We start from the raw sequence: 57671 nt of genomic DNA on the forward strand, positions 1-57671 counted from the left end.
CCATTGCTGCCACCGTCCTGGTTCACCGCCGAACCACGCACCACCGCCAGCACCCGATGCCCATGCCGCTCGGCGTCCGACAGCCGCTCGACGACGAGCAGACCGACACCCTCGGCCCAACCCGTGCCATCGGCGGCGTCGGAGAACGCCTTGCAGCGGCCGTCGGGCGCGAGGCCGCGCTGCCGGGAGAACTCCACGAACATGCCGGGCGTCGACAGCACGGTCACACCACCGGCCAACGCCAGCGAGCACTCACCATTACGCAGTGCCTGCACCGCCAGGTGCAGGGCCACCAGCGACGACGAGCACGCCGTATCCACCGTCATCGCAGGCCCTTCCAGACCCAGCAGATAGGAGATGCGGCCCGAGGCCACGCTGGTGGTGTTGCCGGTGAGGCGGAAGCCCTCGGTGCCGTCGAGCGGGGCGTGCAGGCGGGGGCCGTATTCCATGTTCATGGCGCCGACGAAGACGCCGGTCCGGCTGCCGCGCAGTGACGTCGGGTCGATCGCGGCCCGCTCCAACGCCTCCCAGGCGGTCTCCAGCAGCAGCCGCTGCTGCGGGTCCATCGCCGCCGCCTCACGCGGACTGATCCCGAAGAAATCGGCATCGAAATCACCCGCCCCGGCCAGGAACCCACCATGGCGGGCGTAGCTGGTCCCGGGGTGGTTCGGGTCCGGGTCGTACAGACCGGCGAGATCCCAGCCGCGGTCGGTGGGGAATCCGGAGATGGCGTCCTGTTCGCCCATCACGGCCTGCCACAGTTGCTGGGGCGAGTCGATGCCGCCCGGCAGACGGCAGGCCATGCCGACGATGACGATCGGGTCGTCGTCGGACCCGGCCCCGGTCGGTGCGCCGGTGGCACGGGCGTCGTCCTCGGTGTCCCGGGGGTCAGGGCCGCCGACGATCTGGTCCCGCAGGTACGTGGCGAGGGCCTGGGGGGTGGGGTAGTCGAAGAGCACGCTCGTGGGCAGGCGCAGCCCGGTGGCCGAGACGAGCCGGTTGCGCAGCTGCACGGAGCGGACGGAGTCGAAGCCCAGCTCGCGGAAGGTGGCGTCGGGATCCGCGGGGACGGTGCCGACGGCCTCGGCCAGCTGGTCGGCCAGCCAGCGGGTGAGGAACCCGTCCGGCTCGGTGCGGATCCTGTCGCGCAGGGCGAGCGTGGCGGAGCTGAGGTGCTGTTCGGCGACCGGCGTGGCCGGGCGTTCGTCGAGCCAGTAGCGCTCGCGCTGGAAGGCGTAGGTGGGCAGGTCGACGATGCGGGCTTCACCGACCGTCTCGGCCCAGTCGACGTGCACGCCGGCGGCCCAGACTTCGGCGAGTCCGCCCAGCAGGGCCTCCGGTTCGGGCGTGTCGCGGTGCTGGAGGGCTACCGCGACCTCGGTGTCGGTGGGGTGGACGAGCGCGGTGAGGACGGAGTCGGGGGCGAGTTCCACGAACCGGGTCACGCCCTGCTCGCGGCAGGCGAGGATCGCGTCGTGGAAGCGGACCGTGGCGCCGACGTGTCCGATCCAGTACTCCTCGGTCATGGCGGTGCCGGTGCGCCCGGTGACGGCGGAGACGATCGGGATGCGCGGCTCGGCGACGGACAGGCCGTCCAGCCTGCGGGCGAACTCGTCGAGCATGGGAGCCGTGAGCGGCGAGTGGGCCGCGTTCTGCACTCGCAGCCGGGTGGTGCGCCGGCCGCGGGCCCGGAACTCCTCGGCGATCCGGGTCACGGTCTCTTCCGCCCCGGAGAGCACGACGGCCCGCGGCCCGTTGATCACGCCGATCGAGACGTCGTCGACGTCCTGGAGCGCCGCGTCGGCCTCCTCTTCGGTCGCCTCCACGGCGATCATGGCGCCGCCGGGCGGGAGGGCCTCCATCAGTTCGCCGCGCGCGGCGGCGAGGGCGGCGGCGTCGGCCAAGGAGAGGGATCCGGAGACGTGTGCGGCGACGATCTCACCGAAGGAGTGGCCGACGAGCAGGTCCGGCTCCACGCCCCAGGAGGTGACCAGGCGGTACATGGCGACCTGGAAGGCGAACAGGGCGGGCTGCATGTAGCGCATGCCGTCGAGGGCCGCCGCCGCGTCCTCGCGCTGGCCGAACAACACCTCGCGCAGTCCCAGGGCCGGGTCGAAGTGGCTGAGCACCTCGTCGAGGGCCTGGGCGAAGACGGGATGGGCCGCATACAGCTCGCGTCCCATGCCGACGTGGTGGGCGCCTCCGCCGGCGAACAGGAAGGCGGTCCTGCCCTGTGTCGTTGCGACGCCGGTGATGGCCTCCTCGTGCAGGCGGCCCAGGCGTGCGGTGAGTTCGGCCCGGTCGTTGCCGATGATGGCGGCGCGGTGCCCGAAGGTGGACCGGGTGACGGCCAGCGATCGCGCGATGTCGGCGGCGTCGGCTTCCGGGTGCTGCTGAAGATGGTCGAGCAGCCTGCCGGCCTGGGCCTCCAGGGCGCGGCCGGTGCGGGCCGACAGTGTCCAGGCCAGGGGGCGGGCGGTGGCGGGGCGGGCGGTGGGGCCGTTTGGCCGTCCCGTGTACGGTCCCTCGGCGAGGACGACGTGGCAGTTGGTGCCACCGACCCCGAAGGAGCTGACGCCGGCGACGAGGGGGGCGTCGGAGTCGGGCCAGGCACCGAGTTCGGTCTGCACCCTCAGGTTCAGATCGTCCAGTGGGATCGCCGGATTGGGGGTGGTGAAGTGCAGGCTGGGCGGCAGTTGCCGGTGGTGTACGGCGAGCGCGGCCTTGAGCAGGCCCACGATGCCGGCGGCGGCCTCCAGGTGGCCGATGTTGGTCTTGACGGACCCGACCCGCAGTGGACGGCGGTCCGTGCCCCGGCCGATGACGGCGGAGACCGCGGCGGCCTCGACGGGGTCGCCGACGCGTGTGCCGGTGCCGTGGAGTTCGACGTACTGGACGGCGTCCGGGCTGATCCGGGCGTCCGCGTAGGCGCGACGCAGGACGTCCTGCTGGCCGTCGACGTCGGGGTCGGTGAGCCGGTCGCCGCCGCCGTCGTTGTTGACGGCGCTGCCCTGGATGACGCAGTAGACGGGGTCGCCGTCGGCGATCGCCCGGTCGAGGGGCTTGAGCAGCACCACACCGCCGCCCTCACCGCGCACGAACCCGTCGGCGCTCTCGTCGAAGACCGCGCAGCGGCCGCGCACGGACAGGGCGCCCAGTCCTGCCGTGGCCACCATGCTGTCCGGCGCAAGGATCAGGTTGACGCCGCCGGCGAAGGCGAGGTCGGACTCGCCACGGCGGATGCTCTCGCAGGCCAGGTGGACGGCGACCAGCGACGAGGCCTGCGCCGCGTCGACGGCGAGGCTGGGCCCTTGCAGGCCGAAGGTCCAGGAGACCCGGTTGGCGATGAGGGCGCGGTGCCGCCCGGTGAAGTCGTGAAGTTCGCCGCGGGCCTGCCCGCTGCGGGATGCGAGGGTGGCGTAGTCGTCGGAGGAGACGCCCACGAACACACCGGCGCGGGAACCCCGAAGCCGGTCGTCGCGCAACCCGGCGTCCTCCATCGCCTCCCAGACGAGTTCGAGCGCGAGCCGCTGCTGCGGGTCCATGGCCGCGGCCTCGTCGGGTTGCACGCCGAAGAAGGCGGCGTCGAACGTGCTGACGTCGTCGAGGAAGCCACCACGCCAGGGCTCCCGCCCGGGACCCCGGTTCGCCGGCCAGGAGGAGACGGCGTCGGTTCCCTCCGACAGCAGGCGCCAGAACTCGTCCGGGTTCGATGCCGAGGGGACGCGGCAGGAGATGCCGATCACAGCGATGGCCGTGTCACGGGAGCCGTCGATCACCTGGTCACCAGACATGGATGGCTTCATAACGGGGAGTATCCGCGCTGAACGGAAACCCGGCTTCTGCCAGAGGAAGGGCCCGGGGCCGGGCTTCGGTACAGGAAGTCGACGGCCGACCAGGACTTTCGGTCAGGTCGGCTTTCGGCCACTCGGCGTGGTGCGGCCGGGAGTTGACGGCCGGTTCGGGGCGCGGGCCGTGGGCCGTGGCCGGGAACACCGACGGGGGCCTGCACGCGGATCATCCGCGTGCAGGCCCCCGTCTTGCCGGGCCGCGCCGCCATGACGTGTCAGGACGTATGGGGACAGGTCTCTCACATGGCTGTGGTGGATGCGATGAGCTGCGCCCGGGACGCCATGTGCGCCTTGGCGAGCACGTTGGACACATGGAACTTGATGGTCTTCTCGCTGAGCCCCAGCTGGCGGGCGATCTCCTTGTTGGCCAGACCGCGCCGCACCAGGGCCAGTACCTCGGACTCGCGTGAGGTCAAGGGCGTGTGGGTGGGCACGAGTGAAAGACGCCGCGGAAGGGTTGCGCGTACGCACCGGAGCAGCGAGCCGCTGAGGCCGGAAGACACGTAGCCGCTGCCGTCTCCGGCTCTGCGGACCGCCGTCACCAGTTCCTTCTCGGGGTCGTCGGAGTGGACGAGTGCCAGTACTTCGGCCTGAGCGCATCGGATCCAGTCGGTGGCGGTGTCCACGTCCGCGACGACGATCACCATGGCGGCGTCGACGTGTGCCAGATCGCGCATGTCGCCGTCCGACTGCGCGGGGGTGTCGACGAACACCACGACGTCGGGGGCGCACAGCTCGGCGACCGAGACCAGCTCGCCGATGTCTCCCGCCTCACCGACCACGGTCAGCGCGGGATCCTGCTCGAGTGCTCCCCGCACACCCAGACGCGCGTACGGGTGTCGATCACATACAACAATTCGTGTCTGAGGCCGGCTTTCCAAGTTTTCCGCTCTCCTGCTTGACGTGAAGTTCACGCAGGGGTGAGAACGCATGCCGGAACACCGTTTCCGAGAGCTTTTGGGCACGGTTTTACTGGGCGGCGCAAAGAGACGGACACGCCGGTGGTACGTCGCAAAAAAGGTGCGACGATCTGCTCCGTGTGCGGCAAATACCGTGTCCGTTCCGTCGTCCGTCGACGGGAGATCGACGGACGACGGAATTCATCCGGCCGAAAAGACGGACGGCCGCGGCACTCGGCGTACTCGACCCCCGTTTACGGCATCCTCTGCGTTGCGGCCTGACGGGTGATGCTGATCGCGCCAACCGGGCACAGTTGGGCGGCCAACTCGACCGACGCCTGAAGGGACTGCGGCGGCTGCGTGATCCGCAGCATCACCAGTCCGTCCGCGTCATCCTGGTCGAACACCTCAGGGGCGTTCACGACGCAGTTGCCGGAACCGCAGCAGCGCTCCCTGTCCACTGTGATCCGCATGCTCACCACGTCACCGGAAGCTCGGCCAGGCCGAAAGTGACGGCCATGTGGCGTTTGGGGACGTCCGCAAGCGTCGTCCTGGACCGCAGCCCGGGGAAGCGGCGGGCGAGTTCCACCAGGGCGATACGCAGTTCGGCGCGGGCCAGCGGCTGGCCGATGCACTGGTGCAGGCCGAAGCCGAACGCCATATGGCGGTGCGCCTCGTTGCGCGCGGGGTCGAACAGCTCGGGATCGTGGAAGACGGAGGGGTCCCGGTTGGCCATGGACAACATGGCCACGGCTCCCTCGCCGGCCCGGATCAGCCGGCCGCCGATCTCGACGTCCTCCAGCGCCAGCCGGGGCAGGCCCGTCCGTACGACGGTGATGTAGCGCAGCAGTTCCTCGACCATGCCCGGCGCCAGGCCGGGGTCGTCGCGCACGGCCTCCAGGCTCTCGGGGTGCTCCAGCAGGGCGAGGGCGGACAGCCCGATCATGTTCGCGGTGGTCTCGTGGCCGGCGACGAGCAGCAGCATCGCCATGCTCAGCAGCTCGTCCTCGCGCAGCTCGCCGGGGACGACACGTTCGGCCACCAGCCTGCTGAGCAGATCCTCGCCGGGCGAGGTGCGCTTGAACTTGATCAGCTCACCCAGGAAGCCGCTCAGCGCGCCGAGGGCGGCCTCGACCTCCTCGGGTCCGGAGTTCCGGTCCATGATCGCGCGGCTGTGGAACTGGAAGAAGTCGTGGTCGGAATAGGGCACTCCGAGCAGGTGACAGATCGTCATCGACGGAACGGGCAGCGCGAACTCGTTCATCAGGTCCGCGGGCGGGCCGGAGGCGCGCATGCGCTCCAGCGCCTCGACCACCGTCTCCTCGATCAGCGGCTCGATCCGCCGGATGTTCTTGATCATGAATTCGGCGGTGAGCATGCGCCGGAAGCGGCTGTGCGCCTCGCCGTCCATGAAGATGAACAGGCCGGAGGCGTCCTCCTGCTTCGGCGGGATCGGGTTCAGCACCGGAAAGCCGGGGCGGTACTGGTCCGAGCTGAAGCCCGGGTGCCGCAACAGCTGCCGAACGTCCTCGTGACGGGTGACCAGCCAGGCCCAGCCCCCGAACGGGAGCCGGACCCTGCCTATCGGTCCGCCCAGTCGTGCCTCGTCGGCTTCCGTGACCGGAATGAAGGGGTTACTGTCCGGACCAATGAACGGGAAAGCCGGAAGCTCCGCAACATCAACGCTTGACAATTCCGTCAATTCGACCCCCGTAGACTGCGTTGAAATGACGGCTTCACCCTAACAAGAATGAATCAAAAACAAGTCAAGTTGTGATCCAGCTCACAGGGAATCGAGCCTGTCCTCAACGCACGTTGTCCTCTATGAATACACCCCCTTCCGAGAGAATGGCCGAAATCGTTCGGGATACTTCGGCGGCAACATGCTCCATCTGATCCGCCAAATAGAAATGCCCTCCGGGAAATGTGCGCAGCTCAAAGCCGCCGTCCGTGTGATCGGCCCAGGCACGTACGGCATCGAGGGGCGCCCTCGGGTCGTCGGCGCCAACGAGCGCGCGCACCGGGGTCGCGAGGCGGGATCCTGCTACGCGGCGATACGTTTCGGCCGCCCGGTAGTCGCTGCGCACAGCCGGCAGCACCGTGCGCAGCAGCTCCGCGTCCTGCAGGACCCGTACGTCGGTGCCACCGAGTGACACCAGCTCGGCGACCAGGCCCGCGTCGTCGCGCAGGTGCACGGTGCCCTCGCGCGGGCGGGACGGGGCGCACCGCCCGGAGGCGAACAGCACGGCCGGCCGGTGCCCCAACCGCTCGAGGCGCAGGGCGAGTTCGAAGGCGACCGAGGCGCCCATGCTGTGCCCGAACAGCGCGAGCGGCCGGTCCGTCCAGGACACGACCTCATCCACCAGCGCATCGGCCATCTCGGGGACGGACTCGATGCACGGTTCCTCGCGGCGGTCCTGCCGCCCCGGGTACTGGACGGCGAGCACGTCGACGCGCGGCGTGAGCGCCCGGGCGAAGGGCAGGTAGAACGGTGCGGCCCCGCCCGCATAGGGCAGACACAGCAATCTGACGGGAGCCTCCGGAGCCGGCCGGAAGCGCCGGATCCAGAGGCCGGTGGCGGGTACGGTCACCTGTGCTCCCGGGTTCAGGCCGCGGCCGGGAGCGCGAAGCGCACGGCGGTCAGCTCTTCCGACAGCTGCCACAGCCTGCTGCCTGTCTCCGGGTCGGACGCCCGCGGGGCGAGCTCGACCTGCTTGGGCGCACCCCGCAGCTCAGCCATGCCGTCCGGACCGAACAGCTCGCCGCCGCGCACGTCCTGGGCGGTGGCCGCGTACAGCTGGGGCAGCGCGCCCTGCTCCGGGGACTGGGCGAGCGGCAGCAGCAGGCGGCCGAAGAGCAGCTTCACCATGCCGACGGGGGCGCTCGTCTGCAGGTTGGTGGAGGTGTAGCCAGGGTGGGCCAGCACGCTGCGGACCGGGCTGCCGGCCGCGCTCAGCCGTCGGTGCAGCTCCCATCCGAACACGGCATTGGCGAGCTTGGACTGGTTGTAGTAGCCCATGGGCGAGTACTTCCGCTCACCGGTCAGGTCGTCGAAGAAGATCTTCGCCTGGCGGTGGTTGGTCGAGGTGACCGTGACCACGCGGGGATCGTCGCCATCCGCCAGCAGGTCGAGCAGCAGGCCGGTGAGGGCGAAGTGGCCGAGGTGGTTGGCGGCGAACTGCAGCTCGTGTCCCTGCGCGGTGAGTGTGCGGGGCGGTGCCATCACGCCGGCGTTGTTGACGAGGACGTCGGGGCGCACACCGTCGGAGCGCAGCCGGTCGGCGAACGCACGGACCGATTCGGGGTCGGACAGATCCAGCCGGCGCACCTCCAGCCGGGCACCCGACTCTCCGGCCGTCACCTCCGCGACCGCCCGTCGGCCCTTCGCCTCGTCGCGTACGGCGAGGATCACGCGGGCACCCTTGCGGGCGAGTGCCCGGGTGGTCGCCAGACCGAGGCCGCTGTTCGCTCCGGTGATGACGAACACCCGGCCGTTCTGGTCCGGAATCTGATCGGCGGTCCAGCGCTTCTGACTCGTCATATGGCTCACGGTGCCCTATGTGTCATCGAGTGTCAAGTGCGCCACTCTGGGCCACGAACGTCACGACGGATACGATGGGTGAATGACTTCCCGCCCGGTAGGAACCCTGGCCCAGCGCAAGCGTCAGCTCGTCGCCGACGAGCTGACGCAGGCGGCGCTGGACCTGCTGGCACGCGAAGGTTTCGACGCGGTCACGGTGGACGAGATCGCCGCAGCCGCGGGAGTGTCCAAGCGGACTTTCTTCCGGTACTTCGCTTCCAAGGAGGACGTGGTCGTCCAGTTCCTGACCGAGCTGGGTGCCACCATGCGCGACGAACTGGCGAGCCGCCCGGCGCCGGAACCGCCGTCCACCGCCCTGCGGCACACGGTGTGGCGCTCGATCGATGCCTGCGCGGGCCACGCGGACCGGGCCCTGCGGGTCGTCCAGTTGATCCTGGGGACGCCCGCCCTGCTCGCCCGCTTCCTGGAGCGCCAGGCTCAGTGGCGTGAGGAGCTGGCGGCCGAGGTGGCCGAGCGACTCGGTCTCGAGCTCGCGACGGAGCTGTACCCGCACCTGGCCGCCGGGATGGCTCTGACCGCGTTCCACACCGTGCTGAAGCGGTGGAGCGACAGCGACGGCACCGAGGACCCCTCCGCGCTCACCGACCGGTGCTTCGACGTGATCGCACCGGCCCTGGACGCCGTCGTACGCGCGTAAGGCATCAGGCCCGGATCCGCCGCACTCCTCGACTGCGGGTCCGGGCCTGGCCCTCTCGTCGCTCACCGGTGTCCCGCGGCACTCAGGACGACACGTCGGCACCCGCCGCCTCAGGGGCGGGCACGGCGGCCGCGCCGGCACGGACCTGGACTCCGCGCCGTCCGGCCAGCCGGCATCCGAGGCATCCCGCGTGGCCGTGGCGCGCGGAGAGGTCCCGCACCCCCATGCTCCGCTGATCGACCGGCCGCGGCCCGGGCGGCTTGCCCCAGCCGACGAGATGCAGGACCCACGTGACGAGCAGCGCCGCCGCCATGAGGGCCAACCCCACCCAAATCCCCGGGTGCCAGCCGCAGATGCCGAGGCCGGTCACCGCGGCCCCCGTCGTCGCGACGGCGAAACCGGCCCATCCGGCCACTGTATGGCCGTCGTCGTGATGTCCGCTCACGTGCCCGCCTCCTCGCGCTCGCCTGACCGGGCCCGCACACGCCATGGCCTGGCCGACGGCACTCGACCTATGATGTCTTACCAGGCAAGGAATTTATCTTAGATACTAAGGAAATGACAATGGAGGGCAAGCAGCGGACCGCCGCCTCCCCATCGGACGCCATCAGCGCACTCGACGACCTCATCGCCACGAGCATCGTCGGTCAGCAGGAGTTCGCCCGGAACCTGGGGCTGAGCATGACGGACCTCATCTGCTTCGCCCACGTCCTCGCGGCCGGCGACTCCTCGGTCACCGCCGGCGACCTGGCGTCCCGTGCCCACGTGACCACAGGTGCGGTGACCGGGATCCTCAACCGCCTGGAGCGCGGCGGGTTCGTCACCCGTGAGCCCGACCCCGCCGACCGACGGCGGGTGCGCGTCGTCGCCGCCCCGGCCGCCGCCAGCCAGGTCCAGGCCGTCTACGGCCCTTATCACGCGCGGCTCGCGGAGCTGTTCGCCCAGTACACGTCGGACGAGATCGCCATCGTCACCGACTGGTTCACGCGCGCCGCGGCAGTGGCGCGCGCGTATCTGGACGAGGCGTGCGAGACCTAGGGTCTTTCGTTCGGCTCATGCCGGGCTGGCGGGGTCCGGCATGAGCCGAACCCAAGACTCCAGCCGGGACCGGGGGGAATGCTGTGTCCCAGGGGGCACGGGTGTTTCCGAGGGGCACGTGGCGCGTTCCGCCGGGACACTGCTCACGCGATCTCGACGAGAAGGTCCCCGCCTTCCACCTGCTGGATCCTGTGGATGGCCAGCCGGGTCACCCGTCCGGCCTTCGGAGCGGTGATCGCGGCTTCCATCTTCATCGCCTCGATGGTGGCCACCGTGGCACCGGACGCCACCTCGTCGCCTTCGGCGACCGCGAGCGTCACCACTCCGGCGAAAGGCGCTGCCACATGGCCGGGGTTGGCCCGGTCGGCCTTCTCGGTCGCCGGTACGTCCGAGGCCGCCGCCCGGTCGCGCACCTGGATGGGCCGCAGCTGGCCGTTGAGGGTGGCCATCACGGTGCGCATGCCGCGTTCGTCGGCCTCACCGATCGCCTGCAGCTCGATCAGGAGCCGCACACCGGGCTCCAGGTCGACGGCGTACTCCTGGCCGGGACGCAGACCGTGGAAGAAGTCCTTGCTGTCCAGCACGCCGGTGTCGCCGTAGGCCTGGCGCTGCGCCTCGAAGTCGCGCGTCGGCCCGGGGAAGAGCAGGCGGTTGAGCGTCGCCCGACGGTCCTTCTCCAGTCCGGCGCGGTCCTGTGCCGTCAGTTCCTGCGCGGGCCTGGCCTCGGCGCGGCCCTGAAGTGCCTTGGTGCGGAACGGCTCCGGCCAGCCGCCGGGCGGTGTTCCCAGCTCGCCGTGCAGGAAGCCGATGACCGAGTCGGGAATGTCGTATGTGTTCGGCGCCGCTTCGAAGTCCTGCGGCGTCACTCCGGCGCCCACCAGGTGCAGGGCGAGGTCGCCGACCACCTTCGACGACGGAGTGACCTTGACGGGACGGCCCAGGATCCGGTCGGCGGCGGCGTACATCGCCTCGATCTCCTCAAAGCGGTCGCCGAGTCCCAGCGCGATCGCCTGCGTGCGCAGATTGGACAGCTGCCCGCCCGGGATCTCGTGGTGGTAGACGCGTCCGGTGGGTGAGGCCAGTCCTGCCTCGAACGGCGCGTAGATCCGGCGGACGCTCTCCCAGTACGGCTCCAGGTCTCCGACGGCCTGCAGGTCCCGGCCCGTGGGCCACTCGGAGTGGTCGGTCGCGGCCACGATCGCCGACAGCGAGGGCTGCGAGGTGGTGCCCGCCATCGACGCGACCGCGCCGTCGACCGCGTCCGCGCCGGCCTGGATCGCGGCCAGGTAGGTGGCGAGCTGGCCGCCCGCGGTGTCGTGGGTGTGCAGGTGCACCGGGAGGTCGAACTCGCGGCGCAGCGCCGACACGAGCTTCGCCGCCGCTGGGGCGCGCAGCAGCCCTGCCATGTCCTTGACTGCCAGGACGTGGGCACCGGCGGCCACGATCCGCTCGGCCAGGCGGAGGTGGTAGTCCAGCGTGTACAGGCGCTCCGAGGGGTCGGAGAGGTCGGCCCATGGTGTCGGCTGCCCAGCTGCCGAGCCACGCGGCAACGTTGGAGGTGGGCAGACGTCCTGCTGAAGCCGGAAAACATCACATTGACATCACCGCGAGCCTCCTCCGCCCTTCCGGTCAGTCGGGGGGAGCCCGGATCACACAGACGTTGCGCTTCACGCAACTCGATGCGTCAAAAGAACTCCACCCCTTGACCAGTCAGCCACCCTGCCTGGACCATGTTGCGTATCATCCACATAGTTGCGCAATGCGCATTGGGAGGATGTCATGTCTCCTCGACCGCAGCCCGGCCGCGAGTTCGTCCTCACCCTTTCGTGCCCTGACCGGGCCGGTCTCGTCCACGCCGTGACCGGCTTTCTCATCAGCCACTCCGGCAACATCCTGGAGAGCCAGCAGTTCGACGACCGGCTGCAGGACCGCTTCTTCATGCGGGTGCACTTCGATGTGTCGGATCCCGCCGTCTCGCTGGGGGATCTGCGTACCGGTTTCGGCCCGGTCGCCGAGGCGCACCGGATCACCTGGCAGCTGCACGACGCGTCGACCCCGACCCGCACGCTGATCATGGTGTCGAAGTTCGGCCACTGCCTGAACGACCTGCTTTTCCGCAAGTCCACGGGCGCGCTCAACATCGAGATCCCGGCGATCGTCTCCAACCACCGCACCTTCGAGTCACTGGCGGAGAACTACGGCATCCCCTTCCACCACATCCCGGTGACACCCGACACCAAGGCGGAGGCGGAGGCCCGGCTGCTCCGCCTCGTCGACGAGCTCGACATCGACCTGGTGGTACTCGCCCGGTACATGCAGGTCCTCTCCGACGACCTGTGCAAGCAGCTCGACGGCCGGGCCATCAACATCCACCACTCCTTCCTGCCGAGCTTCAAGGGCGCCCGGCCCTACGTCCAGGCGCACCAGCGCGGCGTCAAGCTCGTCGGCGCCACGGCGCACTACGTCACGCCCGACCTCGACGAGGGCCCGATCATCGAACAGGACGTCGTCCGCGTGAACCACTCGCACGCACCGGACGAGCTGGTCGCCCTCGGCCGTGACGTCGAGGCCCAGGTACTCGCCCGCGCCGTGCGGTGGCACAGCGAAAGCCGTGTACTGGTCAACGGCAACTGCACGGTCGTCTTCCGCTGACGCGCCGAGCCATCGCACCGCCGAGGGGCTTCGCGGACACCGCCGCGCCGTCGTGTGACGGCTTGTCCGCGCTCCCATCGTCGATGGCGGACGTCTTCACCGTTGCCTCCGCGACGTCCACGAGACACCGCTGGAGGCGCGCTGCCTGATCGAGCAGGCGGCCGTGCCGGGCGGTGCCACGCCCGGCACGGGTCGGGCACCGGCGTCCGGCGTACGTCGCCGAAGCGGGCGCGCGCCGGACGCCCTCCACAAGCCGGCGACCACCACCCGGAAACCGGAGGAGTCCAGGGCGGCGGGTTGCCGGTGACATCGTGCGGACCGGACGCGCCCAGGCGCCGGAGCGGGCCGGAACGTCGGGGACTTCCGCCCCGACGTTCCGGCCCGCTGTGCGCTGTTCCTTACGCGTATTCCATGGCCGCGTCCAGCAGCCAGTCCACCAGGTAGCCGGCGAAGGAGGAGCGCACCAGTATCCAGAAACCGGCCCTGGGCTCCTCGCGTGCGACCAGGACGACCTGCGCGCGGGCCAGCGTGGTCTGCGCGCAGCGACCGGGGCCGAAGGCCCGCGGGTGGAGGTCGAGCGGGCAGCCGTGGGACAACAGGTCGCGGGCGCGGGGGCCCGCGACGAGGAGGGTGGTGCGCTGGGCGGAGACATCGGTGACGCCGACCGGTTCGTCTCCCCCTGCCGAGCGGATCCGGCTCTCCAGGTCCCGCTCGGTGCCGGGCCGGCCCACCACCAGCCACTCGTCGGGGCCCAGCCACACCGCGGTCAGGTCACCCGCGTGTACCACGTTGTTGGGTTCCAGGGGGAGTTGGAGTCCCAGGGCCAGTCCGACGGCGTCCGCTGCCGGGCCCTTGGCGTCGAGGCGGACGTTCACCTGGGCCAGGAAGGGGAGTTCGGCCAGGCGGATCGCGCCCCGGGAGGAGCGCGTCGCGGCGGCGAGGCGGTGTGCGGCGTCTGCCAGGGGGCTGCGCGGCCGTGCGGTCAGGGCGGTGTCAGCCATCGCGGCGGGCTCCCTCGGGGTCGTAGAGGACGGGACTTGCGACGGTCACCGGCAGCAGCCGGTCGGCGACGGGCGCGTAGAGGCGTTCGCCGATGCGGTCCCGGCCGCCCTTGACCAGGGCGAGCGCGAAGGTCCGGCCGAGCGCCGCGCTGCGGTAGCTGGAGGTGACATGGCCGAGCATCGGGACGGGTGGGGTGGGCAGTTCACCGTCGGCGACCAGGTGCGTGCCCTCGGGAAGGAGCGCGCCGGGATCGTCCGGCAGCAGGGCGACCAGGTGCTTGCGGTCGGGGCGGACGGTGTCGGCACGGGCGTAGGAACGCTTGCCGATGAAGTCCGGCTTCTTCTTGGACACCACCCAGCTCATTCCGAGGTCCTGCGGGGTGACCGTGCCGTCGGTGTCCTGACCGACGATCGGGTAGCCCTTCTCCGCGCGCAGGACGTGCATGGTCTCGGTCCCGTACGGGGTGATGCCGTACGGGGCGCCTGCCTCGTACAGCGCCTCCCAGAGCGCCAGGGCGTCCCAGGGCGACACGTTGATCTCGTAGGCGAGTTCGCCGGAGAAGCTGATCCGGCACACACGTGCCTCGACGCCGGCGACGGTCGTCTCCCGCCACGCCATGAACGGGAAGTCGTCGTTGGACACGGCCAGTCGGGGCGCGAGCGCGCCGAGGACCGCGCGGGACTTCGGGCCGACCAGGGCGACGGTGGCCCACTGCTCGGTGACCGACGTGCAGTGCACCCGCAGTTCGGGCCACTCGGTCTGCAGCCACTCCTCCATCCAGTCCAGGACGGCCGCCGCGTTACCGGTCGTGGTGGTGACCAGGAACCGGTCGTGGGCGAGCCGGATGACCGTGCCGTCGTCGAACACCATCCCGTCCAGGCGGCACATCACGCCGTAGCGGATCATGCCGACCTTCAGGGTGCTCATCATGTTCGTGTACAGCCGGTCGAGGAAGAGGGCGGCGTCCGGCCCCTGCACATCGATCTTGCCGAGCGTGGAGGCGTCCATGAAGGCCACGCCCTCGCGGGCGGCGCGGCACTCGCGCAGCACGGCGGTCTCCATGTCCTCGCCGACCTGCGGGTAGTACCAGGGCCGCTTCCACTGGCCGACGTTCTCGAACAGGGCGCCGTGCTCGACATGCCAGCCGTGCAGGGCGGTCGTGCGGACCGGGTCGTGCAGCGCGCCCCGGTCGCGCCCCGCGAGGGTGGCGAAGGAGACGGGGGTGTACGGCGGCCGGAAGGTGGGCAGGCCGAGCGCCGAGATGTCCACGCCGAGGAGTTCGGCGACGACCCCGCTCGCCAGCACCCCGCCCGTCTTGCCCTGGTCGTTGGCCGTGCCGGCGGTGGTGTAGCGCTTGGTGTGCTCCACCGAACGCAGACCGGCGCCGGTCGCCCGCGCGAGGTCGTCGACCGTGACGTCGCGCTGGAGGTCGACGAACCGGGGGGCGCCGGTGGCGTTGGGGATGGTGAAGACGTGCATGGGCGGGGTGTACGGCTGGGCGGCCACGGCCGGAAGGGCGGGTGCCTCGGCGGTGTACCCCTCCGCCTCGACCGCCCGGGCACCGGCCGCCGCGCCCTGCGCGAGGGCCGTGGCGAGGTCGAAGGCGCCGTTCGCGCCGCCCGCGGCCGCCACGGCCTGGCGGCAGCCGTCGGGAACGAACGTGCCGAGTACGTCGTCGTGGCGGAGCTTGCCGCCCGCCTGGCTGAACAGGTGCGCGACCGGGTTCCAACCGCCGGAGACGAGGAGCAGGTCGACGGCGAATCCGCGCCGTCCCGCGGTGTCTCCATACGGGGCGACCGTGACGCCGGTGAGGCGGTCTCCGCCCTCCGTGCCGGTCACCGCGTGCCCGGCCAGCACCTCGATCCCGGCGGATCGGGCACGCTCGGCCCATTCCCCCGGCTCGGCCCGGGTGTCGACGATCGCCGCGATGTCCACTCCCGCCGCCGCCAGGTCGAGTGCGGCTGCGTAGGCACTGTCGTTGGTGGTGAACACGACCGCGTGCCGGCCGGGCAGAACCGCGTACCGGTGGAGGTACGTCCGGGCCGAGGCCGCGAGCATCACGCCGGGGCGGTCGTTGTCGCCGAAGGCCAGCGAACGCTCGTGGGCGCCGGTGGCGAGGACGACGCGCCGGGCGCGGATCCGCCAGACGCGCTCGCGGGAGATGTTCGCCGGGGCGTCGGCGCCCAGGTGGTTGGTGCGGCGCTCGACAGCGAGCAGGTGGTTGTCGTCGTAGTGGCCGAAGACGGTGGTGCGGCGCAGGACGCGCACCTCGGGGGCGGCTTCGAGTTGGGCGCGCGTCGCCTCCACCCAGTCGAGGTGTTCGCCGGTGCCGAGCAGGCTGCCGCCGGGTTCCGGCTGGTCGTCGGCGAGGATGACGCGCGCGCCGCTGCTCGCCGCCGCCGCTGCCGCCGCCAGGCCGGCCGGTCCGGCGCCGACGACCAGCAGGTCGCAGTGGGCGTGTACGGCGTCGTAGCGGGCGGGGTCGGGTTCGCCGGCGAGGCGGCCCTGGCCTGGGAGGCTGCTCGCCACCAGGCCCTCGTAGAGCTCTACGGTGGTGGCGGGGAGCATGGGCTCGGGGAAGGGTTCCTCGATCTGGACGACCGCGTTGGGTTCCTCGACGCCGGCGGAGAAGATGCCGCGGGGGCGGCCTCGTTTGATGCTTGTCGCTGCCGCGATGACGCCGTTGGCGAGCAGGGCGGAGGCGAGGGTGTCGCCTCGGTAGCCCTGGTATGCGGTGCCGTCGAAGGTGAAGGTGAGAGGGGTGTCTCGGTCTATGCGGCCGCCGGTGGGGAGGCGGAACGGCTGGTTGTCCTCCCCCACCCCGCCCCTTCCCGAAACCAGGGGGCCCGCCCCCTGGACCCCGGCCGGGGGCTCCGCCCCCGGACCCCCGTCGCCCTGAACGGGCTCGTCCTCAATCGCCGGTCGGGCTGATGTTGCCGAAGGTGGCTCGGTGGTGGCCGGACGCGGCGGTGCAGCAGCCGGGCACGACCCCGTCGTGGCCGGACGCAGCCCACTCGCTTCCGGGCGGTCCTCCCCCACCCGGTACACCGCCAGGATCTCGTTCGTCGCCGTGTCCCGCACCGCGTTGAACCACCTGCGGCAGCCCGCCGCGTGGCTCCAGCGCTCGGCGAACGGGCCCTTGGGGTTGTCGCGGAAGAACAGGTAGCGCGCCCACTCCTCGTCGGTGAGGGCCGCGGGGTCCTCGGGGTAGGGCACATGGGCCTGGCCACCGTAGTGGAACTCGGCCTCGTCACGGGGCCCGCACCACGGGCAGGGGATGAGCAGCATGGTTCGGCTCCCTAGTGGGCCACCGCGGCCGCGCCGTGCTCGTCGACGAGCGCGCCGGTGGTGAAACGGTCGAGCGAGAAGGGGGCGTTGAGGGCGTGGGGGGTGTCGTGGGCGATGGTGTGGGCGTAGACCCAGCCCACGCCCGGGGTGGCCTTGAAACCGCCCGTACCCCAGCCGCAGTTGAGGTAGAGGTTCTCGACCGGTGTGAGGCCGACGATGGGCGAGGCGTCCGGGCTGACGTCGACGATGCCGCCCCAGGTGCGCAGCACATGGGCGCGGGCGAAGACCGGGAAGAGTTCCAGGGCGGCGGACATCTGCTCCTCGATGATGTGGAACGCGCCGCGCTGGGTGTAGGAGTTGTACGCGTCGATACCGGCGCCCATCACCAGCTCGCCCTTGTGGGCCTGGCTGACGTACACGTGGACGGCGTTGGACATGACCACCGTGGGGTGGACCGGTTCCAGGAGTTCGGAGACCAGGGCCTGCAACGGGTGGCTCTGCAGCGGAAGTTCGATGCCCGCCATGGCGGCGAGCACCGAGGTGTGTCCGGCCGAGCACAGGGCCACCTTGCCGGCCGCGATCGGGCCACGCGTGGTCTGCACGCCGACGACCCGGCCGCCGACCACGTCCAGGCCGGTGACCTCGCAGTTCTGGATGATGTCGATACCGGCGGCGTCCGCGGAGCGGGCGAAGCCCCAGGCCACGTAGTCGTGCTTGGCGATGCCGGCGCGCGGCTGGTAGGTGCCGCCGAGGACCGGGTAGCGCACGTCGGGTGAGGTGTTGACGATCGGGCAGACCTCTTTGACCTGCTCGGCGTCGAGCCACTCGGCGTCGACGCCGTTGAGGCGGTTGGCCGCCACCCGGCGCACGCTGTCGCGGACGTCCTGCAGGCTGTGGGCGAGGTTCAGCACGCCCCGCTGGGAGAAGAGGATCGGGTAGTCCAGCTCCTCCTCCAGCCCCTCCCACAGCTTGAGGGCGTGCTCGTAGATGCCGGCGCTCTCGTCCCACAGGTAGTTGGAGCGGATGATGGTGGTGTTGCGGGCCATGTTGCCGCCCGCGAGCCAGCCCTTCTCCAGGACCGCGACGTTGCTGATGCCGTGGTTCTTGGCGAGGTAGTGGGCGGTGGCCAGGCCGTGTCCGCCGCCGCCCACGATCACCACGTCGTACGACCGCTGGGGCTCGGGGTCGTGCCAGAGCCAGTCGGGGTGGTCGGGGAGGTCGGCGCCGGGGGTGCGGGGACTCATCGGGCGTCTCCTGAGGGGCCGGAAAGGTGCGGGTAGAGCGGGTGCCGGGCGGCCAGCGCCTCGGTGCGGGCGCGTAGGGCGGGCACGTCCGGCTCGGGCTGGAGGGCCAGCGCGATCACCTCGGAGACCTCGGCGAAGTCCGCCTCGGTGAAGCCCCGGGTGGCCAGCGCCGGGGTGCCGATGCGCAGGCCGGAGGTGACCATGGGCGGGCGCGGGTCGAAGGGGACGGCGTTGCGGTTGACGGTGATGCCGACCTCGTGCAGGAGGTCTTCGGCTCGCTTTCCGTCGAGTTCGGAGTCCCGCAGGTCGACGAGGACGAGGTGGACGTCCGTGCCGCCGGTCAGCACCCTCACTCCGGCCGCGGCCGCGTCGGGGCGGGTGAGGCGCTCGGCGAGGATGCGGGCGCCCGCCAGCGTACGGGCCTGGCGCTCGGTGAACTCGGGCGATGCCGCGACCTTGAAGCAGACCGCCTTCGCGGCGATGACATGCTCCAGCGGGCCGCCCTGCATACCGGGGAACACCGCCGAGTTGATCTTCTTGGCGAGATCGGCGTCGTTGGTGAGGATGACTCCGCCGCGAGGACCGCCGAGGGTCTTGTGCGTGGTGGTGGTGACCACGTGGGCGTGTGGGACGGGGCTGGGGTGCAGCCCGGCGGCGACCAGGCCGGCGAAGTGCGCCATGTCGACCATGAGGAGGGCGCCGACCTCGTCGGCGATACGGCGGAAGGCCGCGAAGTCCAGCTGCCTCGGGTACGCCGACCAGCCCGCGATGATCATCTTGGGGCGGTGTTCCTTGGCGAGCCGCTCCACCTCGTCCATGTCCACGAGGTTGTCCGCCTCGGAGACGTGGTACGGCACGACGTTGAGCATCTTGCCGCTGTAGTTGATGCGCATGCCGTGGGTGAGGTGACCGCCGTGCGCGAGGTCGAGGCCGAGGACGGTGTCGCCGGGCTGGAGCAGGGCGAAGAAGACGGCGATGTTCGCCTGGGCTCCCGAGTGCGGCTGGACGTTCGCGAAGGCCGCGCCGAACAGGGATGTGACGCGTTCGATCGCCAACCGCTCGGTGACGTCGACGTGTTCGCAGCCGCCGTAGTAGCGGCGGCCGGGGTAGCCCTCGGCGTACTTGTTGGTCGCGACCGAGCCCTGTGCCTCCATCACGGCGGTGGGCGTGAAGTTCTCGGAGGCGATCATCTCCAGGGTGGACTGCTGGCGGTGCAGCTCGGCGCGGAGCGCGGCGTGGACCTCGGGGTCCAGCTCCGCCAGCGGGGTGTTCAGCGCGTTCATACGGGGTTCGCGTTCCTCTCGGCGGCCTCTACGACGTTGGCGAGCAGCATCGCCCGGGTCATGGGTCCCACTCCCCCGGGCATGGGCGCGATCCATCCGGCGACCTCGGCGGCCTCCGGGTGGACGTCGCCGACGAGCCCGTGCTCGGTGCGGGTGATACCGACGTCCAGGACGGCCGCTCCCGGGCGCAGCATGTCCTTGGTGATCAGTCCGGGCGAGCCGGCCGCCGCGATGACGATGTCCGCCTCGCGTACGTGCCAGGCCAGCCCCTTGGTTCCGGTGTGGCACAGGGTGACGGTGGCGTTCTCGGAGCGGCGGGTGAGCAGGAGTCCGATCGGCCGTCCCACGGTGATGCCCCGGCCGACGACGCACACCCGCGCTCCGGCGATCGGTACCGCGTGGCGGCGGAGCAGTTCGACGATGCCGCGTGGGGTGCACGGCAGCGGGGCGTCGACGCCGAGGACGAGCCGGCCGAGGTTGACCGGGTGCAGGCCGTCGGCGTCCTTGGCGGGGTCCATCCGCTCCAGCACGGCGCCCGCGTCCAGGTGGCGCGGGAGCGGGAGTTGCACGATGTAACCCGTGCAGGCCGGGTCGGCGTTGAGTTCGTCGATGACGTCCTCGACGTGCTGCTGGGTGGCGTCGGCGGGCAGTTCGCGACGCAGGGAGGCGATGCCGATCTGCGCGCAGTCACGGTGCTTGCCGGCGACGTAGGCGTGGCTGCCGGGGTCGTCGCCGACCAGGACGGTGCCGAGACCCGGGGGACGCCCGTGCAGGGCGGTCAGTTTGGCGACGCGCTCGGCGAGTTCGCGGCGGATGACGGCGGCGGTCGCCTTGCCGTCGAGGAGTTGTGCGGTCACCGGCGGTGCTCCTTCTCCGCGGTCAGCCACGAAGGCGGGACATGGTCGGGTCGAACAGGGGCTCCTCGGCGACGACCGCTTCGACGCGCTGGTCGAAGTAGCCGATGGTCACGGTGGTGCCGGGGGTGGCCAGCTCCGCCGGGAGCCAGGCGTAGGCGATGCCCTTGCCGATCGTGTAGCCGTAGGCGGCGCTGGTGACGTAGCCGACGGCGCGGTCGCCGGCGTACACCGGCTCCTTGCCCATGACGACGGCGTGCGGGTCGTCGATGGTGAGGCAGCTCAGCCTGCGCCGCACGTCGGCCTTGCGCCGCTCCAGCGCGGCCTTGCCGATGAAGTCGTCCTTGTCGAGCTTGACGGCGAAGCCGACACCGGCCTCGTAGGGGTCGTGCTCGTAGGTCATGTCGGTGCCGAAGGAGCGGTAGCCCTTCTCCAGGCGCAGGCTGTTGAAGGCGCCGCGCCCGGCGATGATGCCGCCGAGCGGCTCGGCCGCCGCCCAGAGGGTGTCCCACAGCTTCTGGCCCTGGTCGGCGGTGGTGTAGAGCTCCCAGCCGAGTTCGCCGACGTACGACAGCCGCATCGCGGTGACGGGTACCGAGCCGATGTAGGCGCGCTTGGCGCGGAAGTACTTCAGGCCGTCGTTCGAGAAGTCCTCGTCGGTGAGGGGCTGCAGGACCTCGCGGGCCAGCGGGCCCCACAGTCCGATGCAGCAGGTGCCGGGGGTGATGTCGCGGACCTGGACCGTGCCGTCGGCGGGGAGGTGGCGGGTGAACCAGTCGAGGTCCAGGTTGCCGTTGGCGCCGACCTGGAAGAGGTCGCGGGCGAGGCGGGCGACGGTGATGTCGCTGCGGATTCCGCCGTCGTGGTCCAGGAGCAGCGTGTACGTCACCGAGCCGACGGACTTGGCGACCTTGCCGGTGACCAGGCCCTCCAGGAAGTCGGCGGCGCCGGGGCCGCTGACCTCCAGGCGCTTGAGGGCCGTCATGTCGTACATCGCGACCGTCTCACGGGTGACCTGGGCCTCGGCTCCGACGATGGGCGACCAGTACCGCGCGGCCCAGTCGTTGGGGGTGGGGATGTCGCGGCCTTCGACCAGGGACGCGTTGGCCTCGTACCACTGGGGGCGCTCCCAGCCGTTCGCCTCCAGGAAGAACGCGCCGTGTTCCTGCTGGCGGGCGTGGAAGGGGCTGGTGCGGATCGGGCGCGGCTTCCCGGACGGCTGGAGGGGGTGGAGGATGTCGTAGACCTCGACGAAGTTCTGGCAGTCGCGGGCCAGGACGTACTCCGGGGAGAGCTGGTGCGGCTCGAAGCGGTTGACGTCGCACTCGTGCAGGTCGAAGGAGGAGCAGTAGCCGTCGACCAGCCATTCGGCGACGGCCCGGCCGACGCCCGCGGAGTGGGTGACCCACACGGCCTCGGCGACCCAGAAGCCCTTGACGTCCGGGGACTCGCCGAGCAGCGGGTAGCCGTCGGTGGTGAACGAGAACAGGCCGTTGATGCCCTCCTCCACCTTGGCCTCGCGGGTGGCGGGGAGCAGTGACTGGGTCTCGCTCCAGGCGTCCTCGAAGTCCTCCTCGGTGAACTCCAGGACCGACGGCATCTGCTCGGCCTCGTCCACGGAGAGGATGTCGTCGGCGGAGACCGGCATGGGGCGGTGGCCGTAGTAGCCGATGCCGAGGCCGTCGAAGCGGTCGCGGTAGTAGAGGTCGGCGTCCTGGTGGCGCAGGATCGGGCGGACCGCCTCCTGGGTCTGGCCGGCGAGGGCGGGGATCGGGCCGGTCCAGGCGAGCTGGTGGGCGAGCGGGGTGAGCGGCAGGTTCATCCCGACCATGCGGGCGATCTTCGGACCCCAGATGCCGGCGCAGCACACGACGATGTCGGCGGGGATCTCACCCTGGTCGGTCAGCACGCCGGTCACCCGGCCCTCGCTCTGCCGGACGTCCAGGACCTCGTGACGAGCGAGGAAGCGCACGCCGCGCCCGGTGGCCCGGCGGATCTGCGCCTCGACGGCGAGGACGGCCTTGGCGAGGCCGTCGGTGGGGACCAGGAGACCGCCGAGGACCTTGTCGCGGTCGACCAGCGGGTGCTGCTCGACGCACTCGTCGGGGGTCAGCAGGCGCGCCTCGATGCCCCAGGCGGTGATCCAGCCGTGGCGGCGGTGGAGTTCGGCGAGGCGCTCGGGGGTGGTCGCCACTTCGAGGCCGCCGACCTGGAGGAAGCAGGGCTTGCCGTCGACCTCGAGGGAGCAGAACTTCTCGACGGTGTAGCGGGCCAGCTCCGTCATGGTCTTCGAGGGGTTCGTCTGGAAGACCAGGCCCGGAGCGTGGGAGGACGATCCCCCGGTGGCCGGCAGGGGGCCCTGGTCGACCACGGTCACCTCGGTCCAGCCGCGTGCGGAGATCTCGTCGGCGAGGGCCGCTCCCACGACGCCCGCTCCGATGATGACCACTCGGGGTCCCGCCATCGCCCAACCTCCGAACTTGAGACCGGTTCAGTTGCTTTGTGCGCAACTTGATTCAGGCTGCGCAACTCAATGTGCCTGTCGCCGGGATGGGTGTCAAGGGGTCCGTGACGTCGGTGAACAGCCCTGACGTGGCGCCTGGACACGACGAGGCCCGGCAGGCTGCCAGCGCAGCCTGCCGGGCCTCGTCGTCGGGGCGTTCGGGGTCGCCGCCCGAGCGGTTCTCGCCCCCGCCGCCCCTTCCCGTCCCGTCCTCCAGGACCTCCGCCCCTTCGCCCCCGGCGGGGGCTAGAACCCCGGACGCCCCTCCTCAAACGCCGGAGGGGCTGATCTTCCAGCCCCGGCCGGCCACCACCAGCCCGTCCGGCGCCCGAGGACGAGGCCGTTCAGGCCGACAGCGGGGGTCTGGGGGCGCAGCCCCCAGGGACGGGAAGGGCAAGGGCGGCGGGGGCGGAGAGCCCAACCGCGTGCCACACCGACCGAGAACCGCCCGGCGCTACTTCAGCCACGCCTCGACCTTGCTCCGGTTCGCGTCGACCCACTTCTTGGCCGCCGCGTCGTCCGACATCTTGTCCACCGCGATGTACTTGGCCACGGTGTTCTGGTCGTCGTTCGTCCAGTTGAAGTTCTTCACCAGGTTGTACGCCGGGCTGCCCGACTTGGCGAAGCCCGCGCTGACGATCTTGTCCAGGTCGTAGACGGGGTAGTCGCAGGCGACCTTGGCCGCATCCGCGTCGCAGCCCGTCTTGTACGCCGGCAGGTTGACCTTGACGAGCGGCACCTCGGACATGAACCACTGCGGTTCGTAGAAGTAGCCGATCATCCACTGCTTGTTCTTCTCGGCCGTCCTGAAGGCCTGGATGAGCGCGGTCTCGCTGCCCGCGTACACCACCTTGAAGTTCAGCTTCAGGTTCTTCACCAGCGCCGCGTCGTTGGTGACGTACGACGGGTCGCCGTCCAGCAGCTGGCCCTTGCCGCCCGACTCGGAGGTCTTGAACTGGTCGGCGTACTTGTTGAGGTTCTGCCAGTTCGTGATGTCGGGGTGCGCCTTGGCCAGCCACGGCGGCACGAACCAGCCGATGATGCCCTTGTTGCCGGTCTGCCCGGCCTCGACGGCCGTCTTCTGCCCGGTGATGTACTTCTTCTTCAGATCGTCGTGGCCCCAGTTCTCCAGGACGGCGTCGACCTCGCCGGTCCCGAAGCCCTGCCAGGCGATCTCTTCCTTGAGGTCCTTCTTGGTGACCGTACAGCCGAGGTCGTGCTGCGCGACGTACGCGACGACCGCCGCGTCCGCCTCGTAGCCCACCCACGGGTTGACGGCCAGGTTGAAGGTGCCGCACTTGCCGCCCGAGGACTTCGAGCCCGCGGAGGTGCTGTCGCCGACCTTCGCCCCGCCGCACGCCGTGAGGGTGAGGCCGAGGACGGCCAGGCCGGCCGCGCCGGCTCGCCAGTGTCTTGCCATGGTGTCGTGCTCCTTATGCCCTGGTGCGTCGCGCCGCAGCCTGAGTGATCCGGTCGAACATGACTCCGAGCAGTACGATGGCGAGTCCCGCCGCCAGCCCCTTGCCGTACAGCTCTCCCTGTGAGAACCCGGCCACGACGTCGTAGCCGAGGGCTCCGGCCCCTACCAGGCCGCCCACCACAACCATCGACAGCACGTAGATCAGCCCCTGATTCGTGGCGAGGGTCAGGGCGTTGCGCGCCATCGGCAGTTGGACCTTGGTGATGATCTGCCAGGTGTTGCACCCGGCGGAGGTGGCCGCCTCCACGGTGGACTCGGACACGTTCCGCACACCGTCCGCGATGATCTTGATCGCGACGGGCGCCGCGTAGACGACGGCCGCGACGATCGCGGTGAACCGGGTGGCGCCGAAAAGCGCGAGGAACGGCACGAGATAGACGAACGGCGGCATGACCTGTGCGGCATCCAGGGTGGGCCGCACCAGCCGGTCCACGAGCCGGCTGCGCCCCATCCAGACACCGAAGACGACCCCGAGCAGCATCACCAGCACCGTGGCCACGGCGGTCGAGGCCAGCGTGGTCATGCTGTCCGACCACACGCCCGTGCCCACCAGCAGCCCGACGCACAGCGCGGCCGTCACCGCGGCGCGCCAGCCGCCGAGCACCGCGCCGAGCGCGACCAGGGTGACCCCGACGAGCCACCACGGGGAGTCGGTGAGCAGCGTCTGGAACGGGTTGAGCAGAACGTTGGTGAGGGCGTCCCGCAGGCCGTTGGTCAGGCCCGAGAGATGGTCCTGCAGCCAGGTGGTCGTCGTGTCGGCCGCGCTCGCGATGTGACTTCCGGTGCTGCCGCTGCCGGGGAACTCGGCCGCCCAGACGTAGGTGTGGGACAGGTGGACCAGAACGGCGACCGCGATCCCGCCCGCGATCAGCAGCGGCCGGCGCCACGCGCGGAGCCGGCCGCCCGTGCGGCGGGCCGCCTCGGTGCGTGCGGCCGCCGCCGTGGTGACCCGGTCCAGCACGATGGCCATGACCACGATGGCGAGGCCGGCGTTGAAGGCGGTGCCGACATCGAGCGACTGCAGGGCCTGGACGACGGTCTTGCCGAGGCCGGGCGCGTCGATCAGGGCGGCGATGGTCACCATGGCCAGGGCGGCCATGATGGTCTGGTTGACGCCCATGACCACCGTGCGCTTGGACATCGGCAGCAGCACCTTCAGCAGTTGCTGCGACCGTGTCGCGCCGAGTGAGTCCGCCGCCTCGACGGTGGTCTCGGGCACGGAGCGGATGGCGTGCGCGGTGATGCGGATCGCGGGCGGCGCGGCGTAGATCACCGTGGTGATCACGGCGGAGGCCCCGCCGATGAGGAAGATCAGGGTCAGCGGGGCGAGGTAGACGAAGGTCGGCATCGTCTGCATGAAGTCCAGGAAGGGCGTCATGATCCGGTTGAACCGGTCGGACAGACCGGCCCACACACCCAGCGGGATGCCGATGAGCAGCGCCACGAGGACCGCCGACAGGGTCAGCGCCAGGGTGTCCATGCTCTCCTGCCACAGTCCCTGGAGCCCGAAGAAGGTGAAGCCGGCCACGGCCAGCAGGGCGACCCGCCAGTTGCCCACGGCCCAGGAGACGTAGCCGGTGATTCCGACGACGCCGAGCCAGCCGATCTGTGGGACCGGGCGGCCGCCGGTGGGCTGGGAGATCAGGGACTGGGCGAAGGTCACCAGGTTGTCGATCGCCAGGCGGATCTCGTTGAAGAAGTACAGGAAGAGCGGGTTGGAGTTGCGGTTGGCTCCGATGCTGTCGTTGAGGTCGTTCAGCCAGCGGTGCAGACCGGTGAGGTCGGCCGCCGCCAGGGTCAGCGTCTGCCGGCCGCGCAGCACGGTGAAGAGCGCCAGCCAGACGATCAGGATGGCCCCCAGCACCATGGGGCGGCTGACCCTCCGGCGCAGGGTCGCGACCGGTGCGGTCGCGTCGGCGGCGACGGCCATCACGCACCGCCTCCCTGTCCGGCGACGACGGAGAGGATCTCCTCGTCGCCGACGATGCCGAGCAGCTTGCCGTTCTCGACGACCTTGACCGGCTTCTCGGCGGCCAGCACCGCCCGGGTGGCCTCGCGCACCACGACGTCCGGTCCCAGCTCGGGCCCGTCGAGGGCGTCGCCGGACTCGGCGGGCCGCATGATCCAGCGCAGGGTGAGGACGTCGCCGCGCGGCACGTCCTTGACGAAGTCCCGTACGTAGTCGTCGGCGGGGGCGCCGACCAGTTCGTCGCCGGTGCCGCACTGGACCATCTTGCCGTCGCGCATGATCAGGATGCGGTCGCCGAGCTTGAGCGCCTCGGAGAGGTCGTGGGTGATGAACACCATCGTCTTGCCGACCTCGTGGTGCAGGCGGATGACCTCGCTCTGCATGTCGCGGCGGATCAGCGGGTCGAGCGCGGAGAACGGCTCGTCGAAGAAGAGGACATCGGGGTCACCGGCGAGGGCGCGGGCGAGACCGACGCGCTGCTGCATGCCGCCGGAGAGCTGGTCGGGGTAGGAGTTCTCGTATCCGGCCAGACCGACCAGTTCGACGACCTCCAGGGCGCGCTTGGTGCGCTCGGCCTTGCCCATGCCCCGGATCTCCAGGCCGAACGCCACGTTGTCGACGACCCTGCGGTGCGGCAGCAGACCGAAGTGCTGGAAGACCATGGAGAACTTGCTGCGCCGCATTTCACGCAGCCGCTTGGCGTCGGCGCCGCGGATGTCCTCGCCCTCGAAGACGAGCTCGCCGGCGGTCGGTTCTATCAGCCGGGTCAGACATCGCACGAGCGTGGACTTGCCGGAGCCGGACAGTCCCATGACGACGAAGACCTCACCGGGCGACACCTCGAAGTTGACGTCGCGTACGGCGGCGGTGCATCCGGTGCGGTCCATGAGCTCGCGGCGGGTCAGTCCGCACAGCTCCTCGGAGCCCGGCACCTGGTCGGCCTTCGGCCCGAACACCTTCCACAGCCGGCGCACGGAGATGACCGGGGTGCGCTTCTGCCGGTCCTGGGACGTGTCGCGCCGCTGCGACACCTCGGTCTGGGCTGGGGTCATGATGGGCCTCTTTTCGGCGTTCAGCCGCGGAACCAGTGCTGCGGCCGGGGTCGGATGTTCTGCCAGACGTGTTTGGGCTCTCGGTACTCGTCCAGGCCGGTCGGTCCCAGCTCACGACCCACGCCCGAGTGCCCGAAACCACCCCATTCCGCTTGCGGCACATAGGGGTGGTAGTCATTGATCCACACCGTGCCGTGTCGCAGCCTGCGCGCGACCCGCTGGGCCTTGCCCGCGTCCTGCGTCCAGACGGCTCCGGCGAGTCCGTACTCCGTGTCGTTGGCGATGCGGACGGCGTCGTCCTCGTCGCGGAAGCGCTCGACGGTGAGCACGGGACCGAAGGACTCCTCGTGCACCACGCGCATGTCCTGCCGGCACTCGTCGAGGACGGTCGGCGGGTAGTAGAAGCCGCCTCCCAGCGCGGGGTCGTCGGGGCGCGTGCCGCCGCAGCGCAGTACGGCTCCCTCGGCGAGGCCCGCCGCGACGTAACGCTCGACCTTCTCCCGGTGCTGTGCCGAGATCAGCGGCCCGGTCTCGGCCTCGGGGTCGAAAGGCCCGCCGAGGCGGATGAGCCGCGCGCGGCGTACGACCTCGTCGACGAAGGCGTCGTGCAGCGAGTCCTCGACGATCAGCCGGGCGCCGGCCGAGCAGACCTGCCCGGAGTGCAGGAAGACGGCGGTGAGCGCGAAGTCCACCGCGGCCTCGAAGTCGGCGTCGGCGAAGACGACGTTCGGGTTCTTGCCGCCGAGTTCCAGCGCGACCTTCTTCACCGTCGCCGCGGCGGTCGCCATGATGCGCCGCCCGGTCTCGAGGCCTCCGGTGAAGGACACCATGTCGACGGCCGGATGCTCGGCCAGCGGCGCTCCCGCCTCGGCTCCCGCGCCCAGCACGAGATTGGCGGCGCCGGCCGGGAGCTGCGCCTCTTCAAGGGCCTTCATCAGCAGGATGGAGGTGGAGGGCGTCAGCTCGCTGGGCTTGAGGACGACGGTGTTGCCCGCGAGCAGGGCCGGGGCGACCTTCCACGAGGCCTGCAGCAGCGGGTAGTTCCAGGGGGTGATCAGTGCGCAGACGCCGACGGGCTCGTAGGTGACCCGGCTGAGGGCGTCGTCGCGGCCGGTGTCGACCACCCGTCCGGCGCTGGTGCCGGCGATGCCGCCGTAGTAGCGGAAGCACGAGACGACGTCGGCGATGTCGTACTCGCTCTCCACCAGGCGCTTGCCGGTGTCCAGGGACTCGGCACGGGCGAACTCCTTGGCGTCGCGCTCGAGGATGTCCGCGGTGCGCATGAGCAGCGCGCCGCGCTCACGCTCGGGGGTGCGCGGCCAGGGGCCCTCGTCGAACGCGCGCCGGGCCGCGGCGATCGCCGCCTCGGTGTCGGGGCGGGTCGCCTCCGATACCGTCGCCACCAGCGTGCCGTCCGCCGGACAGCGGATCTCCCGGTGGCCGCCCGCCACCGCAGCGCGCCATTCTCCGTCCACATACAGATCTGCCACGGCCGCGCCCTTCGAGCCGGATTCGTTGCGCATCATGCACTGCATTGCTTGTGGTGGAACACCCTGGCCGAATGTGCCGACGAACGTCAAGGGGTCGGCGGATCCAGGTTTCAGGCGCCCAGCCGGTCCAGCGCCGCACGGCGCCAGCGCTCCGTCTCGGCGATCTGGTTGAAGGTGAACAGGTGCAGGCCGGCCACGCCCGCCGACGGCCGGGTGAACGCCTCCGCAGCGCGGGCGAGCAGGCGCTCCGGGGCATATCCGCCGGGCGCCGCGAACCGCAGGAACCAGGAGGCGTGCCGGGTGAGAAAGCGGGTCGACTCCCCCACCCCGATCTTCGTCGCCATGGACAGCAGCTTCGCCCGCTGCACGGGCCCGGCGACGCCCACGTACACGGGCAGTGTCACGTCTCGACGCCGGATCCGGTCGATCCAGCCGCCCAGCACGCGGGGGTCGAAGCACAGGTTGCTGACGATGTACGTGGCGTGCACCCGTTTGTCCCACATCGCCTGGATGGTGATGTCGTCGTGGATGATCGGATGGCTCTCCGGATAGCCGGTGATCCCGATGTCCGCGAAGGGCCTGCCCAGCTCACTCAGCCTGCTCAGCACCGGCAGCGCTCCGTCGTACGGCCCGGCCGGCGGATCGGCGTCGCCCGCCGGGACGAAGACGTCGTCGACTCCCGCCGCACGCAGCCGCTCGGCGACGTCCTTGAGGTGTGCGTCGTCCCGCAGCAGCCGTGCGGGGACGTGCGGGACGACGCGGTACCCCTGCGCCGTCAGCCGCTCGGTGAGGCCGAGCGTCGGCTCCAGGCCCTTGACCGGCGACGCCGTGACCGTGACCACGACGCCGCGCGGGACATGGGCGAGGACCTTCTCCTCGGTCGCCTTCGCCGGCAGCACCTCGTAGCGGACACGGCCGAGCAGCGCCCGCAGGGCCTCGGCGCCCACGGCCTACCCGGCCTGCTTCTGGGCGTCGCGGTGACGGTAGTACGCGGCCTTGGACGGCGGCAGCGGCTCCTTGCCGAGGATGAGGTCGGCCGCCTTCTCGGCGATCATCATCACCGGGGCGTAGATGTTGCCGTTGGTGACGTACGGCATCACCGACGCGTCCACCACCCGCAGCCCTTCCAGCCCGTGCACCTTCATGCTCAGCGGGTCGACGACGGACATCTCGTCGGTGCCCATCTTGCAGGTGCAGGAGGGATGCAGCGCGGTCTCGCCCTCCTTGGCGACCCAGGCGAGGATCTCCTCATCGGTCTCGACCGACGGTCCGGGCGAGATCTCGCCGCCGTTGTAGGGGGCGAGCGCCGGCTGGTTGAGGATCTTGCGGGCGACCCGGATCGCCTCGACCCACTCTCGGCGGTCCTGCTCGGTGGAGAGGTAGTTGAAGCGCAGCGCGGGGTGTTCCCGCGGGTCCCTGCTCTTGATCTTCACCGACCCGATAGCGTCCGAGTACATGGGTCCCACGTGCACCTGGTACCCGTGGCCGCCGGCCGGCGAGGAGCCGTCGTAGCGGACGGCGACCGGCAGGAAGTGGAACATGAGGTTGGGATAGTCCACGTCCTCGTTGCTGCGCGCGAAGCCGCCCGCCTCGAAGTGGTTGGTGGCCGCGGGCCCCTTCCCGAACAGCCACTGCAGCCCGATGAAGGGCGCGCGCCACTTCGCCATGTACGGCTGCATGGAGACGGGCTGCTTGCAGGAGTACTGGACGTACACCTCCAGGTGGTCCTGCATGTTCTCGCCGACGCCCGGCAGGTCGTGGACGACGTCGACACCGAGGGCGGACAGCTCGGCGGCGTTGCCGACACCGGAGAGTTGCAGCAGCTGCGGGGAGTTGATCGCGCCGCCGCAGAGGATGACCTCGCGGGCCCGCACCTGCTGGGGCGCACCACGTCCCTGCTGGTACTCGACGCCGACGGCGCGCTTGCCCTCGAAGAGGACCCGGGTGACGAGAGCACGGGTCCGCACGGTCAGGTTGGGCCGCTTGCGCACGGGCTTGAGGTACGCCTTGGACGCCGACAGCCGGCGCCCGCGGTGGACATTGCGGTCGAACTTGGCGAAACCTTCCTGCCGGTAGCCGTTGACGTCGTCCGTGGGTGCGTACCCCGCCTGCCGGGTGGCCTCCAGGAAGGCGGAGAAGAGCGGGTTGGTGGCGGGACCGCGTTCCAGGACGAGGGGGCCGTCATGGCCGCGGAACTCGTCGTCCGGATCGGCCGCCAGACAGTTCTCCATGCGGCGGAAGTACGGCAGGCAGTGGGCGTAGTCCCAGGTCTCCATCCCGGGCTCGGCCGCCCAGCGCTCGTAGTCCATGGGGTTGCCGCGCTGGAAGATCATGCCGTTGATGCTGCTGGAGCCGCCGAGCACCTTGCCGCGGGCGTGGTAGATGCGCCGGCCGCCCATGTGGGGCTCGGGCTCGGATTCGTACTTCCAGTCGTAGAAGCGGCTGCCGATGGGGTAGGTCAGCGCCGCGGGCATGTGGATGAACACATCCCAGGGATAGTCGGGGCGGCCCGCCTCCAGTACGAGCACCCGGTTGCCGGGGTCGGCCGAGAGCCGGTTCGCCAGTGCGCTGCCGGCTGATCCTCCGCCGACGATGACGAAGTCGTAGTGCAAGGACGCCATGGTGCCTCGTCTCCCGCTCGCGCCGTCAATACGCGAGGCATGCTAGTACGGGTATCGCTATACGCACCAGGTTGCGAACAACGCAACTTGCAAGGTTTTCGTTTCGATCGAGTTACTTGCCATGTCGTTGTTTACTACGCGTATAGTTCCGCTATGAGCAACTACAGTCCGGATACCGAAACGAACGGCTCATCGTCCGGCGGTGTGCAGTCCGTCGACCGCGCCATCAGCGTCCTCGAGATCCTGGCCCAGCGCGGCGAGGCGGGGGTGAGCGAGGTGGCCGCCGAGATCGATGTACACAAGTCGACCGCGTTCCGACTGCTCGGCGCCCTGGAGGCGCGCGGTCTCGTCGAGCAGTCGGGCGAGCGGGGCAAGTACCGGCTCGGCTTCGGCATCGTACGCCTGGCGGGCGCCGTGACGGGACGCCTCGACATCACGCAGCAGGGCCGTCCGGTCTGCGAGCGCCTCGCGGAGGAGATCGGTGAGACGGTCAACATCGCGGTCATGCAGGAGCACTATGCGATCAACCTCTACCAGGTGCGCGGCCCGGGCGCCGTCGTCGCGCACAACTGGGTCGGAGAGCTGACCCCGCTCCACGCCACCTCCAGCGGCAAGATCATGCTGGCCCACCTGCCCGCCAAGGAACGCGCCGCGCTGCTCGCGGAGGCCGGCCTGCAGAAGCTGACCCCCCACACGATCTCCTCGAAGGCGAAGCTGGAGAAGAACCTCGCCGAGGCCCGGGAGCGTGGCTACGCCTGGACGCTGGAGGAGCTGGAGATCGGGCTGCACGCCATGGCGGCGCCGATCCGCGACCGGGAAGGCCAGGTCATAGCGTCGATCAGCGCCTCCGGGCCCTCCTACCGGTTCACCGAGGAGCGCATGCACGAGCTGGCCCCGGTCCTGGTCAAGGGCGCGGAGGAGATCAGCCACCGCATGGGTTACCTGGGCTGAGCGCACGCGGTACGAGCGCCGCACGGCCCGCGTTCGCCCCCCGCGCGGGCCGCGGGCGCCCCTGCTCCGCCTCACTCCGGCTGACGCGTGCCGAGACGCTCGTGCACCCAGTCGTGGAACGCACCGATGTGGTGCTCACTGGGCACGAGCACGCCGCCCTTGGCGTACAGCCGTGAGCTCATCCCCGGCTGGGTGCGCTCGCAGGCGTCGAAGTCCTGGCGGTTGACCCGGTCGAAGAGCTCCACGGACCGGCTGACGTCCTTGCCGCTCTCCACCACGTGCGGGAGGTAGAGCCAGTCGCACTCGACGATCGTGCGGTCGACGGCGACGGGGTACATCCGGTGGAAGATCACGTGGTCGGGCACCAGGTTGATGAACACCTGCGGCTTGACGGTGATCGCGTAGTACCGGCGGTCCTGTTCCTCGGACACACCCGGTATGCGGTCCAGCCCCTCGGAGCCGTCGACGGTGAAGCCCTGGATCTCCTCCCCGAACTCCGCGCCGTGGCCCACGTAGTACTGGGCGGCGTAGCCGTCGGCGAATTCGGGGAGCACCTCGGTGAGTTCGGGGTGGATCGTGGCGCAGTGGTAGCACTCCATGAAGTTCTCGATGATGAGCTTCCAGTTCGCCTTGACGTCGTAGACGATCCGCTTGCCCACCGAGAGGTTCGCGATGTCGTAGCGCTCGATCGACTCCACGTCGCCGAGGCGTTCGACCACCGCGCCGATGACGTCCTCCTCGAAGGAGGGCGGGTTCTCCGCCAGGCACACCCAGACATAGCCGAGCCATTCGCGCACGGCCACGCTCACCAGGCCGTACTCGGTGCGGCCGACGTCGGGCATCTTGGTGAGGTTGGGTGCCGCGACCAGCTTGCCGTCGAGGTCGTAGGTCCACGCGTGGTACGGGCACTGGAAGGCTCGCTTGACCTCCCCCGCCCCGTCGGTGCACAGCTTGGCTCCGCGGTGCCGGCAGACGTTGAAGTAGGCGCGGATCGACTGGTCCCGGGCGCGGGTGACGAGGATGCTCTCGCGGCCCACGTCGACGGTGCGGAAGGCGCCGGGCTTCGGCAGGTCCGCGGCGCGGGCGACACAGAACCACATCGTCTCGAAGATGCGCTCCTGTTCCTGGGCGAAGATTCCGGGGTCCGTGTAGGCGGAGCCGGGAAGGGTGGCGATCAGGCTGTCCGGCAGGCTGGTCGAGGTCACGGTGCACTCCTCGGAGAACGTCGTGGATCGGTAGGTCACGCGCCGGGAAGAGTGACTTCGGACGGCGTTGTGTTGTGAGCAACGCTGCGTGTCATGCGCAACGCAGCTTGTGATGTCGCAAGCGCCGTGTCAAGACGCGGCGCTGGTGGTGAACTGCTTGCGCCAGCGGGTGAACAGCCGCGGCTGGTTCATCCCGAGCACGGCGACCGGACGCTCGGCCCGCCGGTAGACGGCCAGGAAGCTGCGGTCGTCGGTCGAGCCCTCCTCGACCGTCACGCTGTCGGCCCCGGCGGCATGGCCGACGAACTGGATCTTCACGCCGTACTGATCGGACCAGAAGTACGGGGGCCGGGGCACACCCGGTTCCGTCGCACCGTGGGCGAGCAGCGCGGCGACGGCGGCGTCCGGCCGTTCCACCGCGCCGGTCCAGTGCTCGACCCTGCGGTGGGTTCCGCTGCGCGGGTCGTACCAGTTGGCACAGTCGCCCACGGCGACCACCCCGGCCACACCGGTACGCCCGTCGGCGCCGCACTTCACGCCGTTGTCGAGGGCGATTCCGGACCCCTGAAGCCACTCGACGCAGGGACGCGCGCCCACGCCGACGACGACGGTGTCGGCGGGAACGGTACGGCCGTCCTCCAGCAGGACGGCGTCCACCCGGTGCTCCCCGCTCAGCCCCTTGACGCCCACCCCGCACAGCAGCCGTACACCGTGATCGGCGTGCAGGGCGGAGACGACCCGGCCCATCGTCTCGCCGAGCGGTCCGGCCAGCGGTGTCGGCGCCGCCTCGACCACGGTCACGTCGAGGCCGAGGGCGTACGCCGTGGAGGCGACCTCGGCGCCGACGAACCCGCCGCCGATCACCACCAGCCGTCCGCCCCGCGCGAGGTCGTCCCGCAGCCCGCGGGCGTCGTCCAGGGTGCGCAGCACATGGACCCCGGCGAGGCCCTCGGTGCCGGGCAGGGTGCGGGCGGTGGCTCCCGTCGCGATGACCACGCCGTCGGCGCGTATCTCCCGGCCGTCGGCGAGCCGGATCGCCCGTTCCGTACGGTCGAGTCCGGTGGCGCGGGTACCGAGCAGCCACTCCGCCCGGAGTTCCTCGTCGTCCCGCTCCAGTGCCAGGTCCGCCTCGCCGATGGCGCCGGCCAGGAACTCCTTGGACAGCGGCGGCCTGTCGTACGGGCGGTGGGGCTCGTCGCCGATGACGACCAGCCGGCCGTCGTATCCCCGCCGCCGCAGCGAGCGCGCGGCCGACAGACCGGCCAGCGAGGCGCCCACCACGGCAACGGTCCTCACGCCGCGCCTCCGGCCAGGCGGGCGGCGACGCACGGCGGCAGGTTGGGTGCCTCGGTGGACAGCCGGACGTAGACCATGCCGTCCTCGACGACGACCTCGTGGGTGCGGACCGGGAGCTTGGCCGGCGGTGCGTCCACGGCCCCCGTCCGCAGGTCGAACTTGGAGGCGTGCAAGGGGCATTCGACCTCGCAGCCCTCCAGCCAGCCGTCGGCGAGCGAGGCGTCCTGGTGGGTGCAGGTGTCGTCGATGGCGAAGAGCTCGCCGTCGTCGGTGTGGAACACCGACACAGGCGGGTCGATGTCGAGCCGGTGGGCCTCGCCTCGCGGCAGATCCGCGAGACGGCACGCGGGAATCATCATGACACCTCGGTGCGTATAGCGAAACGGATTGCGGTGAACGCAACGCCAGTCTGCGGGCGGCTCTGAAGCGTTGTCAAGGCATCCGGAGCCGGTTTGCGCACGCTGCGAGGACGGATTTCCGGGCATGCCGAAGCGACCCCGAAAGCGCAGGTGAACAGGGTGAAGGGGCGCTTCATCAGGGCGCGACGGCGGCCCTGCCCCGGCGTCCCGTGGAAGGGCGTCCGTGACCGGGGCAGGGCCGCTTCACCGCCGGGGCGGTCAGAAACCGCGGTCGATCCACTCCTGCAGGTGCGGCGCCTCGGCGCCGATGGTGGTGGTCTCTCCGTGGCCGGTGTGCACGACGGTGTCGGCCGGGAGAGTGAGGAGGCGCTCGCTGATCGAGTCGATGATGGTGGGGAAGTCGCTGTACGACCTTCCCGTCGCTCCCGGGCCACCGGCGAACAGGGTGTCTCCGCTGAAGAGCGCGGAGAGGTGCGGGGCGTGCAGACAGACGGCTCCGGGGGCATGGCCCGGGGTGTGCAGCACGGTCAGCCCGATGCCCGCGACCGGAATGCTCTGCCCGTCGGACAGTTCGCCGTCGGGCAGCCGCTCGGGATGGGTCTGCTTCCACAGCGGCAGATCGTCGGCGTGCAGCAGGATCGGGGCGCCGGTCCGGGCGGCGAGCTCGGGCGCGGCGTCGATGTGGTCGTTGTGCGCGTGGGTGCACACGATCGCGCGCAGGGCGCGTCCGCCGAGGGCCCGGACGATCGCGTCGGCGTCGTGGGCGGCGTCGACGACCACGGCCTCGGTCTCGTCTCCGACGATCCACACGTTGTTGTCGACGTCCCATGTGCCGCCGTCCAGCGAGAACGTCCCCGAGGTGACGAGGCGTTCGATGCGGGCGCCCGGTATCACGTCCGGCATCAGAAGATCACCACCGAGCGCAGAACGTCACCGTGGTGCATGCGCTCGAAGGCCTTTTCCACCTCGTCCAGGGAGATGGTCTCGGTGACGAAGGCGTCCAGGTCGAGGCGTCCCTGCAGATAGAGGTCGATGAGCATCGGGAAGTCGCGCGAGGGCAGGCAGTCGCCGTACCAGGACGACTTCAGCGCCCCGCCCCGGCCGAACACGTCCAGCAGCGGCAGCTCGAGCTTCATCTCCGGGGTCGGTACGCCGACCAGCACCACGGTCCCGGCGAGGTCACGGGCGTAGAAGGCCTGCCGGTACGTCTCCGGACGGCCCACCGCCTCGATCACCACATCGGCACCGAACCCCCCGGTCAGCTCGCGCACCGCGTCGACCGCGTCGGTCTCCTTGGAGTTGACCGTGTGGGTGGCGCCCAGCTTCCTCGCCGTGGCCAGTTTGCGGTCGTCGATGTCCACGGCGATGATCTTCGCCGCGCCCGCCAGGTTCGCCCCGACGATCGCCGCGTCCCCGACGCCGCCGCAACCGATCACCGCCACGGTGTCACCGCGTCCGACGCCGCCGGTGTTGATGGCCGCGCCGATGCCGGCCATCACCCCGCAACCCAGCAGCCCGGCCGCGGCCGGGGACGCCGCTCGGTCCACCTTGGTGCACTGACCGGCCGCCACCAGCGTCTTCTCCGCGAAGGCGCCGATCCCCAGGGCCGGCGACAGTTCCGTGCCGTCGGTCAGGGTCATCTTCTGCTTCGCGTTGTGGGTGCTGAAGCAGTACCAGGGCCGCCCGCGCAGACAGGCCCGGCACTGGCCGCACACGGCACGCCAGTTGAGGATCACGAAGTCACCGGGTGCCACATCGGTGACCCCGTCGCCGACCGCCTCGACCACCCCCGCCGCCTCGTGTCCCAGCAAGAACGGGAAGTCGTCGCTGATGCCACCCTCGCGGTAGTGGAGATCGGTGTGGCAGACACCGCAGGCCTCGATCTTGACCAGCGCCTCACCCGGGCCGGGATCGGGCACGACGATCGTTTCCAGGCTGACGGGGGCGCCCTTGCTCCGCGCGACGACAGCACGAACCTGCTGGGACATGGCCACTCCTCGGCTGACAGAGGGACGGTATGTTGCCTAATGCGGTACGCATCTCATCTTTCGCAACACAGCATCGCGGAGGCCGAAGCAGCGGTCAAGGATCTGTCAGGCGACTCTCCACTCGTCGATCGCCGGCGCCGCTCGGCCCTCAGTGGCCACCTCGGTGTACGTGTGCTTCGGCGAGGAGGAGGTAGCTGCTCGCGGTCCAGGTGTAGGCACGGTCACGCAGGCCCGTTCCGGTGAGGGCGTCGAAGTTCTCGGCGAAGCCGTGGGTCTCGCACAGGGCGCGGAAGCGGGCGCTGATGTCGTCCGCCAGCCGGTGGTGGCCGGCGCGGCGCAGGCCGTCCTCGACGAGGACGGTAGCGGGTGCCCAGATCGGGCCGCGCCAGTAGCCGTCGGGGAGGTAGTGCGGCGAACTCGTCAGTTCGGTGGCCAGGCCGTACGGCGTCAGGTGGGCCTTGATCCGGTCGGCCAGTGCGCCGCCGACCTCATCGGGCAGCTGTTCGCCCAGCACGATGGGCATCAGGTCGAGGAGGCCGGCGCTGCTCCAGGTGTCCCCGGTGGCGACTCCACGGGAGACGAACCTGTCTCCGGTCCAGAGCTGGTCGAGCATCGCCGCCTGGATCTCCTCGGCGACGGCCGTCCACCGGAGCGTTTCGTCCGGCTTGCCCAACTCAACGGCGAGATCAGCTAGTTCACGCAGTTGGAGGACGAGGAAGGCGGCCAGATCGGCGGTGACGACCACCCGCTCGGGGTCGAAGGTGGTGGCGTTGTCCCAGCCGCTGTCGTTGCCGTGCTGGTAGTGGGCCAGGATGGCCCCGGGGGCTCGCCGCGCGGTGAGCCAGAACTCGGTCCAGCGTTCCAGTCGCTCGTACGCCTCGGCCAGTTCGGCCCGACCGGGAGGCGTCGGCAGTCGGCGGCGCAGGCGGCTGAAGGTCCAGCCATGGATGGGCGGCTTGACGAAGTTGTGCAGGACCTCGGAGTGGGTGACGGAATCGGGTAGGGCACCGCTGCCGTCCTGGTGGTCGAAGGGCACGGCGAACTGGTCGAGTGCGAGCTCCGGACAACCCGGCGCGAGGGCCAGGGCGTTGAAGCAGTGGTCCCAGCTCCAGACCTTGTCCATCCAGTGTTTGGACATCAGTACGGCGGGCCGGGCGACCAGGCCGGCCGGCCGTACGGTCGCCGACCAGACGACGTAGGCGGCCAGTTCGGCCGCGGGGGTGGCGGACGAGCGCCAGGGGGCCACCGCGTCGGCGAAGTCCGCGAACGAGCCCCGTACGGACTCCACGATGTCGTCGAAGCTCGCCGAGGACGTGTAGGGCGTGCGAGCGGTGTCGAGTTCCTCGATGGCGATCTCCCAGGCTCCGTCCGCCTGCGCCGTCACGGCGAGACCGCGGTCGGCGCCGCCCAGGGCCTGGGTTCCGGCCGTGTCGGCGACGGTGCCGGACAGCAGGGTGACACGGTAACGGCGCCCGGTCTCGTACGACGTGAACACGTGTGCGTCCGCCGCCGGGTCGTGGAAGAAGTACGTTCCGCTGAACGGGGTGAGGGTCTGCGCGGCGGCGAAGACTCCGAGGCCGAGGCCGCTCCCCCGCAGGCGTACGGTGTCCGGCGACTCGTAGGCGAGATCGATGTGCCCGCGCTCACCGATCCAGCGGAGCAGGCCCGGTGTCGCCTCGACGCGGGTTTCGGCCCGGTCGCCGCTCGCCGGGTCCCGGGGGACCAGGCGCAGGACGCCGTGCATGCCGTTCTGGTGCGAGACGAGGTGGAGGTCCGCGGCGTACGTCTTCTCGGCCACCACGGGCGAGATGTCGAACCAGGATCCGTACGTGCTGAACGGGATGTCGTGGACGGAGAAGGCCGGGCCGGATCGGGCGGCGGTCATGTGGTGTTACTCGTTTCTGGAGCAGGGGTGACGGCCGGGCAGACGTGCGGACCGGTCAGGGGTCGTGGCGGGGTTGGGGGGACTCAGTCCTTGACGGCACCGGCGGTCACCCCGGCGGCGACGTAGCGCTGGGCGAGGACGAGGATGACCGCGGCCGGCAGCGAGGCCACGACGGCGGTGGCCATGATGGCGTTCCACTCCTGGTTGTTGTTGCCGATGTAGTGGTAGATGCCGAGCGTGATCGGCTCGTGGGCGCCGCCGTTGACCAGGGTGCCGGCGAAGACGAAGTCGGACCAGGACCACAGGAAGGCGAACAGGGCCACGGCCCACTGCGTGGACGTGGGCCGGCGGCGCTTCCCGCGGCGGGCCGGGGGTGGCGCGGCGGTGGCCGCCCCGTTCCGGACGCGCGCGGACCCGTGATCCGGCAGCTGTGTCGTGTGGTTCATGAACGACCCTGGTGTCCCGGCTACTTGACGGCGGACTGCGCCGTGGCCAGCGCGTCCTTGGGCGACTTGGAGCCGCTGAGGGCGGACTGGACGGCCTTCCACATCTGCTCGGAGATCTTCGGGTACTTGGTGCCCAGGTCGTCACTGGTGCGGCCCCTGGCCGCCTTGACCGCGGCGACCCACGGCTTCAGCTCGGCGTTCGCGGCCACCTGCTTGTCCTGGACCTCGCTCGTGGGGGCCACGTAGGACAGGGTGGTGTCGGTGTTGTACAGGTTGTCGGTGCTGGTCAGGCAGGTCGCCAGCTTCTGGGAGGTCGCGTAGCGGCCAGTGTCCTCCTGGACCGGGACGGACACGAACTCACCGCCGGTCGGGGCCGCGGCGTTGCCTCCGTCCGCGCCGGGGATGGGCAGGACGCCGTAGTCGAAGCCGATCTTCTCGGCGCCCGCGAGCTGCCAGGTGCCGTTCTCCGCGAAGGCGTAGTCGCCGCTCGCGAACTCCTGCCAGCTGGTGGTCTGGGTGTTGTTGAGCACCGAGTTGGGCGCGTAGCCGTTCTTCAGCCAGTCCTTCCACAGGGAAAGGGCGGACGCGGCCTGCGGCGAGTCCAGTTGGGTCAGTTTGGCGCCCGCGCCCCAGAACCAGGGCAGGAACTGGAAGCTGCCCTCCTCCGTGCCGATCGCCGAGAACGTGATGCCCTTCTTGCCGGCGTTCTTGACCTTCTCCAGCGCCGCCGTCAGCGACGTCCAGTCCTTGACCCAGGCGATGTCCACCCCGGCCTCCTTCAGCACCTTCTTGTTGTAGTAGAGGGCGAGGGTGTTGGCACCGATCGGCGTGCCGTAGGTCTTGCCACCCGACTGGCCGGCCGCGAGCAGGTTGGGGTCCACCTTCGAGGTGTCCAGCTTGTTGTCGTCGGTCGTGGTGAGCACGCCCGCCTCGGCCAGGGTCGACACCACCGGGTTGTCGACGATGAGGACGTCCGGGGAGTTGCCCTGCTGCGCCGCCAGCAGCGCCTTGTTGCCCAGGTCGCTGGTGTCGAACCCGGTCCGCTTGACCTTCACTCCGGCCTTGGTGCCGCACTGGTCCAGCAGCTTCACCCAGGCCGAGCCCTTGTCGAACTGCGGGTACGGGTCCCAGATGGTGTACGTCCCGCTGCCGGCGCCCTTGGTGTCGGTGCTGCCCGAACCGGAGGAGCAGGCGGTGGCGCCGAGGGCCACGGCCAGGGCGGTCAGGGCTGCGGCGGTCAGACGGCGCTGTCCGGGAGAGCTGTTCATCGCGGGTTCCTTCGTTCCGGGCATACGAGTGCCGAGGGCACGGGGTGGTGAGGAGGGACGGGCAGGTCGAACGGCGGTGTTGGGCGGTTCTGGTGCCCCGGCATGGCGAGCGTTGCCTGTTGGTGGAGGTGCGAGGAGGTTGGCGGTTGGGGCGGGTGCGGTCAGGGCGTGCCGACGGACCCGGCGTCCGCGGTGGGCGCGACTCCCGCCGGCCCGGTGCTGGCCCGCAGGGAGATGGGCGGAGCGAGGAGATGATGCCGGGGCGGCGCGTCGGGGTGGTCGAGCCGCTCCACCAGCAGTTCGACGGCGCGTCGGCCCATCTCCTCGGCCGGTACGTCCGCGGCGGTCAGCTGCGGGGTCACCGTCTCCGCCCAGCGGCCGGCCACGACCCCGGTGACGGAGAAGTCGCGCGGTACATGGCGGCCCGCCCGGGCGAGCCCCCGGTAGAGGCCGCCCAGAGCGGCCTCGTTCAGCGTGACCAGGGCCGTGGTGGCCGGGTCGTCGTGCAGGATCCGCTCCAGGCATGCCTGGCCCGAGGCGGCATCGTCCCCGCAGCAGTACGTCCGCACCGTCAGCCCGCGCTCGGCCGCGGCCTTGGTGAAGCCGTCCAGTCCTCGGTGCGCGGACTCGTACCCGGCCCGGAGCAACTGCTCGGGACGGTTGACGAAGGCGACCCTGCTGTGGCCGAGATCCGCCAGGTGGTGGACGCACGCCGCCGCCAGCGCGGTGTGGTCCAGGCCGACCCACCAGCCGTCCTCCGGGTGCGCGGTGCGGCCGATGGCGACGGAGGGGAAGCCCAGGGCGGCCAGGTGATCGACCCGGTCGTCCTGCAGCCTGATCTCCATCAGAATGGCGCCGTCGACCCGCCGTTCCCCCAGCAGCCGCTGGAACGAGCGGTCACTCTCCACACCGCTCGGTGACAGCAGCACGTCGTAGTCATAGGCGGCGGCCGCCTCCACCACGCTGCCGATGAAGTCCAGCTGCATCCCGGTGTAGTGGTTGCCGGCCGGCGGAAACACCAAGCCGATGGTGCTGGTCCGGCCGTTGGCCAGGGCACGCGCGCTCGCGTTCGGGCGGTAGCCCAGTTCGTCGATGACCTGCTGGATCTTCCGACGTGTGGGCTCCGACACCGGGCGCTTGCCGCTGAGCGCGTAGGACACGGTGCTCCGCGAGACACCGGCCCGCCGGGCGATCTCACCGATGTTCACGGCGGCTCCTAGCTCGAACCGGTTCGACTCCTCGGAGGGGGAAGTACCGCCGGTCGTGAGGGGTGTGGGACGGATCGAGGGGCGAAGGGCCGGTCGTCGAACCGGTTCGCATGAAAGCGAACGTAGGAACTGCCCCGACGGCTGTCAATATCCTGGCCGCACTTTCCTGGCGCGGGAAACATCCGCGAGAAACGCACGCGAGAACCTTCCGTCGGAGGGATTGCTGGCCGGGTTTCCCGGTGCTAGCTTCCCCGAACCGGTTCGATGAAGTGATCCTTCCGACAACCGGGGACCCGTTCCACCCCTCCCGGAGCGTCGGGCGGCGCCCCCACTGCACAGGAGTCTCCTCGCCTCGGTGGCGCATGCGATCGAACCAGTTCGACAGCCGCCGCCTCGGTCTCTCCGCACCGGAGACGGCCGCGGAGGAGCAACCGACCGAGGTGGGCCGGCCGGGACCCCTGACTCAAGGATTGAGGACGCACGCCATGTCATCCGCTGACCGTTCCGCCCGGCGCCGGCCCCCCGCCGCCGTGGCGCTGGCTCTCGGTGCGGGCCTGCTGGCCGCACCGGCCCTCCCCGCTCAGGCAGCCGATACGCCCCAGCCCGCGGCCCACTACACCTTCGACCAGGACGACCTCGCCTCCGGCAAGATCACCGACAGCTCCGGCAACGGCCTGACGGCGAGTCTGGTGAACGCCTCCACCGCGCAGGCCGTCGCGGGCGCGAGCGGAGGCAAGGCCCTCGCCCTGCCCGGCGGAGCATCCGACTCCGACGGCGCGTACGTCCGTCTGCCGCGCGAAGTGCTCGGCGCTGCCACCGACTTGACGGTCTCCGCCCGCGTCAAGTGGAGCGGTGGCGGATCGCCGTGGCAGCGGATCTTCGATCTGGGCAGCAACACCACCAAGTACCTGTTCACCACCCCGTACAACGGCAACGTCCTGCGCACCGCCGTCACCACCGGCGGAGGAGGCGCGGAGGCACAGGTCTCCGGGTACGCGGCGCTGCCCGCGGACGAGTGGCGGACCGTCACCGTCACCCTCGACAGCTCCGCCGGCCGAGTCACCACCTACCTCGACGGCGTGGCGGTCTCCTCCGCCGCCACCGGCGTCAAGGCCAGGGATCTGCTGGACGGTTCGGCCACGGCCGCCGGTTACATCGGCAAGTCGTTCTACCCGGATCCGCTGCTCAAGGGCGCGATCGACGACTTCACCGTGTGGCACACGGCGCTCACCCCAGAGCAGGTGGCCGGCACGGTCGGGAACGTGCCCGCCCTGCAGCAGCTCTCGCAGACGTCCTTCGAGGTGCGCACGACGACCGGGACGGCGCCCGCCCTCCCCGCGGCGGTCCGCTCCTCCTTCTCCGACGGCTACGACCGCGACACACCGATCACCTGGGACGCCGTACCGCCGGAGAAGTACGCCCGGCCGGGCACGTTCACGGTGGCCGGGACCGCGGCCGGGCGCGCGGTGCGGGCGACCGTCACCGTGGTCCGCGAGGGAGAACTGACCGTCGACCTCGGCTCGGACACCGGGGCCTTCCACGGCGGCGCCTCCGGCACCCTCTACGGCGTGTACGGGCCGGGCGTCCCCACGAACAACCTCATCGAGGGCATGGGCCTGCGTACGGTCTCCACGAAGGCCCAGGACGGCCCGCAGCACCCGGGCGCCGACGCCCTGGAGGTGGTCAAGCCGCTGGCCGATTCCACCGACGGCGACGTCTACGTCTACATGACCGACATCCACCGCGGTTTCCCGTACGAGTGGCCGGGCGACACTCCCCGGGAGAAGCTCAAGCTCTACGAGGAGAAGATCGCCAAGCAGGTCGACCAGGTCCTGCGGCTGCCCGCGAGATACCAGGGCAACATAGTCTTCGTGCCGTTCAACGAGCCCGAGGGCAACATGTTCGGCACCGGCGAGTGGAGCTACGACAAGGTCAGCTGGCTCACCGACCCCAAGGACTACTTCGCCGCCTGGGACGAGGTCCACAAGCTCATCAAGGGCAAGATGCCCGGTGCCCGTATCGCCGGCCCCAACACCAGCATCCTGTACGACCAGGTGAAGGGTTTCCTGACCCACACCCTGGCCGCCGGCACGCTCCCGGACGTCATCACCTGGCACGAGCTGAGCCACCCGGAGGCAGTGCGTGAGAGCGTCGCCAAGTACCGGGCGTGGGAGAAGGAGCTGTTCAAGGGCACCGACAAGGAGGGCACCCAGCTCCCGATCAACATCAACGAGTACGCCTTCAACTACCACACCTCCGTCCCCGGCCAGATGATCCAGTGGGTGTCCGCGATCGAGGAGTCCAAGGTGGACGCCGACATCGCGTACTGGAACATCGACGGCAACCTCTCCGACTCCGCGGTCCAGTCCAACCGCGGCAACGGCCAGTGGTGGCTGCTGCACTCGTACGCCTCGATGAGCGGGCACACGGTGAAGGTGACCCCGCCCTTCCCCGGCGAGAACTACACCATGCAGGGCGTGGCCACGCTCGACGCGAAGAAGCGGCAGGCCAGGCTGCTCTTCGGCGGCTCCGGCGGCCAGGGCCACATCACCTTCGCGGGCGTCCCGAAGAAGGTCTTCGGGGACCGCGTGCACGCCTGGGTGCGCGAGATCGAGTGGAGCGGGCAGGTCGGCGACAACTCCGGCCCGAAGCTGCTGACGGAGACGAACCTGAAGGTCGGTGACGACGGCCGGGTCGTCGTCGACTTCGGCGACGGCACACTGCCGAGGCTGAAGGAGTCCTCGGCCTACGAGATCGTCCTCAGCCCGGCCGGCACGGCGAAGGGCACGCAGTCCCCGCCGGTGCGCTGGCAGGCGTCGTACGAGGCGGAGGACGCCGCCCACACCGGGGCCGGCTACTCGAAGAACGGCCCGGAGGGCTCGCCGCGCGACGTGTCGAAGTTCTACACCTCCGGTGGTTACGACGTGGGCGGCCTGCGCACGGGCTCCGACGTCGCGCTGGACTTCACCGTGGACGTGCCCCAGGACGGCACCTACGACCTGAGCGTCTTCGCCAACTCCCTGAACACCTACGACCAGGTGAAGGAGCAGGGCCCCACCAACGTGTTCCTGCGCGTGGACGGCAAGGCCGACAGCGAGCAGGAGCTGTACCTGCCGCTCGGCTACAAGTGGGTGGTGTGGGACCACACGGACACCAAGGTGCACCTGACCAAGGGCAAGCACACCCTCACGCTCGCCGCGAAGAGCCTCGACGGCAAGCGCGCCACGAAGGGCGACGCCATCGTCGACCGTCTCACCCTGTCCCTGCCGGAGGCTTCCGCCCGCACCCAGGTCTACGAGGGCGAACTGTCCTGGACGGGGGGCGGGGCGCGGCCCGTCTACGATCTGCCGAAGCACACCGCAACCCCCGCCACCGGCTCGGGCGCGGTCCGGGTCGCGAGGAACCAGACGGCCACGTTCTGGGTCTACTCCCCCGCCGACCGCGAGGCCACCCTCCGGGTGGACACCCTCGGCGGCGCGGACGCGCGGCTCTCCGTCAACGGGCATGACGTGCTGCGCCTGTCCAAGGGCAGGGACGCGGTGGCGGTCTCCCTTTCCGGCGGCATCAACAAGGTGACGGTGACCGGCGGTTCGTCCCCGACCCTCGTCGACCGCCTGACGGTCACGCCCACCGACGGCACGCTGAAGGCGCGTACGTACGAGGCGCAGGACGCCGAGCTCGCGGGCTCGGCCACGCTGACGCCGCTGTCCCTGGCCACCGACGGGACGGCGATCAGCGGTGTCGGCGGTGACCCGGGCAACGGCAACACGGCCACGTTCACGGTCGCCGCGGACAAGGCCGGCCTGTACGCGCTGCGCATCCGCTACTCCAACCCGGAACAGTCCCAGGCCACCCACTACAACCCGGACCCGCTCGCCCGCCACGCCGACATCACCGTGGGCGGCGGCGAGACGCAGCGCGTCAACTTCCCCCACAGCTTCCACCAGAACAACTTCTGGGAGCTGACCGTCCCCGTCCACCTCGAGAAGGGACAGAACACGATCACCTTCCGCTCCGCGGAACTGCCGAACTTCGACGGCACCACCTACGCGTCGGACACCTTCCCCGGGGTGCTGCTCCGCTCCCGATACGCACCACTGATCGACCGCATCACCGTCGCACCGTACGCCCGGGAGGTGCGGTGAGGTGATCGCCACCGGCGGCGACGCGAGGCGTACGGAGGCCGGCAGCGGGGGCTCCGCTCCCCAAGACCGGCCTGGCGGGGCGCCCGCTTCGCCGCCGGTGCGGCCCCGCTCCAGCCACGTCTTGCGATGGCCCTCGGCCTGACTCGCTCGCGGCTTCCGCCGCTGCGGCAGCGGCGGAAGCCGCGAGCGAGTGGGGCATGGAACCCGCCCCTGCCTACGCTTTGCGGGCGAGCAGGTGAATCTCCTGGAACTGCCGTCGGTCGGTGGGCTGAGGTCGGCGCACCATCCGGGCCACCTCGGCGAGCCCGGACTCGTGCAGCATCGCGGCGAGGTGATCCGGCGACCACCGATAGGCCGGCGCGACCGTGTGATCGAAGACCTGTGGCGCGTGCGACGGATCATCGCCGGCCGAAAAGCCGATCAGAAGGTGGCCGCCAGGTGCCAGCACGCGGTGGAACTCCGCGAAGATGACGGGGAGCTCCTGCGGTGGGGTGTGGATGACGGACCAACGTGAGAGGACGCCGCCCAGCCCGCCGTCGGCGATGTCCAGCGCGGCCATCGAGCCCACGTCGAACCGCAGGCCCGGATAGGCATCTCGAGCCAACTTGATCATCTCAGGGGAGGCGTCAACGCCGAACGCCGCCAGCCCCAACTCATCGAGATGAGCGGTGATGTGGCCGGGGCCGCACCCCAGGTCCGCGACCTGACCGTTACCACTCGCGCTGACAACCTCGGCGAAGGCACTCAAGATCGCGCGGTCCAGGGGCCTGTCACGCAGCTCGTCGCGGAACAGCTGCGCATAGACGGGGGCAGCAGCATCGTAGGCATCGCGGGTGGCTCTGAGGGCATCGTCTTCGACCATGCTCGCGACAGTAGTTCCCGACGCTGGGACGAGCTCCGAGAATCACGATCTCCACTGCAGCCCGTTCGCCTGGCTCTCGCCGGTTCCGAGCAGGTCGCGTCAGATGCAAAGGACTGACCCTATGCTGTGATCATGCTGCTGATCCACGCCGGGAAGACCACTGCCGACGCGCCCACACCGCGCACCGGCGGAGTCCCGCTCGTCCCTGGTGAGTTCGTATGGCCGAGGTGCCGCACATGCGGTGGGGCCATGCAGTTCCTCGCCCACCTGCCCCTTGATGCCGGCGTGGTCGCGGTGTTCTTCTGCCAGAACGATCCCGGGATGTGCGACGACTGGGATGCCACTGCCGGCGCCAACCGCGCCTATCTGTTCTCCGGCGAGCTCGCCCCGGCCACTGTCCCGGCCGACGGCGAGACACTCCTGGGCGCGGTGACCGCTCTGCGTCTCCATCCCGCTGACGAACCCACGCAGGAGCCGGTACTCGGACGGCTGGGCGGCGAGCCCGACTGGATCCAGGGTGACGAGACTCCCGACTGTCCCTCGTGCGCCACCCGCATGACGTTCACAGCCGAGCTGGAGGAGGGTTACGACTTCGCCACTTCGGCGAACTTCGGCGGCGGGGGCCGAGGTTACCTCTTCAGCTGCCGGCCCTGCGGTGAGGCAGCGTTCCTCTGGCAGCGCTGAACGCGTCCCAGGAGTCATGCGGGGTGGGCGGCCGTCAGCGGCGCGTCATGCGGGGCCGGAAGCTCCCGTCCCAGGCGTGCGAGCGGTGAGAAAGCCATCACCACCGGGGACAGCATCATGCCTGCGGCCGTCACCAGCAGGCCGGCCCGCAGCCCCCACGCCTCCGCGAGAAATCCGCCGACCAGCGAACCCAGCGGGGTCAGCCCCATACCGACAAACGTGATCGTCGCGGCCACGCGGCCCTGCATGCCATCCGGAGTGACGGCCTGCCGGACGGCCATGACCGTGACATTCACCAACTGGCCACCGGATCCGAACACGAAGCCGACCGCAAGGAGTGCGGGAACCGTCACCGCAGGGGGGCCGTGCAGCGCGGGCACACACAGGAACACTCCGTCGCCGAGTGCCGCCGCACACACGAGCACCGCACCATGACCGAACCGGCTCGGCAGGCGCGCGGCCAGCAGCGAGCCCAGCAGCGCACCCGGTCCCGCCGCCGCGAGCGCCAGCCCGACGACGGTGCCCGACAGGTGCAGTTCCCGCGGCAGGAAGAGCAGATAGACGGTCATCATGGCCGCGAAGGAGAACTGGAAGACGGCCGAGGCCAGGCACACGGCCCGAAGCGCGGTGTCGCGGGCGACGAAACGCAGGCCCTCATGAATCCGCCGCCGGACCCGAGGGGGGCGTTCCGGGCGCCCTGGGATCGATTCGGCTCGGTTCATCCGCCGGATCGACAGGAACGACAGCGCGAAGAACAGCGCGCTGGAGGCGGCAGCAACCGGCGCCGACAGCAGGGACACCAACGCACCGCCTATCGCGGGACCGCCCATCTGCGCCGCGGACCGGCTGCCCTCCAGCGCGCTGTTGCCTTGCACCAGTTGGTCGCGTTTCACCAGTCGTACCAGGGACGCCTGGTATGCCACGTCGAAGAACACGGACAGGGTCCCGACGGCGAAGGCGAGCGCAAGCAGGCCGGGCAGGCCGAGCCGGCCGAAGAGGCCGGCCACGGCGGCAGCGCCCAGGGCCGAGGCCCGACCGAAGTCCGTGAGCATCATCGTCGTGCGGGTCCGCCACCCGTCCACCCACGCGCCGACGAAGAGCGAGAGCAACAGGATCGGCGCCTGCCCCACCGCGCGAAGGGCGCCCAGCTCGCCGGAACCGGCGTTGAGCGTCAGGACGGCGAACAGCGGCAGAACCACCAGACTTGCCTGTTCACCGAGTTGGGAGACTGTCTGACCCATCCACAGCCTGCGGAAGTCGACGTTCCGCCACAGGCTTGACGGAGCAGGTCGACCGGCATCGGATACAGCGGAGGAAGCGAACGGCACGGGGATCCCTTGGGTTGCCGACAACGAGGCCGTCACCCGGCGTGCATCAGGGGCACCGAGGTTCAGGCAGGAAAGGGCTCGCTGTGCCGCAACATCAAGGGCAGCACGCGATGACAGGCCGATCACGGCCTACAACGTCAACGCGCGCTCGGAAAACCGACCATGTCTCAGCTCCTCGTGGCTGACTCGCTCCACCCGGAGCCTAGCCCTCTGCGGCCCGACGTGAAAGGCCGCTTCGCAGCGTCGCCTACGGGGCACTCCTCAGGGGGCGCAGTGCGGCGGCGCCGGCCCGTCGCACCGCGGACACCGGTGAGCCCACCCATCGCATGAGGTCGCGCGGCAGGCCGGTGTCGAGCTCGATGGTCACCCGGACGTATCGGGTGTACAGCTGGGTGACCTTGACGGGACGCGGTACGGCGGCATCGGGTCCGTGCTGCAATGCCGCTCGGTAGGTGTCCTTGCGCTGATTCATGCCGTGCCCTGTCGCTTGATGAGTTCGTCGGCGAGGTCCATGTACGCCGAGCCCTTCGCCCTGACCGGACTGCCGAAGGACTGGGCGTACAGGTCGAGCCGGGGAATGTGGGTGGACAACACGTCGAATCCCCGCTCGGTGAGAGCTTCCCGGGCGTCGGCGTCGGGACCGGTACGCGTGGCGTCGGGCCGATTCGTCCGGTTCAGCAGAACGGCGGCGCGGGCCGGCTCGAGGCGCAAGGACTGTACGTCGCCCATCTCGCGGCCGATGGGCGCCATGCGATCCAACTCGATGGGAGCCGGAGCCACCGGCAGGATCCACTCGCTTGCGTACCTCATGATGCTCCGGGAGATGTGCGCGTGGTCCTCCAGCTGTGGAGCGTCGAACACGACGGCCTGCCGGTCGCCCAGGAAGTCGTTCACGCGCCGGTGCACGTCGCCCACCGGAAGAGCGACCACAGGAAACGGGAAGCCACCCGCCAATTCGCTCCAGTGCAGTGCGGAGGACGCGGGGTCACTGTCGACCAGCAGCGGGGGAACACCCGACTCGTGAAGTGCGTGGGCCAACCAGACCGCGCTGATCGTCTTTCCCACTCCGGGCTTGAGGTTCACAAAGGCATAGCTCAGCGACACAGGACTCAACGTATGGTCACGAGCGGCTGCCGGCCGCAGGCGCGTGGAACATCATGCCCTCGTTCACCCCGTGGCGCCGACGAATCATTCGGATGGTCCAGACGCTTTCGCCGGGCACCACGGCCACCACGGGACACCCCCTGGTGTCCGGATCACGCCGGAGCGGCCGGGCCCTCGACGTCGCGCACCAAAGTGGGCGTGAACGTCACCGGCAGGCACTCGGGGCCGCGCAGGCCGCTTGGCCTCCACCGCAGTTCGCCCGCTGGCACGGCCAGGGCCAGACCGGGAAGGCGGCGCAGCGCGGTCCCGATGGCGACCTCACCCTCCAGACGGGCCAGCGGCGCGCCCAGGCAGTAGTGGATGCCATGCCCGAACGCCAGGTGGGCGTTGTCACGACGGGTGATGTCCAGACGGTCGGGGTCCGGGAACCGCGCCGGATCGCGGTCGGCGATGGCGGAGGCCACCAGCACGGTGGCGCCGCGCGGGATCGTCACGCCCGCGATCTCGACGTCCTCCCGAGCGAAGCGGGCGATGCCGGGGTTGACCGGTCCGTCGTGGCGCAGGAATTCCTCGATCGCGTCCGGCAGCAGCGCCGGCTGGTCCCGCAGCAGCTGTAGCTGGTCGGGGTGTGCCAGCAGTGCGGCGATGCCGCCGCCGATCAGGTTGACCGTGGTGATGTATCCCGCCACCAGCAGCAGGAACGCCATGGCGATCAGTTCGTCCTCGTCCAGCCGCTGCTCCTCGTCACGGGCGGTGATCAGAGCGCTGAGCAGGTCGTCTGCGGGGTGGGCGCGCTTGGCCCCCAGAAGCCCGGTCAGGTACGCGCGCATCTGCTGCCAGGCAGCGTCGACCACGGTCGGGTCGGGCGGCTCGGGTCCCCGCGGGATCATGTCGTCGGTCCACCGCTGGAAGTCGTGCCGGTCCGTCGTCGGCACCCCGAGCAGCTCGCTGATCACGGTGACCGGAAGCGGCAGCGCGAAGTCGGCGACGAGGTCCGCGTGGCCGGCCCGCACGATCGCGTCGAGCAGCGCGTCGGTGATGGCTTGGACGCGGGGCCGCAACTCGGCCACCCGGCGCGCGGTGAACGCCTTCGAGACCAGGCGGCGCAGCCGGGTGTGGTCGGGCGGGTCCGCCCGGAGCATGGTGCGCAGCATGGACTCGCGTTCCGTGGCGGGCAGCTGCTGCAGGAGCCGGCGGTCCGACGCGTCGCGGATGTCGCTGCCCAGACGCGGATCGCAGAGCGCGGCGACGCCGTCCTCGTAGCGCGTGACCAGCCAGGCCTCCAGGCCGCCGACGATGACCGCGCGCCTGACCGCACCCCCCTCGCGCAGTTGTCGGTAGAACGGGAACGGGTCTGCCACGAAGGCCGGGTCGGCATAGGGCAGGATGACCGGCTGCTCGCTCATTACGGGGCTCCCGAAGTGCGTCGACGTGCTTCACAGAACGTCTGGGGTGGCCAGGGACTGTATGGCGGATTCAGCGGACTTCGTTGATGTATGTCCCAGTATTGTGAGTTTGAGATCCACGGCGATGGGAGGGGTGCGATGGAGCGGACCACGTGCTGTGTGGTGGGCGGTGGCCCCGCCGGAATGGTCCTCGCCCTGCTGCTGGCCCGGTCCGGCGTGGAGGTCACCGTACTGGAGAAGCACGGCGACTTCCTGCGCGACTTCCGCGGCGACACGGTGCATCCCTCGACCCTGGCCCTGCTGGACGAGCTGGGCCTCGCCGAGCGGTTCGCCCGTCTGCCGCAACGGCGGGTGAGAACCGTACAGCTGCCGATCGGCCCGGACCGTTCCCTGGTCACCGTCGGAGACATCGGCGCACTGCGGGGCACGTACAACTACATCGCCATGGTGCCGCAGTGGGACCTGCTCAACCTTCTGGCGGAGGAGGCCCGGCGGCAGCCGTCCTTCTCCGTGCGGATGGGCACGGAGGCGACGTCCTTCCTGGTGGAGCGCACGGGTGCCCCACCTGGGCGACCGGGGTCGAGAGCTCCGGGGAGGGTGACCGGGGTGCGGTACCGGACGTCCGACGGCCGTACCGGTGAGCTGCGGGCCACCCTCACCGTCGCATGCGACGGCCGGGGATCGCTGGCCAGGTCACTGCCCGAACTGCGCCTGCGGGAGTTCCGCTGCCCGATGGACGCCTGGTGGTTCCGGCTGCCCCGGCGGGACGGCGACCCGCACGGGCTCGTGGGAGGAGTCGGCGACCGGTTCCTCACGGCCATGATCGACCGCGGGGACTACTGGCAGTGCGCCGTGCTGATCTCCAAGGGCTCCGACGGCCGGCGCCGGGCGGCCGGCCTCGAGCGGTTCACGGCCGACTTCACGGCCGCCGTTCCCTGGCTCGGCGACCGTGTGCACACGCTGCGGTCATGGGACCAGGTGAAGCTGCTCGACGTACGCCTCGACCGCCTCAGGCGCTGGCACCGCCCGGGTCTGCTGTGCATCGGCGACGCGGCGCACGCCATGTCGCCGGTCTTCGGCATCGGCATCAACCTCGCTGTGGAGGACGCCGTGGCCGCGGCGCGGTATCTCGTCGAGCCGCTGCGCGCGGGAACGGTCGGCCTGCGTGACGTACGCGCCGTGCAGCGCCGCCGTCGGCCCACCACGGCCGCGACACAAGCGCTGCAGCGGGCCGCCCACGCACGGGTCATCGAACCGCTGCTGGCGGGCCGCCCGCCGTTCGGCAACCCAGGACGGGCGGAGCGGTTGGCCGGGCTTCTCAGCACCTCGCGATGGCTGAAACGGGTGCCGGCGTACTTCCTCGCCTACGGCGCCGTGCGCGAGCGGCCGCCGGCTGCGGCGGTTCGCTGAGGGACGGAGAGCACGAGTGCGCCGTACCGTGACCCGCTCACGAAGACCATGCCGGGACCGGTGTCTGCGGCGGCGAGGACGTCGAGTCGGTGCCGCGACCGCACGCCCTGCCGTCCGCCCGCGGCCGGAGCATCGTGGTGGTTGGCCGGTGATCGGCGCAGGACACCAGCACAAGGCGTGCACGACGACGGAGCCCGACAAGCCACCCGGCCGGCTCGCTCCACGGCCGGCGGGCGTCCCCTTCGACACACTCGAACACGACACGCCCGAAGCGATCGTGATCACGGACTCGGTCGGGCGAGTGACACACGCGAGCGCCGGCGCGTCGGCGCTGGGGGGTGCGCCCCCGAGGAACTCATCGGCCGACCGCCGGCCGATGTGGTGACGGCCGACGAGACGACGGTGAGGCACCGCGACGGCAGGGTTCCGGACACACGGGGGCGTCTGTTCCCCCTGGGGCCGGACGAGCAGCCCGCCGGGTTCGTCCTGCCGGCACAGGGCAGGCCGGACAGCGGCGGGGAGGACGGAACCGCGGCCCTGGTGAAGTGGGCGTTCGACCAGCACCCCACCGCCTTCGTGATCTACGACCGCGAGGCCCGCATCCAGCACAACCGGCTCCATGGCACGGGCGGCGGTGCTTGGTGCCTTGATGCTGGCCGCCTTCACCTTCAACACCGCGGAGAACCTGCTGATCGGCCTCCTGCAGCTCATCTCCGAAAGCCTTCGGGTGTCTCTCTCAGCGGTCGGTCTCCTGGTCACCGGCTATGGCCTGACGGTGGCCGTCGCGTCCCTGACTTCGCGGGGTGTCCGCACGTCGAGGGGCGACGTCAGCCCCGAGCCGTCCGGGCTGCCGGCCGTCGGGCATCGGTGCAGCCACTGAAGCGGAGTCGCCGGAAAGGCCCCTCCACCAAGCAAGCCCTGGGCAACGGCAGCCCGGCGAGGACCCCGACCGTGAGGTCGAGGCCCTCGCCCTCGTATCGCTGGAGCAAGTGTCCGGGCAAGCCCTGCCTCTGAAACCGACGTGCGCCGAGGAACAGGGGGGTCGGCAGTGACCGGTCAGGTCAGGACGAGTTCCAGTACGGTGACCGACAGCGGCGGCACGGTGCTGGTGAAGGACGCTGCCGCGCCGGTCACGGTGCTGGTCCTGGGCACCAGCGTGTCGGGCGCCGTCAGCGTGTTGGTGGTGGTGCGGGAGGGGCCGGTCAGGACCGTCGCCCTGGCCTGCCTCCTGACCCCCTTGGCCAGCCCCTTCAGCTCGACCGGCACGTTCACCTTCTCCGTCCCGCAATTGACGACCGCGAGGTAGAGGCGGTTCCCGGAGCGGGTGGCCACGGTGGCGAGGCCGGGCAGTGCGCGTGCGGTGGCCGGCAGCACCGTGTTGCCGAGCCTGCTGGTCAGCATGTGCTGTGCCCAGTAGCTGGGCGACGCGTAGCTGGTGAGGTTGTCGTAGGCGATCAGGTTGGTGGCCCAGACGTTGTTCTTGACGTGCGAGAAGAGGGGCGCGTAGCACTCCATGAGCACTTGGTCCGAGTTCCGGATCAGCCCGGCCAGCCAAGCGGCGTCACCGAGTGCCGCATTGAGGTCGGGTGTGGGGCGGCCCTCCTGCGCGGCCCACTCTCCGACGAACACCTTCGTCGAACTGCGGTCCCGGTTGTCGTACTTGTGGGTGGAGGCCTGGGCGGCGGACGGCGCGAGGTAGTAGTGCTCGTCGATCAGGTCCGGCGTTCGGCTCGTCACGGTCGTCGTGGCGATCAGCTTCAGATGCGGGTACTTCGCCTTGATCGCGTCGTGGAACGCCGCGAACCGCTCGTTGTACGACCCGGAGGAGTCGAACCAGTCCTCGTTGCCGATCTCGACGTACTCCAGCGGGAACGGCTCGGGGTGTCCGTCGGCGGCACGTCGTGCACCCCAGGTGCTGGTGACGGGCCCGGTGACGTACTCGATCTCGTCGAGTGCGTCCTGGATGAACGGCTTGAGCGCGTCGCCGGTGACGTGTTCGCCCTTGAGCGAGTAGCCGGCGAACACGGCGAGGACCGGCTGGGCGTGCATGTCCTCGACCCATTCCAGGTATTCGAGGAGGCCGAGGCCGTCCGTGGACCAGTAGCCCCAGGCGTCGTCCAGGTGGCCGGGGCGCTCCCAGACCGGGCCGATGGTGTTCTTCCAGTTGAACCGTGTCGCGATGGTGTTGCCCTCGAGGAAGTTTCCGCCGGGGAAGCGCAGGAACTTCGGTTTCAGGGCGACCAGTTTCTCCATCAGATCGATGCGCAGGCCGTTGGGGCGGTTGTTGTAGGTGGGCGGGAAGAGGGACACGTGCTGGAGCCACAGAGTCTCGCCCGCGGCGGCGGGGTCGGCCGTGGTGACGGTCAGCCTCGCGTCACCCACCACGGGGGTGCGCGAACCGGTGCGCAGGGTCAACTCGAACGGGCGGTCGGGGAAGGCGGTGCCGATGTGGGGCACGTGGGCGGACGCGTACACGGTCGCGCCGTCCGGCGACTCGATGGCCACGGTGAGCGGGCCGATGCGTCGCGACGCCTTGGCGAACAGCCGGGCGGTGTAGGTGGTTCTGGGCCGCACGGGTATGCCCCAGAAGCCCTCGTTCTCGACGCCGGCCCGGTTTCGGGCTCCGGTGCTGCTCGGCAGCACCACCTTGAGGGACCGGTTGAGTGCGGCGTTGAGCGGGGTGGCGGTGTCGAGTGCGAGGGTCGCTGCGCCGACGGCGGACCAGTGGACGGGCGTGGTGTCACTGGCCATCATCGAGCGGTTCTGCACCAGTTCGGCGTAGATGCCACCCTCGCCGGAGTGGTTGATGTCCTCGAACATCAAGCCGGGGAGGATGGGGGACGCGGCGTGCGCGGGGTTGCCGACGTCCACGCTCAGCAGCGGCGTCGTGGTCTCCACGGGGACCCCGGCCAGCGCTGCGACCTGGTCGGAGGTGAGGACGGACGGGAACATCCATACGTCGTCGATCAGGCCGTGCCACTGGTCGACGTGCCCACCGCCGTAGAGCGCACGGCCGATGGCGGTGTCGCCGCTGCCGGCCCAGCCCGCGGTGTAGGCGGTCTCCCCCTCCAGCACGCCGTTGACGTAGAGGCGGATGACGCCGGCGGTCGGGTCGCTGACGCCGACCAGATGGGTCCAGGTGCTGGTGGTGGGCGCTGAAGCGGCGGCCGCCACCGCGGCACTCTGCGTGGCGTCCGAACCCAGCCGGGCGAAGGCGAAGGTGCCGGTGTCGTCGCGCAGCCCCAGGTAGAAGGAGCTGACGACCTTGCCGTCGATGCTGACAGCGGTCTGGTAGCCGCCGAGTTGAGCGAGGTTGACCCAGGCGCCCACCGAGAACGCCTTGGAGGTGTCGAGGGCCGGCCCGGACGCCGTGGCGTTGCCGCCTGCCGTGAGACTCAGGCTGTGGGTGCCGACCTTGCCGGTGTCCCAGCCGGCCGCGCCCTGGAGCGTCGCGGTGCGACCGTTGCCGGAGGAGTCGGCGGCCGAGGTGCCGGACCCTTCGTCGAAGGTCCAGCGGGCGGCTGCGGCGGGAAGCTGCGCGGCAGGGGCGCTTGCGGTGGTGCCGGTGAGTTCGGTGGCTCCGGCGGGAGCGGCGGCGGCGAAGGTCCCGGCGAGGGAGGCGGCGCCCAGGACGGTGAGGACGGTTCTGCGGGGCACTCCGGCTTCTGAAGGCATGCGGCTCATTCCTTTGTGGCAGACCGTTGCGTTGCGTACCGGCCGGAGCAGGGCAGCCTGCAGAAGCTGCCGGCCGACCTGGTTCGATATTCCGTACAGCGATCGGTACTTCGAGCAGCAGGGATCTTAAGGTGTCGGCGAGTCCCGTCAACACCCCTCGTACGGCAATGCTTCTCCAGGCACAGGAAGCTCACCGGTCAGAGGTTCAGCAGGTGTCCGGCTGCACAGGTGAACTTCACGGCGCCTTCCGAGGCATCGTTCGCCGTGGTCGGATCGTCGGCGAGGCGTCTACCCGGTCCGGCCTGCACAGCGCACCCAACACCGCCTCACCTCGCCATCGCGGCAAGAGCCTTGGAGACCGACCGGGCAGGGGCGGACGCCTTCCTGCCCGGTTCGGACCGCCCCATCAAGCCCGTCGCGCCATGTCCGACAGGCCGGCCAGTGCCCGTGCCGCGATCTCCTCGACCTGCCCGACGGCCTGGACCGTCAGCATGAGTTCCCACCGTGTCGAGGCAGCGCTGAGCGTCCCGCCCGAGTGGGGTCCGGCGGGTGGCGTGGTCCCGGAGTCGGCCTCGGTCGGCGACTGAGGCCGAGGACGAGCAGTCCACGTCCTCCGTACGCCTGCGGCACAACCGGGCCCGCGGTCGGGGAGGCGGCGCCCTTACTCCCCGAGCACCAGCCGCTCCAGCGCCGCCCGTGCCCGCGCGTCGGACTGTGCGCGGGCCGCGACCGCGATCGCCAGCTCCCGTACCCACTCGTCGAGCGCGACCGGGCGCCGCGAGAGCACCACGCCGCGGACCTCCTTGCAGACCTCGCCCTTGGGATGCGTGCCCGCCAGGTCGAGCACGAGACGCTGCTCGCCGAGGAAGACCTCGACCCGTTCGACGCGGCCCTCGCGCCCCGCGAGCCGGTCGGCCATGCTCCTTTTGCGCTCGACGGCGACGGCACCCGGCGGCAGCGCCTCCGAAAGTGTCCCGGTGAGCACCT

General features: G+C 70.4%; 41 protein-coding genes and 3 pseudogenes (1 of these 44 running past the window's edge). 8 read left to right on the forward strand and 36 right to left on the reverse strand.

Going from position 1 to position 57671, the window contains the following annotated elements:
* The 6 genes from ACFYZJ_RS27190 to ACFYZJ_RS27215 all read right to left on the reverse strand — a co-directional run.
* The coding region (locus tag ACFYZJ_RS27190; RefSeq protein WP_388572130.1) for a type I polyketide synthase at positions 1 to 3794 on the reverse strand (3794 nt) is incomplete at its 3' end.
* Positions 3795 to 4090: 296 nt separating this feature from the next.
* Entirely contained in the window at positions 4091 to 4669 is a 579-nt protein-coding gene (locus ACFYZJ_RS27195) for a LuxR family transcriptional regulator (protein WP_388572131.1), read from the reverse strand.
* A 335-nt stretch (positions 4670 to 5004) separates the two neighbouring features.
* Positions 5005 to 5223, reverse strand: a complete 219-nt coding sequence (locus tag ACFYZJ_RS27200) for a ferredoxin (RefSeq protein WP_388572133.1) — start codon at positions 5221 to 5223, stop codon at positions 5005 to 5007.
* Positions 5224 to 5225: 2 nt separating this feature from the next.
* Positions 5226 to 6263, reverse strand: coding sequence for a cytochrome P450 (locus tag ACFYZJ_RS27205; protein ID WP_388572134.1), 1038 nt, complete (start codon positions 6261 to 6263; stop codon positions 5226 to 5228).
* A gap of 292 nt (positions 6264 to 6555) precedes the next feature.
* Complete coding sequence (locus ACFYZJ_RS27210; RefSeq protein WP_388572136.1) at positions 6556 to 7341, reverse strand: thioesterase II family protein; 786 nt, start codon at positions 7339 to 7341, stop codon at positions 6556 to 6558.
* Between the two features lie 14 nt (positions 7342 to 7355).
* Entirely contained in the window at positions 7356 to 8291 is a 936-nt protein-coding gene (locus ACFYZJ_RS27215) for an oxidoreductase (RefSeq protein ID WP_388572138.1), read from the reverse strand.
* An 82-nt stretch (positions 8292 to 8373) separates the two neighbouring features.
* Here ACFYZJ_RS27215 and ACFYZJ_RS27220 point away from each other — a divergent pair, with 82 nt between their 5' ends.
* Entirely contained in the window at positions 8374 to 8988 is a 615-nt protein-coding gene (locus ACFYZJ_RS27220) for a TetR family transcriptional regulator (protein WP_388572140.1), read from the forward strand.
* Between the two features lie 82 nt (positions 8989 to 9070).
* On the opposite strand, the gene ACFYZJ_RS27225 is transcribed toward ACFYZJ_RS27220, so the two are convergent.
* Positions 9071 to 9433: an HGxxPAAW family protein gene (locus tag ACFYZJ_RS27225; protein WP_388572142.1), complete on the reverse strand. Its 363-nt coding sequence runs from the start codon at positions 9431 to 9433 to the stop codon at positions 9071 to 9073.
* Positions 9434 to 9552: 119 nt separating this feature from the next.
* Between ACFYZJ_RS27225 and ACFYZJ_RS27230 the strand changes: the two genes are divergently transcribed.
* Complete coding sequence (locus tag ACFYZJ_RS27230) at positions 9553 to 10026, forward strand: MarR family winged helix-turn-helix transcriptional regulator (protein ID WP_388572144.1); 474 nt, start codon at positions 9553 to 9555, stop codon at positions 10024 to 10026.
* Positions 10027 to 10169: 143 nt separating this feature from the next.
* On the opposite strand, the pseudogene ACFYZJ_RS27235 reads toward ACFYZJ_RS27230, so the two are convergent.
* A pseudogene (locus tag ACFYZJ_RS27235) lies at positions 10170 to 11537 on the reverse strand (biotin/lipoyl-containing protein); the annotation flags it as partial.
* Between the two features lie 268 nt (positions 11538 to 11805).
* On the opposite strand from ACFYZJ_RS27235, the gene purU reads away from it, so the two are divergent.
* Positions 11806 to 12678 carry a formyltetrahydrofolate deformylase gene (gene purU, locus ACFYZJ_RS27240; protein ID WP_388572146.1) on the forward strand — a complete coding sequence of 291 codons (873 nt, stop codon included), beginning with the start codon at positions 11806 to 11808 and terminating at the stop codon, positions 12676 to 12678.
* Positions 12679 to 13076: 398 nt separating this feature from the next.
* On the opposite strand, the gene ACFYZJ_RS27245 is transcribed toward purU, so the two are convergent.
* From ACFYZJ_RS27245 to betA, 12 genes are all read right to left on the reverse strand, one after another.
* Positions 13077 to 13679 (reverse strand): sarcosine oxidase subunit gamma, encoded by a 603-nt coding sequence (locus ACFYZJ_RS27245; protein ID WP_388572148.1) that lies wholly within the window; start codon positions 13677 to 13679, stop codon positions 13077 to 13079.
* The gene (locus tag ACFYZJ_RS27250; RefSeq protein WP_388572150.1) at positions 13672 to 16968 is read right to left on the reverse strand and encodes a sarcosine oxidase subunit alpha family protein; all 3297 of its coding nucleotides are present in this window, start codon (positions 16966 to 16968) and stop codon (positions 13672 to 13674) included. Before ACFYZJ_RS27250 ends, ACFYZJ_RS27245 begins: the two co-directional genes overlap by 8 nt.
* An 11-nt stretch (positions 16969 to 16979) precedes the next feature.
* Complete coding sequence (locus ACFYZJ_RS27255) at positions 16980 to 18212, reverse strand: sarcosine oxidase subunit beta family protein (protein WP_388572152.1); 1233 nt, start codon at positions 18210 to 18212, stop codon at positions 16980 to 16982.
* Positions 18209 to 19495: a serine hydroxymethyltransferase gene (gene glyA / locus ACFYZJ_RS27260; RefSeq protein WP_388572154.1), complete on the reverse strand. Its 1287-nt coding sequence runs from the start codon at positions 19493 to 19495 to the stop codon at positions 18209 to 18211. Before glyA ends, ACFYZJ_RS27255 begins: the two co-directional genes overlap by 4 nt.
* Positions 19492 to 20352, reverse strand: a complete 861-nt coding sequence (locus tag ACFYZJ_RS27265) for a bifunctional methylenetetrahydrofolate dehydrogenase/methenyltetrahydrofolate cyclohydrolase (protein WP_388572156.1) — start codon at positions 20350 to 20352, stop codon at positions 19492 to 19494. Before ACFYZJ_RS27265 ends, glyA begins: the two co-directional genes overlap by 4 nt.
* 22 nt (positions 20353 to 20374) lie before the next feature.
* Positions 20375 to 22813: an FAD-dependent oxidoreductase gene (locus ACFYZJ_RS27270; protein WP_388572158.1), complete on the reverse strand. Its 2439-nt coding sequence runs from the start codon at positions 22811 to 22813 to the stop codon at positions 20375 to 20377.
* Between the two features lie 493 nt (positions 22814 to 23306).
* A complete protein-coding gene (locus ACFYZJ_RS27275; RefSeq protein ID WP_388572160.1) occupies positions 23307 to 24272 on the reverse strand; it encodes an ABC transporter substrate-binding protein in 966 nt (321 codons plus the stop codon).
* A 13-nt stretch (positions 24273 to 24285) separates the two neighbouring features.
* The gene (locus ACFYZJ_RS27280) at positions 24286 to 26262 is read right to left on the reverse strand and encodes an ABC transporter permease (protein WP_388572162.1); all 1977 of its coding nucleotides are present in this window, start codon (positions 26260 to 26262) and stop codon (positions 24286 to 24288) included.
* Positions 26262 to 27353, reverse strand: a complete 1092-nt coding sequence (locus tag ACFYZJ_RS27285) for a glycine betaine/L-proline ABC transporter ATP-binding protein (RefSeq protein WP_388572164.1) — start codon at positions 27351 to 27353, stop codon at positions 26262 to 26264. The genes ACFYZJ_RS27280 and ACFYZJ_RS27285 overlap by 1 nt, the downstream gene beginning before the upstream one ends.
* A gap of 20 nt (positions 27354 to 27373) precedes the next feature.
* Positions 27374 to 28843, reverse strand: a complete 1470-nt coding sequence (locus ACFYZJ_RS27290) for an aldehyde dehydrogenase family protein (RefSeq protein WP_388572470.1) — start codon at positions 28841 to 28843, stop codon at positions 27374 to 27376.
* 110 nt (positions 28844 to 28953) lie between these two features.
* Positions 28954 to 29790, reverse strand: coding sequence for a 5,10-methylenetetrahydrofolate reductase (locus ACFYZJ_RS27295; RefSeq protein WP_388572165.1), 837 nt, complete (start codon positions 29788 to 29790; stop codon positions 28954 to 28956).
* Positions 29791 to 29793: 3 nt separating this feature from the next.
* The gene (gene betA, locus ACFYZJ_RS27300; RefSeq protein WP_388572167.1) at positions 29794 to 31464 is read right to left on the reverse strand and encodes a choline dehydrogenase; all 1671 of its coding nucleotides are present in this window, start codon (positions 31462 to 31464) and stop codon (positions 29794 to 29796) included.
* A gap of 153 nt (positions 31465 to 31617) precedes the next feature.
* On the opposite strand from betA, the gene ACFYZJ_RS27305 reads away from it, so the two are divergent.
* A complete protein-coding gene (locus ACFYZJ_RS27305; RefSeq protein WP_388572169.1) occupies positions 31618 to 32415 on the forward strand; it encodes an IclR family transcriptional regulator in 798 nt (265 codons plus the stop codon).
* A 71-nt stretch (positions 32416 to 32486) separates the two neighbouring features.
* Here the strand turns inward: ACFYZJ_RS27305 and ACFYZJ_RS27310 are convergent, their stop codons facing one another.
* The 9 genes and pseudogenes from ACFYZJ_RS27310 to ACFYZJ_RS27350 form a co-directional block, all read right to left on the reverse strand.
* Positions 32487 to 33620 carry an aromatic ring-hydroxylating dioxygenase subunit alpha gene (locus ACFYZJ_RS27310; protein WP_388572171.1) on the reverse strand — a complete coding sequence of 378 codons (1134 nt, stop codon included), beginning with the start codon at positions 33618 to 33620 and terminating at the stop codon, positions 32487 to 32489.
* Between the two features lie 129 nt (positions 33621 to 33749).
* Positions 33750 to 34916: an NAD(P)/FAD-dependent oxidoreductase gene (locus ACFYZJ_RS27315; protein ID WP_388572173.1), complete on the reverse strand. Its 1167-nt coding sequence runs from the start codon at positions 34914 to 34916 to the stop codon at positions 33750 to 33752.
* Entirely contained in the window at positions 34913 to 35275 is a 363-nt protein-coding gene (locus tag ACFYZJ_RS27320) for a bifunctional 3-phenylpropionate/cinnamic acid dioxygenase ferredoxin subunit (protein WP_388572175.1), read from the reverse strand. The genes ACFYZJ_RS27315 and ACFYZJ_RS27320 overlap by 4 nt, the downstream gene beginning before the upstream one ends.
* A 258-nt stretch (positions 35276 to 35533) precedes the next feature.
* A complete protein-coding gene (locus tag ACFYZJ_RS27325; RefSeq protein ID WP_388572177.1) occupies positions 35534 to 36178 on the reverse strand; it encodes an MBL fold metallo-hydrolase in 645 nt (214 codons plus the stop codon).
* Complete coding sequence (locus tag ACFYZJ_RS27330; RefSeq protein WP_388572179.1) at positions 36178 to 37263, reverse strand: S-(hydroxymethyl)mycothiol dehydrogenase; 1086 nt, start codon at positions 37261 to 37263, stop codon at positions 36178 to 36180. Before ACFYZJ_RS27330 ends, ACFYZJ_RS27325 begins: the two co-directional genes overlap by 1 nt.
* A gap of 148 nt (positions 37264 to 37411) precedes the next feature.
* Entirely contained in the window at positions 37412 to 39148 is a 1737-nt protein-coding gene (locus tag ACFYZJ_RS27335) for an amylo-alpha-1,6-glucosidase (protein ID WP_388572181.1), read from the reverse strand.
* 83 nt (positions 39149 to 39231) lie between these two features.
* Positions 39232 to 39471, reverse strand: a pseudogene (locus tag ACFYZJ_RS27340) (carbohydrate ABC transporter permease); the annotation flags it as partial.
* A 143-nt stretch (positions 39472 to 39614) separates the two neighbouring features.
* A complete protein-coding gene (locus ACFYZJ_RS27345) occupies positions 39615 to 40862 on the reverse strand; it encodes an extracellular solute-binding protein (RefSeq protein ID WP_388572183.1) in 1248 nt (415 codons plus the stop codon).
* A gap of 161 nt (positions 40863 to 41023) precedes the next feature.
* The gene (locus tag ACFYZJ_RS27350; RefSeq protein WP_388572185.1) at positions 41024 to 42070 is read right to left on the reverse strand and encodes a LacI family DNA-binding transcriptional regulator; all 1047 of its coding nucleotides are present in this window, start codon (positions 42068 to 42070) and stop codon (positions 41024 to 41026) included.
* Positions 42071 to 42555: 485 nt separating this feature from the next.
* On the opposite strand from ACFYZJ_RS27350, the gene ACFYZJ_RS27355 reads away from it, so the two are divergent.
* Positions 42556 to 46215: a LamG-like jellyroll fold domain-containing protein gene (locus tag ACFYZJ_RS27355; protein WP_388572187.1), complete on the forward strand. Its 3660-nt coding sequence runs from the start codon at positions 42556 to 42558 to the stop codon at positions 46213 to 46215.
* 214 nt (positions 46216 to 46429) lie between these two features.
* Here ACFYZJ_RS27355 and ACFYZJ_RS27360 read toward each other — a convergent pair whose 3' ends face one another.
* Positions 46430 to 47077 (reverse strand): class I SAM-dependent methyltransferase, encoded by a 648-nt coding sequence (locus ACFYZJ_RS27360; RefSeq protein ID WP_388572189.1) that lies wholly within the window; start codon positions 47075 to 47077, stop codon positions 46430 to 46432.
* 132 nt (positions 47078 to 47209) lie between these two features.
* Here ACFYZJ_RS27360 and ACFYZJ_RS27365 point away from each other — a divergent pair, with 132 nt between their 5' ends.
* Positions 47210 to 47761 carry a hypothetical protein gene (locus ACFYZJ_RS27365; RefSeq protein ID WP_388572191.1) on the forward strand — a complete coding sequence of 184 codons (552 nt, stop codon included), beginning with the start codon at positions 47210 to 47212 and terminating at the stop codon, positions 47759 to 47761.
* Between the two features lie 14 nt (positions 47762 to 47775).
* Here the strand turns inward: ACFYZJ_RS27365 and ACFYZJ_RS27370 are convergent, their stop codons facing one another.
* The 4 genes from ACFYZJ_RS27370 to ACFYZJ_RS27385 form a co-directional block, all read right to left on the reverse strand.
* Positions 47776 to 49089 carry an MFS transporter gene (locus ACFYZJ_RS27370; protein WP_388572471.1) on the reverse strand — a complete coding sequence of 438 codons (1314 nt, stop codon included), beginning with the start codon at positions 49087 to 49089 and terminating at the stop codon, positions 47776 to 47778.
* 247 nt (positions 49090 to 49336) lie between these two features.
* Positions 49337 to 49561 carry a hypothetical protein gene (locus tag ACFYZJ_RS27375; RefSeq protein WP_388572193.1) on the reverse strand — a complete coding sequence of 75 codons (225 nt, stop codon included), beginning with the start codon at positions 49559 to 49561 and terminating at the stop codon, positions 49337 to 49339.
* Positions 49558 to 50193: a hypothetical protein gene (locus ACFYZJ_RS27380; RefSeq protein WP_388572195.1), complete on the reverse strand. Its 636-nt coding sequence runs from the start codon at positions 50191 to 50193 to the stop codon at positions 49558 to 49560. Before ACFYZJ_RS27380 ends, ACFYZJ_RS27375 begins: the two co-directional genes overlap by 4 nt.
* 152 nt (positions 50194 to 50345) lie before the next feature.
* Positions 50346 to 51599, reverse strand: a complete 1254-nt coding sequence (locus ACFYZJ_RS27385) for a cytochrome P450 (protein WP_388572197.1) — start codon at positions 51597 to 51599, stop codon at positions 50346 to 50348.
* Between the two features lie 138 nt (positions 51600 to 51737).
* Here ACFYZJ_RS27385 and ACFYZJ_RS27390 point away from each other — a divergent pair, with 138 nt between their 5' ends.
* Together ACFYZJ_RS27390 and ACFYZJ_RS27395 are read left to right on the forward strand one after the other, a co-directional pair.
* Complete coding sequence (locus tag ACFYZJ_RS27390) at positions 51738 to 53009, forward strand: FAD-dependent oxidoreductase (RefSeq protein WP_388572199.1); 1272 nt, start codon at positions 51738 to 51740, stop codon at positions 53007 to 53009.
* 545 nt (positions 53010 to 53554) lie between these two features.
* Positions 53555 to 53802: pseudogene (locus ACFYZJ_RS27395) on the forward strand (hypothetical protein); the annotation flags it as partial.
* A 263-nt stretch (positions 53803 to 54065) separates the two neighbouring features.
* Here ACFYZJ_RS27395 and ACFYZJ_RS27400 read toward each other — a convergent pair.
* On the reverse strand, positions 54066 to 56684 hold the full coding sequence (locus ACFYZJ_RS27400) for a LamG-like jellyroll fold domain-containing protein (RefSeq protein ID WP_388572201.1): 2619 nt from the start codon (positions 56682 to 56684) through the stop codon (positions 54066 to 54068).
* Between the two features lie 661 nt (positions 56685 to 57345).
* Positions 57346 to 57671, reverse strand: the 3' portion of a protein-coding gene (locus ACFYZJ_RS27405) for a hypothetical protein (RefSeq protein ID WP_388572203.1). 112 nt of this gene lie beyond the right edge of the window; the window shows 326 of its 438 coding nt (coding positions 113-438); the start codon falls outside the window, past its right edge; it ends in the stop codon at positions 57346 to 57348.

Origin of the sequence: Streptomyces sp. NPDC001848 (assembly GCF_042891915.1) — a bacterium.
Lineage (GTDB): Bacteria > Actinomycetota > Actinomycetes > Streptomycetales > Streptomycetaceae > Streptomyces.

What these genes read in the sequence shown, in the direction of transcription:
- ACFYZJ_RS27200 (WP_388572133.1), bottom strand. Translation starts at nt 5,223, where the DNA reads ATGCGGATCACAGTGGACAGGGAGCGCTGCTGCGGTTCCGGCAACTGC.
- ACFYZJ_RS27215 (WP_388572138.1), bottom strand. Translation starts at nt 8,291, where the DNA reads ATGACGAGTCAGAAGCGCTGGACCGCCGATCAGATTCCGGACCAGAAC.
- ACFYZJ_RS27220 (WP_388572140.1), top strand. Translation starts at nt 8,374, where the DNA reads ATGACTTCCCGCCCGGTAGGAACCCTGGCCCAGCGCAAGCGTCAGCTC.
- ACFYZJ_RS27230 (WP_388572144.1), top strand. Translation starts at nt 9,553, where the DNA reads ATGGAGGGCAAGCAGCGGACCGCCGCCTCCCCATCGGACGCCATCAGC.
- purU (WP_388572146.1), top strand. Translation starts at nt 11,806, where the DNA reads ATGTCTCCTCGACCGCAGCCCGGCCGCGAGTTCGTCCTCACCCTTTCG.
- ACFYZJ_RS27245 (WP_388572148.1), bottom strand. Translation starts at nt 13,679, where the DNA reads ATGGCTGACACCGCCCTGACCGCACGGCCGCGCAGCCCCCTGGCAGAC.
- ACFYZJ_RS27250 (WP_388572150.1), bottom strand. Translation starts at nt 16,968, where the DNA reads ATGCTGCTCATCCCCTGCCCGTGGTGCGGGCCCCGTGACGAGGCCGAG.
- ACFYZJ_RS27255 (WP_388572152.1), bottom strand. Translation starts at nt 18,212, where the DNA reads ATGAGTCCCCGCACCCCCGGCGCCGACCTCCCCGACCACCCCGACTGG.
- glyA (WP_388572154.1), bottom strand. Translation starts at nt 19,495, where the DNA reads ATGAACGCGCTGAACACCCCGCTGGCGGAGCTGGACCCCGAGGTCCAC.
- ACFYZJ_RS27270 (WP_388572158.1), bottom strand. Translation starts at nt 22,813, where the DNA reads ATGGCGGGACCCCGAGTGGTCATCATCGGAGCGGGCGTCGTGGGAGCG.
- ACFYZJ_RS27275 (WP_388572160.1), bottom strand. Translation starts at nt 24,272, where the DNA reads ATGGCAAGACACTGGCGAGCCGGCGCGGCCGGCCTGGCCGTCCTCGGC.
- ACFYZJ_RS27280 (WP_388572162.1), bottom strand. Translation starts at nt 26,262, where the DNA reads ATGGCCGTCGCCGCCGACGCGACCGCACCGGTCGCGACCCTGCGCCGG.
- ACFYZJ_RS27285 (WP_388572164.1), bottom strand. Translation starts at nt 27,353, where the DNA reads ATGACCCCAGCCCAGACCGAGGTGTCGCAGCGGCGCGACACGTCCCAG.
- betA (WP_388572167.1), bottom strand. Translation starts at nt 31,464, where the DNA reads ATGGCGTCCTTGCACTACGACTTCGTCATCGTCGGCGGAGGATCAGCC.
- ACFYZJ_RS27305 (WP_388572169.1), top strand. Translation starts at nt 31,618, where the DNA reads ATGAGCAACTACAGTCCGGATACCGAAACGAACGGCTCATCGTCCGGC.
- ACFYZJ_RS27320 (WP_388572175.1), bottom strand. Translation starts at nt 35,275, where the DNA reads ATGATGATTCCCGCGTGCCGTCTCGCGGATCTGCCGCGAGGCGAGGCC.
- ACFYZJ_RS27325 (WP_388572177.1), bottom strand. Translation starts at nt 36,178, where the DNA reads ATGCCGGACGTGATACCGGGCGCCCGCATCGAACGCCTCGTCACCTCG.
- ACFYZJ_RS27330 (WP_388572179.1), bottom strand. Translation starts at nt 37,263, where the DNA reads ATGTCCCAGCAGGTTCGTGCTGTCGTCGCGCGGAGCAAGGGCGCCCCC.
- ACFYZJ_RS27335 (WP_388572181.1), bottom strand. Translation starts at nt 39,148, where the DNA reads ATGACCGCCGCCCGATCCGGCCCGGCCTTCTCCGTCCACGACATCCCG.
- ACFYZJ_RS27345 (WP_388572183.1), bottom strand. Translation starts at nt 40,862, where the DNA reads ATGAACAGCTCTCCCGGACAGCGCCGTCTGACCGCCGCAGCCCTGACC.
- ACFYZJ_RS27355 (WP_388572187.1), top strand. Translation starts at nt 42,556, where the DNA reads ATGTCATCCGCTGACCGTTCCGCCCGGCGCCGGCCCCCCGCCGCCGTG.
- ACFYZJ_RS27360 (WP_388572189.1), bottom strand. Translation starts at nt 47,077, where the DNA reads ATGGTCGAAGACGATGCCCTCAGAGCCACCCGCGATGCCTACGATGCT.
- ACFYZJ_RS27365 (WP_388572191.1), top strand. Translation starts at nt 47,210, where the DNA reads ATGCTGCTGATCCACGCCGGGAAGACCACTGCCGACGCGCCCACACCG.
- ACFYZJ_RS27375 (WP_388572193.1), bottom strand. Translation starts at nt 49,561, where the DNA reads ATGAATCAGCGCAAGGACACCTACCGAGCGGCATTGCAGCACGGACCC.
- ACFYZJ_RS27385 (WP_388572197.1), bottom strand. Translation starts at nt 51,599, where the DNA reads ATGAGCGAGCAGCCGGTCATCCTGCCCTATGCCGACCCGGCCTTCGTG.
- ACFYZJ_RS27390 (WP_388572199.1), top strand. Translation starts at nt 51,738, where the DNA reads ATGGAGCGGACCACGTGCTGTGTGGTGGGCGGTGGCCCCGCCGGAATG.
- ACFYZJ_RS27400 (WP_388572201.1), bottom strand. Translation starts at nt 56,684, where the DNA reads ATGCCTTCAGAAGCCGGAGTGCCCCGCAGAACCGTCCTCACCGTCCTG.